The 57275-nt window shown below is 63.6% G+C and carries 47 protein-coding genes, 1 tRNA gene, 1 pseudogene and 1 CRISPR repeat array (1 of these 50 running past the window's edge); of the genes and pseudogenes, 31 read left to right on the plus strand and 18 right to left on the minus strand.

The genetic code is table 11. From position 1 onward, the window contains the following. From C662_RS20720 to C662_RS01315, 9 genes and pseudogenes are all read left to right on the plus strand, one after another. A pseudogene (locus tag C662_RS20720) lies at positions 1–38 on the plus strand (Eco57I restriction-modification methylase domain-containing protein) (its annotated part extends 1036 nt beyond the left edge of the window); the annotation flags it as partial. A 1538-nt stretch (positions 39–1576) separates the two neighbouring features. Then, positions 1577–2863: an AAA family ATPase gene (locus tag C662_RS01280; RefSeq protein WP_002923879.1), complete on the plus strand. Its 1287-nt coding sequence runs from the start codon at positions 1577–1579 to the stop codon at positions 2861–2863. Then, positions 2856–3395 carry a hypothetical protein gene (locus C662_RS01285; protein WP_002923881.1) on the plus strand — a complete coding sequence of 180 codons (540 nt, stop codon included), beginning with the start codon at positions 2856–2858 and terminating at the stop codon, positions 3393–3395. The genes C662_RS01280 and C662_RS01285 overlap by 8 nt, the downstream gene beginning before the upstream one ends. Continuing rightward, entirely contained in the window at positions 3392–4075 is a 684-nt protein-coding gene (locus C662_RS01290; RefSeq protein WP_002923883.1) for an RNA ligase family protein, read from the plus strand. The genes C662_RS01285 and C662_RS01290 overlap by 4 nt, the downstream gene beginning before the upstream one ends. A 27-nt stretch (positions 4076–4102) precedes the next feature. Beyond that, the gene (locus tag C662_RS01295) at positions 4103–5854 is read left to right on the plus strand and encodes a GmrSD restriction endonuclease domain-containing protein (RefSeq protein WP_198291859.1); all 1752 of its coding nucleotides are present in this window, start codon (positions 4103–4105) and stop codon (positions 5852–5854) included. Next, positions 5854–7032 (plus strand): HNH endonuclease, encoded by a 1179-nt coding sequence (locus tag C662_RS19725; protein WP_002923889.1) that lies wholly within the window; start codon positions 5854–5856, stop codon positions 7030–7032. Before C662_RS01295 ends, C662_RS19725 begins: the two co-directional genes overlap by 1 nt. Before the next feature lie 349 nt (positions 7033–7381). Continuing rightward, positions 7382–8197, plus strand: coding sequence for a hypothetical protein (locus tag C662_RS01305; protein ID WP_002923897.1), 816 nt, complete (start codon positions 7382–7384; stop codon positions 8195–8197). A 364-nt stretch (positions 8198–8561) separates the two neighbouring features. Beyond that, positions 8562–8777, plus strand: coding sequence for a DUF3820 family protein (locus C662_RS01310; protein ID WP_002923900.1), 216 nt, complete (start codon positions 8562–8564; stop codon positions 8775–8777). A 55-nt stretch (positions 8778–8832) separates the two neighbouring features. Beyond that, complete coding sequence (locus C662_RS01315) at positions 8833–9417, plus strand: plasmid pRiA4b ORF-3 family protein (RefSeq protein ID WP_002923904.1); 585 nt, start codon at positions 8833–8835, stop codon at positions 9415–9417. A 13-nt stretch (positions 9418–9430) separates the two neighbouring features. Here C662_RS01315 and C662_RS01320 read toward each other — a convergent pair whose 3' ends face one another. After that, on the minus strand, positions 9431–10105 hold the full coding sequence (locus C662_RS01320) for an SOS response-associated peptidase (protein WP_002923906.1): 675 nt from the start codon (positions 10103–10105) through the stop codon (positions 9431–9433). 136 nt (positions 10106–10241) lie between these two features. Here C662_RS01320 and C662_RS01325 point away from each other — a divergent pair, with 136 nt between their 5' ends. Continuing rightward, entirely contained in the window at positions 10242–10787 is a 546-nt protein-coding gene (locus C662_RS01325; RefSeq protein WP_002923908.1) for a LexA family protein, read from the plus strand. Positions 10788–10832: 45 nt separating this feature from the next. Then, the gene (locus tag C662_RS01330) at positions 10833–12119 is read left to right on the plus strand and encodes a Y-family DNA polymerase (protein ID WP_157354415.1); all 1287 of its coding nucleotides are present in this window, start codon (positions 10833–10835) and stop codon (positions 12117–12119) included. A 695-nt stretch (positions 12120–12814) separates the two neighbouring features. Here C662_RS01330 and C662_RS20220 read toward each other — a convergent pair. Then, positions 12815–13255, minus strand: coding sequence for a hypothetical protein (locus C662_RS20220; RefSeq protein WP_157354417.1), 441 nt, complete (start codon positions 13253–13255; stop codon positions 12815–12817). A 172-nt stretch (positions 13256–13427) separates the two neighbouring features. On the opposite strand from C662_RS20220, the gene C662_RS01335 reads away from it, so the two are divergent. Next, on the plus strand, positions 13428–13901 hold the full coding sequence (locus C662_RS01335; RefSeq protein WP_157354421.1) for a hypothetical protein: 474 nt from the start codon (positions 13428–13430) through the stop codon (positions 13899–13901). Positions 13902–14175: 274 nt separating this feature from the next. Here C662_RS01335 and C662_RS01340 read toward each other — a convergent pair whose 3' ends face one another. The 3 genes from C662_RS01340 to C662_RS01350 form a co-directional block, all read right to left on the minus strand. Beyond that, entirely contained in the window at positions 14176–14712 is a 537-nt protein-coding gene (locus tag C662_RS01340; RefSeq protein WP_002923915.1) for a helix-turn-helix transcriptional regulator, read from the minus strand. A gap of 82 nt (positions 14713–14794) precedes the next feature. Continuing rightward, entirely contained in the window at positions 14795–15925 is a 1131-nt protein-coding gene (locus C662_RS01345) for an ISAs1-like element ISTha2 family transposase (protein WP_083485707.1), read from the minus strand. 80 nt (positions 15926–16005) lie between these two features. Beyond that, positions 16006–17475 carry a tyrosine-type recombinase/integrase gene (locus C662_RS01350; protein ID WP_002923917.1) on the minus strand — a complete coding sequence of 490 codons (1470 nt, stop codon included), beginning with the start codon at positions 17473–17475 and terminating at the stop codon, positions 16006–16008. 587 nt (positions 17476–18062) lie between these two features. Between C662_RS01350 and surE the strand changes: the two genes are divergently transcribed. From surE to rpoS, 4 genes are read left to right on the plus strand one after another with little or no spacing between them, the layout of a single operon-like run. Further along, a complete protein-coding gene (gene surE, locus C662_RS01355) occupies positions 18063–18806 on the plus strand; it encodes a 5'/3'-nucleotidase SurE (RefSeq protein ID WP_002923920.1) in 744 nt (247 codons plus the stop codon). After that, on the plus strand, positions 18803–19456 hold the full coding sequence (locus C662_RS01360) for a protein-L-isoaspartate(D-aspartate) O-methyltransferase (RefSeq protein WP_088178726.1): 654 nt from the start codon (positions 18803–18805) through the stop codon (positions 19454–19456). Before surE ends, C662_RS01360 begins: the two co-directional genes overlap by 4 nt. A 16-nt stretch (positions 19457–19472) precedes the next feature. Further along, positions 19473–20324: a peptidoglycan DD-metalloendopeptidase family protein gene (locus tag C662_RS01365; protein ID WP_198291860.1), complete on the plus strand. Its 852-nt coding sequence runs from the start codon at positions 19473–19475 to the stop codon at positions 20322–20324. Positions 20325–20333: 9 nt separating this feature from the next. Continuing rightward, positions 20334–21269 carry an RNA polymerase sigma factor RpoS gene (gene rpoS, locus C662_RS01370; RefSeq protein ID WP_002923926.1) on the plus strand — a complete coding sequence of 312 codons (936 nt, stop codon included), beginning with the start codon at positions 20334–20336 and terminating at the stop codon, positions 21267–21269. 21 nt (positions 21270–21290) lie between these two features. Here rpoS and C662_RS01375 read toward each other — a convergent pair whose 3' ends face one another. The 5 genes from C662_RS01375 to C662_RS01395 are packed head-to-tail and all read right to left on the minus strand — an operon-like array spanning position 21291 to position 27008. Further along, positions 21291–22055, minus strand: coding sequence for a DUF2189 domain-containing protein (locus C662_RS01375; protein WP_002923929.1), 765 nt, complete (start codon positions 22053–22055; stop codon positions 21291–21293). An 11-nt stretch (positions 22056–22066) separates the two neighbouring features. Continuing rightward, a complete protein-coding gene (gene mltB / locus C662_RS01380; protein WP_002923932.1) occupies positions 22067–23098 on the minus strand; it encodes a lytic murein transglycosylase B in 1032 nt (343 codons plus the stop codon). 12 nt (positions 23099–23110) lie between these two features. Further along, on the minus strand, positions 23111–25105 hold the full coding sequence (locus tag C662_RS01385) for a transglutaminase TgpA family protein (protein WP_002923936.1): 1995 nt from the start codon (positions 25103–25105) through the stop codon (positions 23111–23113). Continuing rightward, positions 25102–26091 carry a DUF58 domain-containing protein gene (locus tag C662_RS01390; RefSeq protein WP_002923937.1) on the minus strand — a complete coding sequence of 330 codons (990 nt, stop codon included), beginning with the start codon at positions 26089–26091 and terminating at the stop codon, positions 25102–25104. The genes C662_RS01385 and C662_RS01390 overlap by 4 nt, the downstream gene beginning before the upstream one ends. Then, positions 26091–27008, minus strand: coding sequence for an AAA family ATPase (locus tag C662_RS01395; protein WP_002923939.1), 918 nt, complete (start codon positions 27006–27008; stop codon positions 26091–26093). The genes C662_RS01390 and C662_RS01395 overlap by 1 nt, the downstream gene beginning before the upstream one ends. Before the next feature lie 159 nt (positions 27009–27167). Here C662_RS01395 and C662_RS01400 point away from each other — a divergent pair, with 159 nt between their 5' ends. The 3 genes from C662_RS01400 to bamC all read left to right on the plus strand — a co-directional run bounded on the left by C662_RS01400 (position 27168) and on the right by bamC (position 30248). Further along, the gene (locus C662_RS01400; protein WP_002923940.1) at positions 27168–28094 is read left to right on the plus strand and encodes a histone deacetylase family protein; all 927 of its coding nucleotides are present in this window, start codon (positions 27168–27170) and stop codon (positions 28092–28094) included. Between the two features lie 106 nt (positions 28095–28200). After that, positions 28201–29079, plus strand: a complete 879-nt coding sequence (gene dapA, locus C662_RS01405; RefSeq protein WP_002923941.1) for a 4-hydroxy-tetrahydrodipicolinate synthase — start codon at positions 28201–28203, stop codon at positions 29077–29079. Positions 29080–29105: 26 nt separating this feature from the next. Continuing rightward, complete coding sequence (gene bamC / locus C662_RS01410) at positions 29106–30248, plus strand: outer membrane protein assembly factor BamC (protein ID WP_002923942.1); 1143 nt, start codon at positions 29106–29108, stop codon at positions 30246–30248. A gap of 66 nt (positions 30249–30314) precedes the next feature. On the opposite strand, the gene C662_RS01415 is transcribed toward bamC, so the two are convergent. Then, positions 30315–30737, minus strand: a complete 423-nt coding sequence (locus C662_RS01415) for a hypothetical protein (RefSeq protein ID WP_002923943.1) — start codon at positions 30735–30737, stop codon at positions 30315–30317. Positions 30738–31037: 300 nt separating this feature from the next. On the opposite strand from C662_RS01415, the gene rlmD reads away from it, so the two are divergent. The 5 genes from rlmD to bioB all read left to right on the plus strand — a co-directional run bounded on the left by rlmD (position 31038) and on the right by bioB (position 36832). Then, entirely contained in the window at positions 31038–32339 is a 1302-nt protein-coding gene (gene rlmD, locus C662_RS01420) for a 23S rRNA (uracil(1939)-C(5))-methyltransferase RlmD (RefSeq protein WP_002923946.1), read from the plus strand. A gap of 102 nt (positions 32340–32441) precedes the next feature. Then, positions 32442–33884 (plus strand): adenosylmethionine--8-amino-7-oxononanoate transaminase, encoded by a 1443-nt coding sequence (gene bioA / locus C662_RS01425; RefSeq protein ID WP_083485716.1) that lies wholly within the window; start codon positions 32442–32444, stop codon positions 33882–33884. Then, positions 33850–35073, plus strand: a complete 1224-nt coding sequence (locus tag C662_RS01430; protein WP_232433191.1) for an aminotransferase class I/II-fold pyridoxal phosphate-dependent enzyme — start codon at positions 33850–33852, stop codon at positions 35071–35073. Before bioA ends, C662_RS01430 begins: the two co-directional genes overlap by 35 nt. After that, the gene (gene bioD, locus C662_RS01435; protein ID WP_002923951.1) at positions 35070–35816 is read left to right on the plus strand and encodes a dethiobiotin synthase; all 747 of its coding nucleotides are present in this window, start codon (positions 35070–35072) and stop codon (positions 35814–35816) included. Before C662_RS01430 ends, bioD begins: the two co-directional genes overlap by 4 nt. Further along, positions 35813–36832: a biotin synthase BioB gene (gene bioB, locus C662_RS01440; protein ID WP_002923952.1), complete on the plus strand. Its 1020-nt coding sequence runs from the start codon at positions 35813–35815 to the stop codon at positions 36830–36832. The genes bioD and bioB overlap by 4 nt, the downstream gene beginning before the upstream one ends. Positions 36833–36989: 157 nt before the next feature. Here bioB and C662_RS20225 read toward each other — a convergent pair whose 3' ends face one another. Beyond that, on the minus strand, positions 36990–37142 hold the full coding sequence (locus C662_RS20225) for a hypothetical protein (protein ID WP_157354423.1): 153 nt from the start codon (positions 37140–37142) through the stop codon (positions 36990–36992). Between the two features lie 304 nt (positions 37143–37446). Between C662_RS20225 and C662_RS19730 the strand changes: the two genes are divergently transcribed. Both C662_RS19730 and C662_RS01450 read left to right on the plus strand, forming a co-directional pair. Continuing rightward, positions 37447–38172: a BRO-N domain-containing protein gene (locus tag C662_RS19730; protein WP_081333255.1), complete on the plus strand. Its 726-nt coding sequence runs from the start codon at positions 37447–37449 to the stop codon at positions 38170–38172. After that, positions 38169–39533: an ISL3 family transposase gene (locus tag C662_RS01450; RefSeq protein WP_002923956.1), complete on the plus strand. Its 1365-nt coding sequence runs from the start codon at positions 38169–38171 to the stop codon at positions 39531–39533. The genes C662_RS19730 and C662_RS01450 overlap by 4 nt, the downstream gene beginning before the upstream one ends. Positions 39534–39571: 38 nt before the next feature. After that, positions 39572–41819: a CRISPR direct-repeat array (repeat unit 28 nt; unit sequence TTTCTGAGCTGCCTACGCGGCAGTGATC). Between the two features lie 131 nt (positions 41820–41950). Here C662_RS01450 and cas6f read toward each other — a convergent pair. Genes cas6f through csy1 form a run of 4 tightly spaced genes read right to left on the minus strand, consistent with a single transcriptional unit; the run spans position 41951 to position 45920 of the window. Beyond that, entirely contained in the window at positions 41951–42514 is a 564-nt protein-coding gene (cas6f, locus tag C662_RS01455; protein WP_002923958.1) for a type I-F CRISPR-associated endoribonuclease Cas6/Csy4, read from the minus strand. Between the two features lie 2 nt (positions 42515–42516). After that, a complete protein-coding gene (gene csy3 / locus C662_RS01460; RefSeq protein ID WP_002923965.1) occupies positions 42517–43536 on the minus strand; it encodes a type I-F CRISPR-associated protein Csy3 in 1020 nt (339 codons plus the stop codon). A gap of 33 nt (positions 43537–43569) precedes the next feature. Then, positions 43570–44556: a type I-F CRISPR-associated protein Csy2 gene (csy2, locus tag C662_RS01465; protein ID WP_002923967.1), complete on the minus strand. Its 987-nt coding sequence runs from the start codon at positions 44554–44556 to the stop codon at positions 43570–43572. Beyond that, positions 44553–45920, minus strand: coding sequence for a type I-F CRISPR-associated protein Csy1 (gene csy1 / locus C662_RS01470; RefSeq protein WP_002923969.1), 1368 nt, complete (start codon positions 45918–45920; stop codon positions 44553–44555). Before csy1 ends, csy2 begins: the two co-directional genes overlap by 4 nt. A gap of 425 nt (positions 45921–46345) precedes the next feature. Here csy1 and C662_RS01475 point away from each other — a divergent pair, with 425 nt between their 5' ends. Next, a complete protein-coding gene (locus tag C662_RS01475) occupies positions 46346–46585 on the plus strand; it encodes a nucleotidyltransferase family protein (RefSeq protein ID WP_232433192.1) in 240 nt (79 codons plus the stop codon). A gap of 69 nt (positions 46586–46654) precedes the next feature. Here the strand turns inward: C662_RS01475 and cas3f are convergent, their stop codons facing one another. Together cas3f and cas1f are read right to left on the minus strand one after the other, a co-directional pair. Further along, complete coding sequence (gene cas3f, locus C662_RS01480) at positions 46655–50026, minus strand: type I-F CRISPR-associated helicase Cas3f (RefSeq protein WP_002923978.1); 3372 nt, start codon at positions 50024–50026, stop codon at positions 46655–46657. After that, the gene (cas1f, locus tag C662_RS01485) at positions 50023–51000 is read right to left on the minus strand and encodes a type I-F CRISPR-associated endonuclease Cas1f (protein WP_002923981.1); all 978 of its coding nucleotides are present in this window, start codon (positions 50998–51000) and stop codon (positions 50023–50025) included. Before cas1f ends, cas3f begins: the two co-directional genes overlap by 4 nt. 264 nt (positions 51001–51264) lie before the next feature. Between cas1f and C662_RS01490 the strand changes: the two genes are divergently transcribed. The 4 genes from C662_RS01490 to C662_RS01505 all read left to right on the plus strand — a co-directional run bounded on the left by C662_RS01490 (position 51265) and on the right by C662_RS01505 (position 57270). Continuing rightward, positions 51265–51354: transfer RNA gene (locus tag C662_RS01490), tRNA-Ser, on the plus strand. Positions 51355–51730: 376 nt separating this feature from the next. Beyond that, a complete protein-coding gene (locus tag C662_RS01495) occupies positions 51731–53584 on the plus strand; it encodes a PAS domain S-box protein (RefSeq protein WP_037983965.1) in 1854 nt (617 codons plus the stop codon). A gap of 2 nt (positions 53585–53586) precedes the next feature. Further along, on the plus strand, positions 53587–53991 hold the full coding sequence (locus tag C662_RS01500; RefSeq protein ID WP_002923988.1) for a response regulator: 405 nt from the start codon (positions 53587–53589) through the stop codon (positions 53989–53991). Positions 53992–54003: 12 nt separating this feature from the next. Further along, entirely contained in the window at positions 54004–57270 is a 3267-nt protein-coding gene (locus tag C662_RS01505) for an EAL domain-containing protein (protein WP_002923992.1), read from the plus strand. Positions 57271–57275 lie beyond the last annotated feature (5 nt).

Here is a 57275-nt window from a genome sequence, read left to right on the forward strand (position 1 = left end):
GCGGTTTCGATGTGCTGCTCGGTAATCCGCCGTGGGAGATGTTGCAACTCGACCCGCAGGAGTTCTTTGCCACTCGGGCGCCGTCTATCGCCAATGCCCAGCACATGGCTGCGCGGGACCGACTCATCGCAGCGTTGGAGAACGAGAATTCACGACTGTTTTCGGCTTACTGGTCAGCAGTCCGGACGACCGAAGCCGTCCAGAGTTATATCCATGAGAGTGGCCGGTTCCCGACCTCCGGCTTCGGGCGCTTGAATCTGGCGTATCTGTTCGCCGAGCACTTTCTTGATGCCAAGAACTCGCGCGGACGGGCCGGTTTCATTGTGCCTTCCGGGATTGCGACCGATTCGTTCTCGCAGCACCTTTTCAATCGCATCGCCGGCGGCAATCTCGTCAGCTTCTATGACATTGAGAACAGGGAACGCTTATTCCCTGCAGTGGATAGCCGCATGAAGTTCTGCTTGCTCACGCTTGGTCAGAGTGATGCAGCGGAGTTTGTCTGTTTCGCTTCCCAAACGCACCAACTCACGGACCTGCGCCGTCGCTTCAAGCTCTCGCCAGCGGATTTCGAGCTCCTGAACCCGAATACCCGCACCTGCCCCGTCTTCCGCACCAACGCGGATGCAGAGGTCACCAAAAGAATCTACTCGCGTGTCCCGGTGCTTTTTCGCGAGCGGACTGACTCCTCGCCGGAAGCGAACCCATGGGGTCTGCAGTTCATGTTGATGTTCATGATGAATACCGACAGTTATCGCTTTCACGACGCCCCAGCCCCCAGCCGCCTGCCGCTGTACGAAGCCAAGATGATTCACCAGTTCGACCACCGCTGGGCCACCTATTCGGCGGACAGCAGTGGCGACGTTTCGAGCGTCCAGAAGCAGGACCCGACCTTCAGCGTTGCCCCGCGCTACTGGGTCGACGCCGCCGAGGTCGAGGCCCGGTTGCGCGACAAGGGCTGGGAGCGGGGGTGGTTGATGGGGTGGCGGGACATCACCAACGCGACCAATGAGCGGACGGTGATTGCGTCGGTGGTGCCGAGGGTGGCGACCGGCGACACGCTACTGCTGATGTTTCCCGACCCCAAACATGGGCCAAAGGCCGCATGCCTGCTAGCCGACCAGTGCTCACTGGTGCATGACTATGTTGCCCGGCAGAAGGTCGGCGGCACGCATCTGAAGTATCACGTGAAGAAGCAGTTGCCGAACCTCCCCCCCGACCGCTACACCGACGCCGACCTCGCCTTCATCGTCCCCCGCGTCCTCGAACTCACCTACACCGCCCACGACCTGCAACCCTGGGCCGCAGACCTCGGCTACGACGGCGAACCCTTCCCCTGGAACCCGGAACGCCGCGCCCAACTGCGCGCCGAACTCGACGCCTACTACGCCCGCCTCTATGGCCTGACCCGCGACGAACTCCGCTACATCCTCGACCCCGCCGACGTCATGGGTGAGGACTACCCTTCCGAGACCTTCCGCGTGCTCAAGAACAACGAGATGCGCGAGTTTGGCGAATACCGCACCCGCCGGCTGGTGCTGGAAGCCTGGGACAGACTCGAAACAGGAGACTTGTACTGATGTTTACGCGATTGCGTTTGACCAATTTCAAAGCCTGGAAAGACACCGGTGACATTCCGCTCAAGCCGGTGACCCTGCTCTTGGGGACCAACTCGTCGGGCAAGTCCACCTTGATCCAGAGTCTGCTGCTGCTTAAGCAGACCGCACAGTCTCCGGATCGGACGGTGCATCTGAACCTCGGTGGCGACGAGATCAACGACCTCTTCAACTTTGGCAGCTTCGAGGATGTGCTGCACCAGGGCAGTGTCTCGCCACGGCAGTTCTCGATTGCCTTCGACTTCGAACGCCCGGATGGCAGCCGTATTCAGGCGGGTTCGTTCGATTGCAGCTACGGCCAGACCTCTTCAGGGAGTGTTGCCGTCCAGTCCCTCAGCCTGCGTACCGGGGCGCACCAGTTCCGGTCGGTACGTCGCGACAAAGGCGCGTTTTCCATCTTGGTGGATGATGAGGCTCAGCCTCGCCTGAAGGGGCGAAACTGCGCACCGGAGCGCTCGATTGCCTTTTCAGCGGATGCGATTGCCGCGCTGGACCAGGACGGCCAGCTGGTCGAAGACCTGAGCCTGGCCGTCCGGCGCGAACTGGAGGGAATCAGTTACCTGGGACCTTTGCGCCGCAAGCCGGAGCGAGACTATCCCTGGAATAAGACCAAGCCGGGTGAAGTCGGTAGCGACGGTCGTGGTGCCATCGACGCCCTGCTGGCCAGCGCCCTGCTGAAGGGGGAGGCACAGAATTACGTGGTCAAGGGGGTGTCCCGTTGGCTTGCGCGCATGAAGGTGGCGGACCAGCTGGAGGTGAGGCAGCACGGCCGCTCCAACCGCTACGAGCTGATGGTGCATCGCGACGGGATTGCCTGCAATTTGCGTGACGTGGGGATTGGCATATCCCAGGTGCTGCCGGTGCTCGTGATCGCCTACTTTGCACCGTCGGGAAGCACGATCATCCTCGAAGAGCCGGAGATTCACCTGCATCCTCTGGCTCAGTCGATTCTTGCCGAGTTGTTTGTAGAGGCCAGCCAAGAGCGCAAGGTGCAGTTTTTGGTGGAAACGCACTCCGAACATCTGTTCAGGCGGATGCAGACCTTGGTGGCTCAGGACAAGCTGGCCCACGACCAGACGGCCTTGTATTTCATCGAAAGGGATGCAGCAGCAACCCTGAAGCCTCTGGAAATGGATGCCTTCGGTGCTGTCATGAACTGGCCTCCCAACTTCTTTGGCGATAGCGTCGGTGAGGCGCGCGCTCAAGCCTTGGCCCGTGCCCAGCGTCTGAAGGAGCAGGGCAATGGCTGATGCTCGGGTGCTGGATACCAATGTGCTGATCCTGGCCAGTGCCGCAGATGCGGGCTCGCCTTTTCAGCCTGATGCAACGCCAGTCGAGGAGGCTGAGTACCGGAAAAAGGTGCTGAACTGGCTGATGGCCTTTGAGCAGGACGCGCAGCGCCATGCGGTGCTGGACTGGGATTGGCACATCTGCGGCGAGTACAGCAACAAGCTCACCGACCAGGATTACGGCTGGCTGGCGATGATGGCCAAGAAAGATCGCAACGAGGTGGTCTGGGTCGGGCTAGAAGTAGATGCCGACGGCCATGCCAGCTTACCGCCGGACCTTGCGGGCGCGGTGACGGATCTCGCAGACCGAAAGATGGTGGCTGCAGTGCTTGCAGCCCAGGAGGATGGACATTCCTGTGCGCTGGCGAACGCCTGCGACACGGACTGGCTGGACTGCGAAGCAGCCTTGGAGGACGCGGGGATTGCAACGGAACACCTGCTGGAGCACGAGTGGCTGCGGCCGAAATGGCAACGGATGAAGGGCAGGGTATGACCGACTTCTTCCGCTTTCCCCACACCCCTCACCTGGCTTGGCTGGGGAAGGGCGCCCCGCGGGACGACAAGGTGTTGTCCCGCGCCGAGGCGGCTGCCCTGCTGGACGGCGAGGTCGTGGTGGAGGAAAAGCTCGATGGCGCCAATCTGGGCATTTCGCTGGCGCCGGATGGGGGCCTGCGGGCACAGAACCGTGGTCAGTATCTGGCGCCGCCCTTCGGGGGGCAGTTCTCCCGCCTGCCGGCCTGGCTGGCCATGCACGAAAGGGGTCTGCTGGCCGTGTTGCAGCCAGCCTTGATCCTGTTTGGCGAGTGGTGCGCGGCACGCCATTCTCTGCACTACGACCGCTTGCCCGATCTGTGGCTGCTGTTCGACGTCTATGACCGGGGCGCGGGGCGCTTCTGGAGCGTGGAGCGGCGCGATGCACTGGCCACAGCCGCCGGCCTGCGTTGCGTGCCGCGACTGGCCCAGGGGCGCGTTCGTCTCGATCAGCTGGAACGCCTGGTCGCCACCGAGCGCAGCCGCAGTGCTGATGGCCCGCTGGAAGGCGTGGTGGTGCGCCAGGACGGCGGTGATTGGTGCAATGCACGGGCCAAGCTGGTACGTGCCGAATTCACTCAGGCTATCGACGGTCACTGGCGCAGTCGGCGCATCGAGTGGAACCGCTGCCTGGAGAACTGACCTGGAGTGCTTATGACGGATTCGTGTTTGTTCAAGAAGGTTGATTACACGCTGGGCTTGCTGCTCGACCAGATCAAGCTGGGCGTCATCGGCCTGCCGGACATCCAGCGGCCGTTCGTGTGGCCGAACGCCAAGGTCCGTGACCTGTTCGACTCGATGTACAAGGGCTACCCGGTCGGGTATTTCCTGTTCTGGCAGACGGGTGCGGAGGAGGTTGGTACCAAGGGTATCGGCCAGGGTGAGAAGCAGAAGGCGCCGTCCCTGCTCATCGTCGACGGGCAGCAGCGCCTAACCTCGCTGTACGCGGTGGTGATGAGGGAGCCTGTGCTGCGCGACAACTTCGAGCACGAGTACATCCGGATTGCGTTCAATCCCTTGAAAGGCGAGTTTGCCGTGCCGGATGCCACGACCGAGAAGCAGCCGGAGTTCATCCCCGATGTGTCACTGGTTTTCCAGCGGGACACCTACGAGACCATCAGTGACTACCTGGAGCGCCTCCGTCAGAGCCGGGATGTGAGCAAGGATGAGGAGCGTGCGATTGCCAAGGCCATTGGCCGCCTCGCTGGTCTGAACAACTTCCCCTTTGTTGCCCTGGAACTCACCCAGGCCGCCAACGAAGAGCAGGTGGCCGACGTCTTCGTGCGTATCAACAGCGAAGGCAAGAAGCTCAACCAGTCGGATTTCATCCTCACGTTGATGTCGGTTCATTGGGACGAAGGGCGCACCGACCTTGAGCGTTTCAGCGTCGCGACGCGCAAGCCGCTTGCCGGCAACGGGGCCAGTCCGCTGAACCCCATCTTTCAACCCGAGCCGGACCAGTTGCTGCGGGTCGATGTCGGGGTGGCCTTCCGGCGCGGCCGGCTTGAACATGTGTACTCGATTCTGCGCGGCAAGGACTTGCGCACTGGCGAGTTCTGCCCGCAGCGGCGCGCGGAGCAGTTCGAACGCCTGAAGACGGCTCAGTCGAATGTGCTGAACCTAACCTACTGGGCGGATTTCCTGAACGTGGTGAAGGCGGCGGGCTATCGGCACCTGCGCTATGTGAGTTCAGAGGGGGCGCTCATCTTCGCGTATCAGCTCTATCTCATTGGCCGCACCGAGTTTGGTGTGCAATCGTTTGTCCTCAAGCAGGAGGTCGCCCGATGGCTGTTTATGTCACTGCTGACCGGGCGTTACACGAGCTCGCCTGAAACCCGTTACGAGACGGACCTGAAGCTGCTGCCTGAAGGCAACGACCCCGCAGCCTTCGTGAAAGCCTTGAGGGACGTGGAACTGGCAACGCTCACCGACGACTACTGGGCGAAGACCTTGCCGCTTGAGCTATCTACCTCCGCAAGCCGTGGGCCCAGTCTGTTTGCCTACTACGCTGCGCTGGTCTTGTGCGAGGCGAAAGCGCTGTTCTCCAAAGGCAAGGTCGCAGACCTCCTCGACCCACCGGCCATCGGCAACAAGAAACCGCTGGAGCGTCACCACCTCTTTCCGAAGCGTTACCTGCACAAGATTGGCGTCAAGGAGCTGCGCGATACCAACCAGATTGCCAACTATGCGCTGGTGGAGTGGGACGACAACATTGCCATCTCCGATATCCCGCCCAAGGAGTACTGGCCCAAGTATGCGGCTCGGTTCAGCCCGGATGAGCTGAAGGCCATGATGCATTGGCACGCCTTGCCAGAGGGGTGGCAGGAGATGGACTACCAGAGCTTCCTGGTTGCCCGGCGGCCGATGATTGCGCAGGTCATCAAACAGGGCTACCAGAAGTTGGTTGGGGCGGAGGCTTGATGGCAGCCATCCCTGGATTTCCCGCTCAGGAGGCGTTGAACGTCATCGATGGTCCGCTGGCTGATGAGCTAGGCATCCATCGATTCGATGTACGCAGTCGAAGCAAGGCGCAGCTCTTTGCCGTAGGCGGGCCACTTGGCAGGCAGTTTTCACTTGTGCTGGGCGACTACGACGTTTCTTCGGGCGAACACTTGGCCAAGCAGACCCGCCTGCTGCTCGAACGGTGCGAACTGCCGGCTATGGCCGGTGTTGAGGTGTGCGCGGAGCCCTACCAGGGTTCCCGTATCAAGCAGCAGCAGGACTCCAAGCTTGCTGCGCCCAATCAGGTTTCCTGCCTCGTTGCGGACGAAACGGCCCTGCGGGCGGTTCTTTGCTGGTACGCGGACGTACGCGGTGCCAAGGCTGGCCATTCCCTTGAGCAGACTCGTGTTGCAAAAGCAGCAGCCGATGCAGGGTTCGACCTGACACCCGAGCACCAGGGGGGCTGGACCATCTTCCGCTCCACGGCCTTTCCCGCATGGGTTGGCGTCGCCGTTCAGCAACCGGGCATCTACCGCCTGGGTCTGTCTGATGCGGCGATAGGACAGCGACTCGGAGTTGAGTTTGGCTTTGCACCGTCTCAGGAGTCGGGGCCCTGGGCGATGCGGGCTGACGGGGTTGAGGGCTACGCTCGCTTACATGGCATGTTGCTACGGGCTACCGCCATCTCTCGAGTCTTGCATCAGGAAGGGCTGCGGGAGTTCGTTGCCAAGACTCGGAATCCGCCGAACAGCACGGAAGCTGTCCGCGAGGTGGTCCAGCGCGTCGGCCAGGACATCTTTCGGCGAACTCTCATCGATTACTGGGGTGGCCGGTGCGCAGTGACTGGTTTGGATGTGGTTGAGGTGCTGCGCGCATCGCATATCAAGCCGTGGGCGGACTGCGAGAACGATGCCGAACGCCTGGATGTGTTTAACGGACTGTTGCTTGCGCCTCATCTGGATGCCCTGTTCGATAGGGGCTTGGTGACCTTCTCTGACGAGGGCCAACTCCTGCGTTCCCCGCAGTTGAGCGACCGCCAATGGGCGCTGCTCGGGATTGGCGGAGTGGAGGCGCGAGCGGATTCGCTTGCCGACGGTCACCGGAAGTACTTGGTGTGGCACCGCGCTAGAGTGTTCCGGGAAGCGCCCCGTGGGTGACGGGAGCGCAGTGACGCGCCGGCTTTTCCCGAATCCATTCAGCGGGCGGCGAGCTCCGATTGTGCTCAGCAGCTATTTCTTGCTTTCGCCCGAGGTCCATCTAAAGCTCTCTGGGGTGCCAATGAGCGCAGTTTGGCGCGAGTTGGGTAAGGAGTCATTGGTTAAGAGCTTTGAGTACCACCGCCGGCGGGGGCAACCGCCTCCCGATAAGCTTTGCGACGCGCTACTTGAGGTTCTACCGGCAGGTTCGGGGATACGGGAGGCGTTTCAGTCCGCTCTTGACGCTGCCCGCGGGGGGGACCAGGCAGCTCTAAGTCTGCTTGTAGCGCGAGGCAGATGGGCGACTTTTATGGACGGCTTCCACAAGGAGGCACCCATTGAGGAGTACTCCTACGCCAATCGCTATCTTGTGGCGCTTGAGGCTTCCCTTGTTGAGCCGGTCCGTCTGATTAGGGAGCAGGATTTTCTCGGCGCCACCCGGGCCATGAAGGGTGATGAGCTCACTGCGCCGTTGCTCTCCCCTGAGATGTCCCATGCGCTTGCAGCCGTGACCTCGCAGCAGCGTCTCGGACCTGTCCAATGGGCGATAACCCTTGAAACCGCGCTTTCCCATCTGGCAGCCTGGAGCGTGGGCATCGAGGAGGGGCGGAGTGACACAGCTGGGTGCGACATTTCCGCGCTACTCGACGGGCCGGGTGGTCGCCGTGGCATCCCCGGGGCGCAGTTCTATCGCGTCTTGATGCGGGCTACGCAGCAGGAGTCGATGATGGGGCTTGTGAACCGCCTCTCTGACCCACACGGCTCTCCCTGCGTTCAACTTTCGGTGGAAACGCTGAAACGCTGGAGTGCCGGAATGACGCTGCCAGAGGAGGAGTTGATTCAGCGTATCGCCAAGAAATGCTGCCCTGACCAAGAGGAGCGCCTTCGGAGGTTGCTGTGGGCGGCACGTTACCTGACGATGCTCGGTTTCGTGACGGAGAGTCGGCTTGCCGATATGGCGAGGTACGCTGATGCACCTTGGGCTGCCGAATTGTTCGCTCCATGGCCGACGTTCCCCTTTGGCTGCGACAGTTTCCAGTCGTGGTGTCAGCAGCGCTACCCCTTCTGGTATCGCTACCATCAGGGGCGGCTCGCGGCCGGGGACAGGTGCCCAGCCGCGAGCTAATCCATCTTAAGCGAGAGGCGACGTCTTTATTTGCCGCCGCGTGCCGGGGCGTTACCGCGCCCTCCGCCGGAAGGATTGCCAGTGCCGGAAGGCCAATTCCCGCCCGGGAAACCCGTGGAAGGCCGGTCCCGACCAGCGCCAGAGTTGTTGCCAGTGTTGCTGCCGTTGCCGCTGCGGGAGCCGCCGTTACCGTTGTTACCGCCATTCTTGCTCATGATGTACTCCGAAGCTGTTGTGCCGGAAGTGGCGAAGCGGAGTGTGTTCCTGCAGCGGCGCGTTGTCGGCGACAGGGTTTGGAAAATGCGGTGGTTAGCCTGAAAAACCAGCGGCGTTGCCGGGAGCGAGGCAAACTGATGAGTACGAAATGGACCTAGAGTTGCTGGAGTTGCTCGTGACGCGCGAGATGCCCTTCGGGAAGTATAAGGGCCGGCTCATCGCCGACCTGCCTGGTCACTATCTCGCGTGGTTCGCTCGGGAAGGTTTCCCAAAAGGGCAGCTCGGACAGTTGCTTGCGCTCATGCATGAGCTTGACCATAACGACTTGCGAGCCTTGGTCGAGCCGCTTCGAAAGCGACCGTAATGAAGAGCCCAGGCGCTGCGGTACTGGCTGTTTCCTGGCTGGAAGGAGGGATTGAATGACGCGTAAAACCACAGCGAAGGTCTACATCCTTCGCATCGAGCTTCAGGACATCGAACCGCTTGTCTGGCGACGCCTACTTGTCGATGGCGATACGACATTGGTTAAGCTGCATCACTACATCCAAGCCGCGGTGGGCTGGACCGACGCCCATCTCCATGAGTTCGAGATTGGCGGCAAGACCTACGCAACGCCGCATCCAGAAGACGGCCCGGAGCGGGACATCGTCGATGAGCGCCGAGTCAGATTGGACCGCGTAGCGACTACCGGCGACCAGTTCGCCTACCTCTACGATTTTGGCGACAGCTGGCGGCACCGTATCGTGGTCGAGCGCGTGGAGTCGCTCGATGCGGACCAGCGCGGCTACGCCTATGTTGCTGCAGGCGAGAGGGCATGTCCGCCCGAGGATGTGGGCGGTGCAGCGGCGTACATGGACTTCATCGAGCAGATTTCGCAGCGGCCGTTGGATGAGGAAGGGCGCCGACTTCTGCAATGGGCCGGTGAGGATTTCGACCCGATGCGGTTTGACCGCCATGCTGCCAATGCGGCCTTACTGCGGATGGCCTGGAATCGTTGGGTTTGACGTCAGTCGCTCGCTACTCCACCGGGAGTATCAGGCCAGGGCTGTCATTCTTAACGTTGCCGACAGCCTTCGAGACTGGGAAGAGTGCAACCGTGACGACAGTGGGTGATGAAATGACCCTGTCGAGGCGTTCAGGTTCGGTTGCCCTGGCAAGCCATGTTGAGTAGTCCTGTGGGGCAAGAATGACGGGCATTCGGTCGTGCAGGGGGCGGATGGCGTCGTTTGCAGCGGTTGTGATGACGGTGAAGGTGTCGGTGGTCATGCCGTCTGCTGGGGCCCATCGCTCCCAAAGGCCTGCAAAGCCGAAGAGGCCGCCGTCGGCTGGATGGATGTAGTAAGGCTGTTTCCCGTGTTTGCCGGGCCTCCATTCGAAGAACCCGCACGCCGGGATGATGCAGCGCCGCGCTTTGTATGCCGCACGAAACGAAGGCTTCTCTGCGAGCGTCTCGGCACGGGCGTTGATGAGTTTGGCTGCGATGGAGTCGTCTTTTGACCAACTCGGAACCAGACCCCAGCGCAGTAGATGCACAACACGTCCCCCGTTCGGACGCTGACGCACGACTGGGAGCATCTGGAGTGGCGCGGCGTTGTAGCGGGGGCCGAATCCTTCGGGAAGCTCGTCGATGCGTGCGTCGAACTGCTCGTGCAAACGTGAAATGGGGCCGTAGAGGGCGTAGCGACCGCACATGTTCTCTCTCTTGTGGCTGTCGGATGGGGCATCATCGGTTGTGAAGGTTGTCGCTGCAACGCTTGGGCGTGACTTGGGGTGTGGGGCTTTGATTGGTGAGCTTGTAGGCAGCTGCGAGCTGTAGGAAAATACAGCTATGAACGGCTGCCACCCATTTCTCCACTCCGACCGAGCTGATGCAACGCCAGCTGTTACCAGTGTCTCGTTGCCTGACACCACCCAGCGGCGAAGACTGCGTTCTCCGGGCCCAGAGGATTTTCCCGAAACGCTTTGGCCTGACAGGAACGCGACAATCCTCGCCATCCCGCTGGCTGCCGGAAAGGTCTCGGCAGGTTTCCCATCGCCGGCGGCCGACTACGAGGACAAGCGGCTCGACATCAACGATTACTTGGTCCGTAACGCCGTTTCGACCTTCTTCTTTCCGGTCCAGGGCGATTCGATGCAGGGCGCGGAAATATTCGACGGCGACATCCTGGTGGTCGACAAGAGTGTCGAGCCCCAACATGGCCACATCGTGGTCGCCTTCGTCGATGGCGAGCGGTTGGTCAAACGCTTGTACAAGCGGGGCAGCAGGGTCGCGCTGGTTGCTGAGAGCCCCGTTTATCCGACTATCGAGGTCACCGGCGAAATGGAGATGGTGGTCTGGGGCGTGGTGGTCGGCAAGTTCAAACGTCTTCTATGACTGCAGCGCTCTGGGTAACACGGGTAACGAGGTAACGCAGTGGCAGTGTTTGCGCTGGTCGATTGCAACAACTTCTACGCCAGTTGCGAGAAGCTTTTTGACCCGAGGCTCTTGGGAAAGCCGGTCGTTGTGCTCTCGAATAACGATGGCTGCGTAGTCGCACGCTCGGCCGAAGCCAAGGCGCTTGGCGTTCCAATGGGGGCGCCCTGGCATCAACTGAGAGAACTGGCGACGCGTGAGGGCATCATCGCGTACTCGTCGAATTACGCGCTGTACGCCGACATGAGCAATCGCGTCGTGGAGGTGCTCAGCCAGTTCTCCGCGAACGTTGAGGTCTACTCGATTGATGAGAGCTTCCTCGACCTCTCGGGCTACCACGGGCTGAACTCGGCTGGCCTGCATGGCTACGGCGTTGAGATTCGTCGTCGAGTCGGCCAGTGGCTTGGGCTGGCGGTGTGTGTCGGTATCGGCACATCCAAGACCCTGGCCAAGCTGGCCAACCACTGCGCGAAGAAGGGACTTGCTGGACGGGACGGTGTCTGCGACTTCACGGTGATGTCGGAAACCGAGCTGTCGAACCTGTTCGCGACCATCCCCGTTGACGAGGTCTGGGGCATCGGCCGCCGAATCTCCGACCGGTTACGTGAGATGGGTATCGAGACCGTGCGAGACCTGCGGGATGCCGATGCGGAGACGATTCGAGCGCGATTCTCGGTGGTGCTGGAGCGCACGGTGCGCGAACTGCGCGGGATGTCTTGCCTCGACCTGGAGGACGTCGCTCCGCCCAAGCAGCAAATCATGAGCAGTCGGTCGTTCGGGCAGTACGTGTATGACCTGGATGAACTACGGGAAGCCGTAGCGAGCTACATCGCCAAAGCGGCTGAGAAACTACGTGCGCAGGACAGCCTTGCCGGCGCCGTCCAGGTCTACATCCGCACCAATCCCTTCAAACCGAAGGAGCCACAGTATCAGCGAGCGGTCACCTTGCCGCTGCCCGAGCCCACGGCCGACACGCGGGTGCTGAGCCGGTTCGCGATCAACATTCTGAAGGGCATCTACCGACCAGGTTATGCGTACCAGAAAGCAGGGGTGATGCTGACTGATCTGCAGCCGCGCAAGCTGCGCCAGCAAAGCCTTTTTGCGCATGAAGCGGGGGATGAGCGAGCGCAGAGTGTGATGAAGGCGATGGACAGCATCAACGCGAAGTGGGGAAGAGGAACGGTGCGCATCAGCGCTGAGGGCCTCAACAAGGCATGGCAGATGCGACGAGGCCGGCTTTCGCCGGCCTACACGACCTCTTGGCTGTATTTGCCCGTAGCTAAAGCTCTTTAGCTTTTGGCAAAGTCTTTACTCAAGCCCGGCATACTCTTTCAGCTCTCGATGACCCCTGTTGGGAGGTATTCTGTTAATTGAGTTCGTCTCCATATGGCCATTGTTCTCTTCGGTGGGGCTTCGCCCCCTCGCTCGAGCTAAGAGACAAACAAACTGAGTCTGAGCGAGCCTCCCCCATACTCCTGTTTCTCTCATTTGAGCCTAAGGCTCAGCCTGAGGATCTCTACTGCGTTGTTCTTTCTCAGCAGCAAAGAACTTCGCAGTTCTCTGCCCGGAGGTGGGCTGAGCCCAGCCCTCCTGCGTTAGCAGGATAAGCCTTCAGCAGCCGCACCACCGGTTTGCCCGTATGGAGCCTCTTCACCCGCCAGCCGTTCGTCCAAGGGCGCTAGCTTCGCCACCCCTCATCGATGTTTCAGGACTTTCCCCCAGTTCGACATATATCGCGCATGCGCTGGCGTCTGTACTCCCGTCCACATGTGCGGTAACCCTCGGGGCGCTCTCCGTGAGGCGCATGTGCCGAGTGTCTACACATGCGTATAGCGTCGCGGCCAGGCTGGCTGCCTCTCACGCGCATGAAATGTTTTATTGTGAGCATTAGAATATTTGATCGACCGTGCGCATTGTCTCTTGTCTTTGGTTTCACAAGGCAATTGCCTTTTTGCCAAGTCGAAGGACCGATCCTTCAGGTGTTAAATTCATACGTCGCGAAAAAACGCTCGTTTGGCGCGGACAAGTGCTCTGTCGATGCAAGCGTCGAAAAATGACTCTGCGTCGTCAGCTGCCCCCCGAAGCGTCGCAGTAAGCACAACTTCGTCATTCAAGAGTCTCGCCTCAACAGAGTCGCACGGAAGTTCTTCTGCAACTGCCTGCGCAACTTCATCAGCGTTCAGCCGTGCGGGTAACGTGACCGTACGCGTGAGCCTGTGGCTGCACTCGTCTGATTGATTGAGTTGCAGAACAAGTTGCTCAAGAATCTCACGCGTTGCTGTCGAACGCGCGCTTTCAAGCCCGAGAACTGCTGCTCGCAATAGCGTACGATGCCAGTCGCCGTCGTATGGTCCAAGCGCGTAAACAGCCGTGCCGAGTAAGTTCACTTCCCGCTTGCAAAAAACTTTTTTTGATAGCTTGTGCTTCATTCGAAGGCTCTCTGATCAGTTGATTTCGACCTAGAGCTTAGCGCAGCAAAACGCGAACATAAAAATAATCTGCTGATAGCAAAGATTTAATGCTCTTTGCTAATTAATTAATTAATTCGATCTTCCGTTTCGCTATACGTCATTGTGATCATAAAATGACGAGGGTGCTGAGGTGAAAGGTAAGAATGGTGGAGGGCATCTAGCCAGGCGAATCAAGCAGAGAATGTTTTTCCGAGGCGATAGAGCGAAGTATGTAGCAGGGGTGCTCGGCGTCAGTTCGGCATATCTCGGCCAGCTACTTGCAGGTGATCGCAGTTTCGCGTCCGCGAATGAGCAATTGCTCAGACGTGTCGCTGGTTATCTCCAACTGAAGCCGATTATGTGCTTTATGCTTGCAGGCAAGATCGAAGCAGCTGATTTCTCTTCGGATCAAGCTGAGATTAGACGTCTGACAGAGCGTGCCCTGGATTTCATCGCGGAGTCTTCGTATGCGCTCGAGGCTGGCGTTGAGCGTCAGATGTTGTACGACGTGCGGGCAGAGATTCAGCAACTTGTCTTGCTGCTGTATCAGTCGGCTACCGATACGAGATTGATGCCTGCTACTGAAGAATGGCTTTATTCAATCGTTAAAGAACAAGCTGACTGAATATGAGACTGTGATTATATATTGCTCTCCAACCCCTGCCTTGCTTCCAACAAGCGGGGGTTCTTCTTCCAGCGTCTTCCCCGGCTGACTGTTCAAGTGTTTCCTTTGGGCTGAGCAGCACAAATGCTCGCGGAGGAAGAGAATAGACTTAAGAGAAATTAGAGACGAAGGTCAGTAAGCACTATCGCATGTTGTGGCTCGCTACAGGATGAAAAAGGATTTAGTTTGCGATTTCTGCAACCTCAAGGTCAGGTAGGGCCCGCAACAAGCACCCTCAGATGTCAGGTTCGTCCGCATCCGAATTTTTCATTACGGAGAGTACATACGACTTTCGCCATCTCGCCGGATTCTCGAAGTGAGCCCTCTCGAACTGCTTGGCTTCGATGCGCCGGTATAATGTCGAACGGCCAATGCCGAGAACGGTTAGAACGTCCTTCAGTCTGAGTAGCTGCTCTGCAATCCGAGGCGTACCTGCGTTTTCAGTGGGCGAAGCAGGCAGCTCAGGCGGCAACGATGCCTGCACCTTGCTCGTCCATGCCCGGACGCTCTCCCGGTCGAGAATCACATTGCGAAGCGGCAACGGAGCGCCGTCTTCTGTGTGCGTTAAACCTGTGATTTTCCTTCGCTCAGCAGCATTAGCTAGCGCTTCTGCCCGCTCCGTCAGTTCGGCCACGCCCGCAAGATACGGGATGCCGTCTTCAACAATCACGAGCTCCTGTTGCTCACGGGACAGGCTCTGCCATTCGACTGCAGCTTGAGCGACGGTCAACTGGTCGCTGAACTTGTTTGCCTTCTTGTATTGATTAGCCATCGTTGCGTGTCTCTTGCTGGTGATTAAAGTGGGGAGCCAGCATGTCGAGGAAAGGTTCGCCAGGGGCAGGGCAATCGCACCTTCATGTCATAACCCCAAGCAACTCGGCACGAAATTCGTCGATAGTCGCCGCCAGCATGCGCTTGGACTTGATGCTCGCCTTGCGCGTCGTGTTGAGCCGCAGCAGGTTCATCACAATGTGGCGAACGATGGCCAGGTTGTTGGCGGCATAGCCGCTGCGCACCCGTGACTGATCCTCGTTGAACTGCACGTCCAGACACCAGTGAAGCCGATTCTCCACCTCCCAGTGACTGCGTACGGCCCGAGCGATGCGCTCGGCGTCGGCGGGCAGGCTGCTGATGTAGAAGACGCGCTCGGTGCTGGTGTGATCGCCCACGGTGCGAATGCGCTCGACCACCGCGAAGCTTGCCAGATCCTGCCAGTCCTCGGACTTGTAGAGGCGATCGATCGCGGCGTAGGCGCGGCATCGGCGGATCTCGATGCGACCGTGGTCCTTGATCGTGGTCTCATGGGTCGAGCTCGGCGTCAGCGGCCCTCGCGGATCGATGTCGGCAAACAGGATCGAATCGTGCAGGTTCGGATGGTTCTCCTTCACACACAGCACGTAATGCGCGCCGCGCTCGCGGATCGTGCGGGCGATCTTTGTCTGGGTGCCCATCGCGTCGATCGTCACCACGCAGCCCTCGATCGCCAACTTGGCAAGCAGTTCGGGAATCGCGGTGATCTCGTTCGACTTCTCGGCGGTCGCCGTCTGGCCCAGCACGACGCCCATGCCGGCCGCAAACGCGCTCACCAGGTGCAACGGACTGGCGTCAGTCTTGCTCTTGCCGCCCGAGCGCCGGCTCGTCTTGCCGTCGATCGCCACGACCGTATCCCCGGCCAGCGCCGGCACCACCATGCCCACCCAGCGCCGGAACGCGGACTCGAACTCGTCGGGCGCGATCAGGCCGAACACGCGTCCGATCGTGTCGTGAGACGGGATGCCATGCTCAAGCTTCATGAAGCCTCGCAACCAGTCGATCTTGGCCTCGGCCCACAACTCGATGTCGACGAAGTCGTCGACACCCGAGAGCACCGCGCACACCGCCACCGTCAGCAACTCGGCCAGGACGTGGCGCGCATGCCGCGCGCTGCGCGGGTCGGAAATCGAGACGAACACCTGCGTCAGCGGCATGACGTTTCCTGCCTTCATGGGATACCCAAAAAGGTAGGAAACTACACAACTTATGACAATGTGAACAGGAGTCTCGCAAGGTCATGAAAGTAAAAGCGTTATTGCATTTGCTTATGCGAAGTCGGTGCGATTGCCCTGTCGCCAGGGGCGCCACGGCCCGCGCGTACACTGCGCTGTTTCGTGTGAGGCCTCGTACGCTTGGCCCCATCAGGCTCGTCTTGCAGCTCCTGCGGCGATCTGGCTTTCAGTTCCTCGTCGGCTTGGACTAATAGCCCCTGGAGATGCTGCCCCCAACACTGCCAAGCGTCCGCCATCAGATTCCTAAGTTCTGCTCGCTGATAGATCCGGCGTACTGCGTTGTCGATTGCGTGCGCCTGGCACTTGTCGATGATGTCTGCCGGAATCCCGAGCTCTTGCATGTGCGACGACATGGTCCTGCGCAGGTCGTGGGGCGTCCAGGTGCCGCCACGCAAAACCAACTCCAGCAAAGTAGCGCGCCGTCCCTTGATGGCTGAGGCACGCTGCCGGTCACGAACCAGCTTTGTCAGAGTGCTCGTCTCTGCGGGCTTATCTTGGTCCGTGCCCCTCCGCTCACTGGGGAACACGAATCTTGAGTCGCCCGATATCGACAGAAGGAATTTTGCGCAGGCGACCGCAAAATCGGAGAGATAGAGAGTGCGGTCCTTTGCTGGCACATTGTTCACCTTCTTCTGGTTCTCCTTCGGAATGAGCCAAGTTCTACCGTCGAAGTCGAAGTGGGCTTTCTCGGCGAGCATTGTCTCTTCCATGCGTGTCCCCATCGCCGTGATGAACCAGATCGCTGCTTGCCAGCGAACGGGGAACGTGCAGTTGTAGAGGCGCTTGTAGAGGTCACGGAGCTCATCCTCTTCTAAGAAGCGGTCTATTTCACGGCTTTGTCCTTTCCAGGTTTTGGGTTCGAGCCCGCGGGTCGGGTCGACGGTAAGAAACTCATGGTCGAGGCCGAAGTTGAACATCTGCCGCATGTTCGTGAGTGCCACACCGCACGTGCGGGTCACGCCTTTTGCTCGGATGTTGTTGAGGGCTACTATGGCGTGGGGCTTCTTGACCAGATCCAGGCGGAGATCTGCGAACTTCTGGTTCAGGACGTGGTTATTGAATAGCCCCCGAACGTATGCGCCTCGGTCGGAATGGTGGTGCTGCAGGTAGTCGGTATCCCAGCGGTCGAACAACTCCCTCACTGTTATCGGAACCGTGCCGTGCTCGACGGCAACGGCGGCGGCAAGCTCTTCTGCGTGCTTGTTCGCGCGCTCGACCTGCGGATCGATACCGGTTGCAAGCAGTTTCTCGTTTTCTCGAGCAAGCTCGCGTGCCTCAGCAAGTGAAACCGCTGGATAGTTGCCGAGTGCAAGCTTCCTGCGCTTGCCGCTCTTCGGAGAGCTGTAGCGAAAGAGCCATGCCTTCACGACCTTCTTGGCGCGCTGACGAAGTCTGAGAATGAGGTTGTCGCCGTCGTAGAGCTCGTGCTCGGTCTTCCCATCAGGGAGCCTTGACTTCTCGACCTCCGCTGCTGTCAGTGCCTTTGCCATCGAGAACTTCTGCCCAAAATAGGCTGAGTCTACAGGCAAAAGTATCGCAAGTCATTGATATAGTGTAGAAATTGATATTTGCCAAGCGCTTGAAAGGTCCTCGCAGTGTGCTCGGCAGGTCGCCACTGAGCCCTTGAAGGACGTACTTTGGGGGGCCATTTGGGGGGCCACTACGAGGGAGATTGGTGGGGATTTTCGACGGCTCGAAATTGGGGCAGCGAGGAGCAGGCTCTGATGGGCGGTACAAATTGGGGCAGTCTGGGACAGCGCAGCCCCGCCGTCCCGTAGTGGAAAATCAAAGACTTATAGCTTGTGGGACAGCGTCTCTGCGTTGGGTGTTATACGGATTCTTGAAAAAAGTCCCGCTGTTTGCTAACCTTTTCTCCCGGTGCAAGTCTTGCGTTTTTCTCGTAAAATTTTGCATGGGGTGCAAGGGGTCGCGAGTTCGAATCCCGCCGCCCCGACCAATCAAACAAACCGGCCTTTGCCGGTTTTTTTGTTTTCACCGCTCGCGCCCGGCAGTGGCAGCACGCTGTGCTAACATTTCTTCCCCTGCCGCATCAGACGGCACTCTGCTCCGATTTCAGATGCGTATCCTGGTCAGCAACGACGACGGTTATTTCGCCCCCGGGATTGCGGCGCTCGCCGAAGCCCTCGGCACCCTCGGTGAGGTCACGGTGGTCGCGCCAGAGCGCGATCGCAGCGGGGCCAGTAACTCGCTCACGCTCGATCGTCCGCTTTCGCTGAAGCGCACGGCCAACGGCTTTTATCATGTCAACGGCACGCCGACCGACTGCGTACACCTGGCTGTCACGGGCATGCTCGAGCATCTCCCGGACATGGTTGTCTCGGGTGTCAATCATGGCGCCAACATGGGTGACGATACGGTCTATTCCGGAACCGTCGCCGCCGCAACCGAGGGCTTCCTGCTCGGCGTACCCTCGATCGCAGTGTCCCTGGTGAGCAAGTCGGCAAGCGATTTCACATCGGCTGCGCGTGTCGCGCGCGACCTCGCCGAACGCTTCATGCGTAACCCGTTTCCGCATCCTGTCCTGCTCAACGTGAATGTGCCCGATGTGGCGTACGACCGTCTGCAAGGCGTCAAGGTCACCCGTCTGGGCAAGCGCCACAAGGCCGAGCCCGTGGTGCGTAGCGTGACCCCGCGCGGCGACACGGTTTACTGGGTGGGCGCTGCGGGCGGCGCGGCCGACGCTGGTGAGGGCACGGATTTTCATGCGGTCGCCAATGGCTTTGTCTCGGTGACGCCGCTGCAGATCGATCTCACCCACACCGGCCTCATTTCGCCGGTATTCGACTGGTTGAAGCAGTGATCGCAAGGACTGGCGACGCTGGGCAGGCGACACGCGCGCGTGCGCGCATGGTGGAGCGGCTGCGCAGCCAGGGTATCCGTGACGAGCGCGTGCTTGCTGCCATGCAGGCCATACCGCGTCACGCCTTTGTCGACGAGGGTCTGGCGTTCAGCGCCTACGACGATACGCCGTTGCCGATCGGCTATCAGCAGACCATCTCGCAACCCTTCGTGGTCGCCAGGATGATCGAGCTGTTGCAGGCTGGGCGTTCGCTGGGGCGTGTGCTCGAAGTGGGGGCAGGCTGTGGCTATCAGGCTGCGGTGTTGTCCCGACTCGCGACCGAGGTTTACGCTGTCGAGCGCATACGGCCCTTGCTCGATCGTGCGCGCGCGAACCTGCGGCCCTTGCGGCTTCCCAACGTACGCCTGAAACTTGCTGACGGTAGTCTGGGTCTTCCAGAGGCGGCACCGTTCGACACCATCATCGTTGCGGCGGCGGCTCTGGGCCTGCCCCCTGCGCTGAAGGAACAATTGGCGCCCGGTGGGCGTCTGATCGTGCCGGTCGGGGGCGGCGAACAGCGCTTGCTCCTGGTAGAGCGACAAGGCAACCTATTCCGGGAAACGTGGCACGAGGCAGTCCGCTTCGTTCCGCTTCTCGGAGGTACAGAATGAGAGACGGTATTTTCGGATGCAAACACGTTCAAGCTCGATAGCGATTTTGCTGGCGGTTGGCCTCCTCGCCGGCTGCGCCTCCAAGGTGACGGCGCCGGTTCGCGACGGCAGTGGTGTAGTGGCACCGGCTGCGCCTGTCGGGGGCGTGCCGGCCCAGCCTCAGGGGCTGCATACCGTGCGCCAGGGTGAGACCCTGCTCGCGATCGCGCGCCAGTATGGGGTGACGCTCCCCGAGTTGGTGTCGTGGAATGGCATCACCGATCCCAATCAGCTTCGGGTCGGCCAGACCCTGCTCGTCGCGCCGCCGGGCACGGTGACCGCGGCCGTCACGCCCGTGCCCTCGCCCGCGACCGGTGCGATCGCCACCCCTGTTCCGCCGAGCGGAGCGGATGCTGGCGTGGTGCCGCTCAAGCAGGAGCCGGTGGGTGGCCGTGTGACCATCGCCGAGCCGGTCGTGCCGCCGCCCGCGCCGACTGTTGCACCGCCCGCTGGGCCCGCGGTCAGTGGGCAATGGCGATGGCCGGCCAATGGGGCGATCCTCGCCGGATTCAACGAGGCGACCAACAAGGGTGTGGATATCGCCGGTCGTGTTGGTGATCCGGTCCATGCCGCGGCCTCGGGCAAGGTGGTGTACGCTGGCAGCGGTCTGCGTGGTTATGGCAAGCTGATCGTCATCAAGCATAATCAGGAGTACAACTCCGTGTATGCTCACAACGACAAGCTGCTCGTCAAGGAAGACGACGAGGTGGTGCAGGGACAGAAGATCGCCGAGCTGGGCAGTTCGGAAGCCGATCGACCCAAGCTGCACTTCGAGATTCGCAAGCAGGGCAAGGCCGTCGATCCGATGGGATACTTGCCCGCACGATAAGGGGGACGCATGGAGGAGCCGGCAAGTCTTGACGACCTGGAGAGTCATGAACCGGATCTTCCGCCCGAAGTGGAGGTGTTTGCCAGTCACCCCACGCCGGTCGTCGAGAACGATTTTTTCAGTGACGTCACGCAGCTCTATCTGAACGAGATCGGTGCCAACCCGCTGCTCTCGGCAGAAGATGAGTTGCGCTTGGCTCGCTGCGTGCGCAGCGGCGACTTCGAGGCGCGCCAGACCATGATCGAGCGCAATCTGCGCCTGGTCGTGAATATCGCCAAGCATTACCTCAACCGCGGCATTCCCTTGCTCGATCTGGTCGAGGAAGGCAATCTCGGGCTGATGCACGCGCTGGAGAAGTTTGACCCCGAGCGTGGCTTCCGCTTCTCGACATACGCGACGTGGTGGATCCGCCAGAATATCGAGCGCGCGATCATGAACCAGTCGCGCACGATCCGTCTGCCGGTACATGTGGTCAAGGAGCTCAACCAGGTCCTGCGTGCGCAGCGCAGTATCGAGGCTGCCTCGAATGGCATTTCGACGCTCGAGGATATCGCGGCGCGGCTGGGGAAGACGGTCGAAGAGGTTCGCAGTACCCTCGCGTTGAGCGAACACACGGCCTCGCTCGACGCGCCGCTCGATATCGATCCGAACCTCTCGATCGGCGAATCGCTCGCCGACGAGCACCAGCCTACGCCCGAGATACAGATTCACTGTGCGGAGATCGAGGATCTGGTACGTGCATGGATCAAGATGCTCAGCGAAAAGCAGCGCATGGTGATCCGGCATCGTTACGGTATCGACGAGTGCGAACTGCTGACCCTGGAAGAGCTCGCCAGCCGGCTAGAGCTTACCCGTGAGCGCGTACGCCAGATCCAGCTCGAAGCGCTGGGTCAATTGCGTCGCATCCTGAAGCGGCACGGCATCTCGCGCGACGCACTGCTTTAGCGTTTGTCCTGCCGGCGTGGCTCAGCGCGGGAAAGTGCGCAGATAAAGCTCGCGGCTCGCGTAGGCCATGACCGGCAGGCTGACGAGCAGCAGCGGCAGGAACAGGGCGCTGGCGATGATCACCAAGGACAATACGCCGGCCCAGCACATCATCACGGCGAAGCGGCCGAACACCGCGCGTACGCTCGCGACCACGCCGGAAACAAGTTGCGCCCGGCCATCGAAGATGAGCGGTAGCGAGAACGCCGACACGGCGAACAGGATGAATGCCAGCACGGCACCCATGATGGCGCTGTAGCCGGCATAACTGACGACGATCTCCTCTAGGTGGAGCAGGCGCAGGAAGCCGATCGGCTCACGCCCGACCATGAAGCCGTAAAGAATGCCGGCGTCGGTGATCCATATGAGGAACAGCAGCCCGCACACGAACGAGATCACCCACCCGCCGCGTGGCAGTTGCCTGAAGCCGTCCCACACGTCGCCCACGCTTGGCCGTCGGCCAGCGCGAAGCTTGTCCGCCACCGAAAAGAACCCGGCAAGCAGCGCCGGCCCCACGAGCATGAAGCCGCCCGCCAGCGACAAGCTCATCGGTGCGATGGTCGCGAACTCGAGGACGACGTACATGAGCAGGCCCAGCGCGACGAAGACGCCGGCGAAGGCGCTACTGAGCCCTGGTGCAGCGCGATACTGTGCAATACCCGTCGCGATCGCCGCCTTCAGGTCGGCGAGTGTGAGCGGCGCCGGCTGCAGGGTGGCCGCGGATTCGGTGTTCGGCATCGGGCTCATCGCTGTGTTCCTCAGCGCCTCTGGGCGCGGACCTCGTCTACCAGGCGCCGCAGCCTGAGGGCCTCGGCAAGCTCATATACCGACATCGCGTAGAAGCTGCTGCGATTGTAGCGTGTGATGACATAGAAGTTGCGGTAGCCGAACCAGTACTCGGTGTCTGCGCCGGGCGTTTCGAGGTCCACCAGGGTTGCCGTGGCTGCCGCGCTGCCGCCGTCGAGGGTGGATACGCCGGCAGCGCTGAGGGTGGCAGGGTCCAGAGCTGGCTCGATGCCGGCGGCTACGAGCATTGCTGCGTCGGTGGTCGGCGCCAGCCGGGCGCGCTCGGCGACGGGGGCGCCAGTCTGCCAGCCATGCACCTTGAGGTAATTCGCCACGCTGCCGATGGCGTCGATGGCGTCGGATTCGAAGTCGATCCGGCCGTTGCCATCGAAGTCGACCGCGTAGGCAAGCACGCTGCTGGGCAGGAACTGGGGATAGCCGAGAGCTCCCGCGAAGGAGCCGGTGAAACTGTCCGGTGCGCGGCCCTGCTGGCGTGCGAGCACGAACAGCGACTCCAGTTCGCGGCGGAACAGCTCAGCCCTGGGCGGATAGTCGAAGGCCAGGGTGGCAAGGGCCGACAGCGTCTCGAAGTTGCCGGTCTGGCGGCCATACACCGTTTCCACGCCGATGATGGCTACGATGACCTCGGCAGGTACGCCGAAGCTGCGCTCGGCGCGTGCCAGTTCGTGCTCATGCTCGCGCCAGAAGGCGAGGCCGCCCTCGATCCGGGTGCGGTCCAGAAAGCGGCTGCGGTAGTTCTGCCATGACCTGGCGCCGCGGCGCGCAGGCGGGGTGATCAGGCGAATGACGCTGGCGTCGTGGCGGGCGCGGCCGAGCGCATCGTGGAGCTCGGCTGGATCGAAATCGTGGCGGGCGGCGACCTCGGCTATGAAGCTGCGCGCATCATCGCGGTCGGCGTAGGAGGCAAGCAGGGGGGTAGGCAGGGCAAGTGCAAGCAGTGCTGCGAGCTGGCGCAGCGGCCTGGAGGCTGAGAGGCGGGGCATGGCATTCGGTGGCTACGGGTTGCGAAGGGCATCGATGCGGTGGCGCAGGGCATTGAGCGCGTCCTTGTCGACGTCCCGACCATACCGCAGGCTGGCGTAGCTTGCACAGATCGTACGTAACGCATCTGCCTGCCCGGGGCGCGCGCGCGCGAGCCGGTCGGCGTAGTCGAGCGGGCCTTCCCACGGTTCGCGCCCCAGTCCCTGGCGCGCCATGCGCGTGCAGAAGCGGGCCCACTGTCGCTCCAGAGGGTCCTGCGCACGCCGCTGCCTGATGGCCCACAGATAAAGCACGCCGAACAGTGCAGCGGTGGCCAGGCTCAGGATTGCAGCAAGCGTGGTCGCATCGACGCGCTCGAACCCGATGCGGGCGAGCAGGGCGCGCTGGCGCTCGGTGTCATAACCCAGCACGCGCTGGTTCCAGGCATTCGATACCGCCTCCCACTGGTAACGCAGTGCGCGCAGCCATTCCATGTCGGCGCGCAGCATCAGCGGCAGGCCGTCGAACTCGGCAAGCGCAGCCGCGAGACCGTCGTCGATGCGTTGGGGGGCGGCGAGCGCGGTAGGGTCGACGCGCACCCAGCCGCTGCCGGTGAGCCAGACCTCGTTCCAGGCGTGCGCATCGGACTGACGCACGACGAGGTTGCCGTCGACCGGGTTGATCTCGCCGCCCTGGTAGCCGGTCACCACCCGTGTCGGCACGCCGGCTGCGCGCATCAGCACGGCGAACGCCGAGGCGAAGTGTTCGCAGAAGCCTCTGCGTGTGTCGAACAGGAACTCGTCCGCACTATGGCGACCGAGCAGAGGCGGGCGCAGCGTGTAGATGTAGCGGCCCGAGCGCAGGTAGTCGATCACGCGCGCCAGTGTCTCCCGGTCGGATGCCGCACCCGCGGCCAGTTCGGCTGCAAGCGCGCGGCTGCGCGGGTTGCTGTCGGCCGGTAGGCGCAAGGCGGCCGACAGCACGTCGGCGTCCTCCTCGAGCCCAGTGAGGATGTCAGGGTAAGCGGTGAGTGCAAGGCGGCTACGTACGCGCAGCGGGGTCACCGCCAGGGCGTGGTAGTCGCTTGCATGGCGTATCGCCGGACTTGCGCTGCCGGCAAAGTCGAGGGCAAGCAGCCAGCGCCGGTTGTGGGGTTCGAGGGTGAGGGTGTAGTCGAGCCGAGGTCCGGACACCACGTAGAACGGCGTCTCGGCCTCAACGAAGGGGGCTGCGCGCCAGGTGCGGCCGTCGAACTCGGTGAGCACCGGGCCGCGCCAGTAGCGTTGGGTCGGCGCGGGCGGTGCGCCGTCGAACACCGCGCGCATGACGATCGCGCTGGACAGGCTCAGCTCGCTGATCGAGCCCGGGTCCATGGTTTCGGACAGACCCGTGCGCGCGCTGAACGCATCTGCAGGCAAGCCCCAGAGCGGCCCCTGCACGCGCGGGAACAGCACGAAGAACAGCAGCATGAAGGGCAGGCCCTGGGCGACCAGGAGTGTCGCCGTCCGCAGGTGTTCGCGTTGCGGTCCGCCCGGGTCGGCAAGCGCCACCAGCGCGCCCAGGGTGACCAGGCTTGCGCCCAGTGCGAGGGCGGCGACAGGCAAGGATTGATCTTCGAGGAAGATGGCGAGTTGCAGGAACAGGCACAGCAGCACCCCGGCGCGAATGTCGCGCGCTGCACGCGACTCGAGCAGCTTGAGGCCGAGCAGCAGGGCCAGCAGGGTCACGCCTGGTTCGCGGCCGAAAAAATGGCCGAATTCGAGGCGGACCCCCACGGCAACCGCTACCGCGACGGCAAGCAGCAGCAGGCGTGCCGGTGGCCGCTTGCCTCGCCACAGCAGCAGCCCGCGCCAGCACAGCAGCAGGGCTGCAAGAGCGCTCGCCCAGGCCGGCAGCCATAGCGCATGCGGGGCGAGGGTGAGCGCGGCGCCGCCCAACAGCCAGGCGCCCTGACGACGGTCCAGGGCGCGCTCCGGCGGCGCCGTTGAGTGGCGCCGGATGGGAAGGGCGCGCAGCAGCCGGCCGATCATGCCTCCTCCCGTGGCGCGCCAAAGCGGGCAAGCTCGCCGAGGCAGCACTCGAGGTGGGCCTTGCCCTGGCCGCTCGCGACTTCGCATCCGGGCAGTTTGAGAGCGTAGCGCCGGTTGTGTTGTTCTGCCGCGAGCAGCCAGGCTGTCAGGCGCGACAACCGGCGTTCATCGTCGAGCTGCTGTGGTAGCTGCGACCAGTCGAGCACGAGGTCGGGCGAACTCCAGCTGGCGTACGATTTCGTGAGCATCGGCCCGCCGCGCGCCAGTACCTTCCATGCAACGTGGCGCGGCGAGTCCGCGCTGCGGTGGGTGCGCAGGCCGGTGAAATCGTCGTCGCCGTCGCGGCTGCGTCCGCGCATTCCGGCATCGGCACCGGCATCTTCCGGCAGCGCGGGCGGATCCGGCTCGGGCGCAGGGTATACGACGCAGTGCTGCTCGGGCACGAATACGCTCCACGCCCGGATCAGGCCAAGCGGCCAGGTCGTCTGGATGACCGTGCGCCCAGGGCTGAGCTGGCCGCGCCGCGTCGTCGGGCAGGGCAGGCATACCCGGGTGAGCTGTGCGGGGCCGGTGTCGAAGCCGACCTGCTGGCCGTGTGCGCGCAGGCTGAGCGAAGGGCGCCGACGGTTACGCGTGTTATCGATGCTGAACACGAAGCCGGCGGTGTCGCCGCAGAACACGGGCTCGCAGCGCTCGGCGCGGATGGACAGGCCAAGCAGGTTGCGAAACGCATGCACCATGCTCGCCATGGCCGTCCCGCCGAGCAGGAACACGAAGCCGTAGCCGAGGCTGAGGTTGTAGTTGATCGAGGCCAGCAACATGGTCGCGAGGGCGGCGGCGAAGGCGAGTCCGGCCGGGGTAGGCAGTACGTAGATGCGTCGCTGCACCAGGCGGATCGGCGCCGGCTCCGGGGTGCCGATACGGAACAGCCAGCGCTCGGCCCGTTCCAGCATGCGCAGCGCGCGGCCTTGCCCTGGCCTCATCATCAGACGAGTTTGACCGCGTGCAGCAGACGCGTCAGCGTTGCCGCCGGTACCGGGCGGCCGTCGCCGGCCAGGTGCAGCCGATGGCCGGCGACGTGGGGGAAGAGGGTCTGCACGTCCTCGGGCAGGACGTGGTCGCGACCTTCGATAAGCGCCCAGGCGCGCGCTGCCGCGAGCAGGCCCAGGCCCGCGCGCGGGCTGAGTCCGCCGGCAAGCTCGGGGTTGCCGCGACTGGCCTCGAGCACAGCCTGAAGGTAATCGACCAGGGCCGCCGAGACATGGACACGCATGGCCGCCTGTTGCAACTCGACGAGCGCCGCCGGGCTGATCACAGCAGCCTGGCGCCCGAGCATGCCGCGCCTGTCTTCGCCCATCAGCAGCGCACGTTCGGCCTCGCGGTCGGGATAGCCCAGCCTGATACGCAGCAAGAAGCGGTCGAGCTGGCTCTCGGGCAGCGGGAAGGTGCCGATCTGGTGTGCCGGGTTCTGCGTTGCGATCACGAAGAAGGGCTCGGGGAGCGCGAAGGTGCCGCCGTCGGCGGTGACCTGGCCCTCCTCCATGGCCTCGAGCAGCGCACTCTGCGTCTTCGGGGTGGCACGGTTGATCTCGTCGGCGAGGATCAGCTGGGCGAACACCGGCCCTGGATGAAAGCGGAACGCGCTCGACTCGCGATCGAACACGGACACGCCCAGGATGTCGGCCGGCAGCAGGTCGCTGGTGAACTGGATGCGCTGGAACTGCAGCCCGGTGAGCCTCGCGAAGACATGCGCGAGCGTGGTCTTGCCCACGCCCGGAACGTCCTCGATCAGCAGGTGGCCGCGGGCAACGAGGCAGGCAAGGGCGAGACGCAGCTCCCGGTCCTTGCCGAGGATGATCCGGCCTGCTGCTTCGAGCAGGCGATTCGCATGGTGCAGGGGCATCGTGGCGCGTACTGTGAAATTGGCTTGGAAGCGGTGATAATAGACGACAAAGAGCAGCGCTCCCGCGGCCAGGGGTGACGTTGCCAGGTCAATAATGGGCCCGGGCGCGCACGCGCCACTTGAGGCCGAATCATTGTTCTCGAGATGAGAGGGAGGAGTATGACGACGACGGCATTCATCACGCATCGTGACTGCTGGCTGCACGACATGGGATCGATGCACCCCGAATGCGCGGACCGGCTGTCGGCGATCAACGACCGGCTCATCGCGGCTGGTCTGGACATGTACATCTCCTTCTACGACGCGCCCGTTGCCGAGCGCGAGCAGATTCTGCGCGTACATCCGGCCGAGTACCTGGACGACCTCGTGGGCAACGTGCCCGAGCACGGCATTCGCCACCTCGATCCGGATACCGCGATGTCGCCGGGCACGATGAAGGCGGCGCTGCGCTCGGCCGGTGCCGGGGTGTTCGCCACCGACCTGGTCATGAAGGGCGAGATCGAGAATGCCTTCTGCGCCGTGCGTCCGCCCGGCCATCATGCCGAGCGTGCGAAGGCGATGGGCTTCTGCTTCATGAACAACGTCGCCATCGCAGCACGGCATGCGCTCGAGGCCCATGGCCTCGAACGCGTCGCGGTTGTCGACTTCGACGTTCACCATGGCAACGGCACCGAGGACATCTTCCGCAACGATCCGCGGGTGATGATGGCGGGGATCTTCCAGCATCCCTTCTACCCCTACAGCGGAACGGACAATCCGCCCGCGCACATGTGCAACGTGCCTTTGCCGGCGGGGACCCGCGGCGATGCGTTCCGCCAGGTCTTCAGCGATGTCGTCGTACCGGCGCTGCGCAGCCACAACCCGCAAATGATCTTCATCTCTGCCGGCTTCGATGCCCACTACGAGGACGACATGGGCTCGCTTGGCCTGGTCGAGGCCGACTACGTGTGGGCGACCGAGCAGATCAAGGGGGTCGCTGCGGACTGTGGGCATACCCGCATCGTGTCCATCCTCGAGGGCGGTTATTCGCTGTCGTCGCTGGCGCGCTCGGTCGTTGCCCACATCAAGGCGCTTGCAGACCTTTGAGCCTGCCGCTGCGGGCCAGCCTCGCGTGCGTGACCTCCACGCGCGCGAGGCTGGCCCGAATCCGGCGATCGGTTAGAATCGAATCTTTTACGCACGCCCCCACGCCATGATTACCGGATCGCTTGTCGCCATCGTCACGCCCATGCATGACGACGGCAGTCTTGATTTCCCGAGCTTGCGCAAGCTCATCGACTGGCACATCACCGAAGGTACGGACGGCATCGTCATCGTCGGCACCACTGGCGAGTCGCCGTCGGTCAGCGTCGATGAACACTGCGAGTTGATCCGCTGCACCGTCGAGCACGTGGCTGGGCGGGTCCCGGTCGTCGCCGGAACAGGTGCCAACTCGACATCCGAGGCGGTCGAACTGGCTCGTTTTGCTGCCCGTGCCGGCGCCGATGCCCACCTGTCGGTCGTCCCCTACTACAACAAGCCGTCGCAGGAAGGCCTTTACCGGCACTTCCGCACCATTGCCGAGGCGGTCGAACTGCCGCTGATCCTCTACAACGTGCCCGGGCGCACGGTTGCAGATCTCGGCAACGACACCACGCTGCGGCTGGCCGAGATCCCCAACGTGGTCGGCCTCAAGGACGCTACCGGTAACCTCGATCGCGCCTGCGACCTCATCGAGCGCGCGCCGGCGGGCTTCGGCCTCTACAGCGGCGACGACATGAGCTCTGCCGCCTTCCTGATGCTGGGCGGCCATGGCGTCATCTCGGTCACCGCAAACGTGGCGCCGCGTGCCATGCACCAGCTGTGCGCAGCGGCCGCTGCGGGTGACATGAAGTCCCTGCGTGAAACCAATGCTGCGCTCACGGGTCTGCATCGCGATCTGTTCTGCGAAGCGAACCCCATTCCGGTCAAGTGGGCGGTTGCTCGCATGGGCCTGATCGGCGATGGCATCCGCCTGCCGCTCACGCCCTTGGCCGAGGCGTACCACGAGCGTGTGCGCAAGGCCTTGAGCAAGGCCGGCATCCAGTTCTGAACCGAAACCCTCTGTCCAGGTATTCCATGAATCGTTCCACGCGCACTTCCCTTTCCCTGGTCGCGCTCTCGCTGGCGCTTGGCGGCTGCTCGACTTCGATGTTCGAAGGCAAGCGCATCGACTACAAGAGCGCACGCCAGATCGAGCGGCCGCTCGAGGTTCCGCCCGACCTGACCGCGCCGCGGCGCGACGACCGCTTTGCCGTGCCGGATACCGCGGGCACCGGTATCGCGACCTACTCGGCCTATGAGGCCGACCGTGCGGGACGCTCGACGGTCGCGAGCGGGAGTCCCGAAGTGCTGGCCGGCTCCGACACCATGCGCATCGAGCGCGCAGGCAGCCAGCGTTGGCTCGTGGTCGGTGGCAATGCCGCCGAGTTGTGGCCCAAGGTCAAGGACTTCTGGCTCGAGATGGGGTTCATCCTCAACATCGACAGCCCGGAAATCGGCGTGATGGAAACCGATTGGGCCGAAGACCGTGCCAAGATTCCGCAGGACTTCGTGCGTTCGACCATCGGCCGCGTACTCGACGGCCTGTTCTCGACCCCCGAGCGCGACAAGTTCCGCACCCGCTTCGAGCAGGGCAAGGACGCCGGGACGCTGGAGATCTACGTCAGTCACCGCGGCATGATCGAGATCTATCCGACTGAGGCGAAGGACTCGACCATCTGGCAGCCGCGTCCTGCCGACCCCGAGCTCGAGGCCGAGATGTTGCGGCGCCTGATGGTGCACCTCGGGGCCGAGGAGGCGCGTGCCGAGGCTGCACTGGTTGCGCCAGCCGCGCCCGAGCGCGCGCGAGTCGTTTCCGCGGCCGATGGTCAGGCTGCGTTGCAGGTCGAGGAGCCCTTCGACCGCGCTTGGCGCAGGGTTGGCCTCGCACTCGACCGCATCGGCTTCACGGTCGAGGACCGCGATCGCGCACAGGGCCTGTACTACGTCCGCTACGTTGATCCGGATGCGGACAACCGCAGCCCCAACAAGGGCTTCCTGTCCCGCCTCGCGTTCTGGCGCAGTGACGACAAGCCGGCCCAGGCTGGCAGTGAATACCGCCTGCGTGTGGAAGGGCAGGGCGACGCATCGCGCGTCAGTGTGCTCAGCCGCGAGGGCGGCGTCGATAACTCGGACACCGCTCGCCGCATGCTGGGCCTGCTGCAGCAACAACTGCGCTGATCGACACTGCGCACGAAACAAAAAAGCCGGCGCAAGCCGGCTTTTTTGTTGGGTGGCGAGGGCGACTCAGTCCTTCGCCGCCTCCTTGGCAGCGCCGACGGCTGCGCCGGCCGCTTCCTTCGCCGCGTCCACCGCAGCGGCCGCTTCGGCCTTTGCTGCCTCGGCGGCGTCCTTGACCTGTTCGACCGCAGCAGCAGCTTCTTCCTTGACCGCTTCGACAGCGGCGTCGGTTGCCGACTTGGCCTCTTCGGCGCCTTCCTTCGCTTCTTCGACCGCGGCTGCAGCTTCTTCCTTGGCAGCTTCGGTTGCGGCAGCGGCGGCTTCACCCGCAGCAGCTGCGCTTTCCTTGGCGGCCTCTACGGCCTGTGCTGCCGACTCCTTCATCTGTTCCTGAGCCGAAGGCGGAGCCTGGACGGCGGGCTCTTCATTCTTGCCGCAAGCGGCAACGGCAACGGCGACGAGGGCGGCAACGAGAAGGGGATGCTTCATCACGTGTCTTCCTTTTGTAGAAGGGATTCTTGGTTTGTGTAGGTGTCTGCCAACCTCGAGGGCTGACTGGACGCGGGCATATTAGCATGTACGGCTGCTCGGACTGCTGCAGCGCAATAGCTTTCGGGTTGTTGACAACATGCTTGTAAACAATGGCTTGGCGTTTTGGTTTCGAGCGACTTTGTATCCGGATGTCAGATGCCGGGTGTGCTCGGGTGCTGCACCGGGGCGCCGCGCGCGGTGCAGCGCTCCCGCGGTAGAATCGCCCTCCCGAGTTTCCCGCCCCGCCTGCGCACCGTCATGAGCATCGCCACCATCGAATCACTCGACCACGAAGGCCGTGGCGTTACCCATGTCGGCGGCAAGACCGTCTTCATCGAAGGCGGTCTCCCCGGAGAGCGTGTCGAGTACGAGGTCCAGCGCAGCCGGCCGAACTACGAGCAGGCGACTGCGGTGCGAATCCTGCGCTCCAGCGCCCAGCGGGTCGAGCCGCGGTGCGCTCACTTCGGTGTGTGCGGCGGCTGTTCGATGCAGCACCTCGACCCGCTCGCCCAGGCCGCGGCCAAGCAGCGCATCCTGGAAGATGCGCTCTGGCATATCGGCAAACTGCGGCCCGCCATCATCTATCCGGCAGTCAATGGATCGGCCTGGGGCTACCGCTATCGCGCCCGTCTTGGCGTTCGCCTCGTGCCGAGCAAGGGCGGCTTGCGTATCGGCTTTCACGAGCGGCGTTCAAGCTACATCGTTGACATGCGCGAGTGCCCGGTTCTTCCCGCAGGCATCTCGGCCCTGCTGCCACGCCTGCGCGAGATGATCGCCGGCTTGTCGATCGCCGATCGCCTGCCGCAGGTGGAGATCGCGATCGGTGACGACGCTACGGTGTTCGTGTTCCGCAACCTGCAGCCCTTCAGCCGCGCAGACGAGAAGCGCATCGCCGCCTTCGCCGCAGCCGAGGGCATCCAGGCCTGGATGCAGCCGGGCGGGCCAGACACGGCCATACCTTTCGATCCGTCCGCCGAGCGTGCGCTGCATTACACGCTGCCCGAGTTCGACGTCCGCATGGACTTCCGCCCGACCGACTTCACCCAGGTCAACGTACACATCAACCGCCTGCTCATCCGCCGCGCCATGCAACTGCTCGCGCCGCGTGCGGGTGAGCGCATCGCCGACCTGTTCTGCGGCCTGGGCAACTTCAGCCTGCCGATCGCGCGTCTTGGGGCCCGGGTCATTGGCGTCGAGGGTAGCGATGCCTTGGTCGCGCGCGCACTCGACAATGCCCGCCGCAATGGCCTCGACAGCCTCACCGAGTTCCACGCCGCGAACCTCTTCGAGGCCACCGAGGACAGCCTGGCCGCGCTCGGCCGGCTCGACAAGATGCTGATCGATCCGCCGCGCGAAGGTGCGATTGCGGTCGCGAAGGCGCTTGGCGGTGAGCATTCGCCAGCGCGCATCGTGTATGTGTCCTGCAACCCGGCGACGCTGGCACGCGACGCCGCCGTGCTGGTGCGCGAGAAGGGCTACGTGCTGCGTGGGGCGGGCATTGCCAACATGTTCCCGCAGACCTCGCATGTGGAGTCGGTCGCGCTCTTCGAGCGCGGCTGAAAGAGTGGGCCGGGTCGCCGTAGCGAGGGTTCACATTTGCCCCCCGTGCTGGGAGAATGGCGCGCCGTCTGTCCGTAATTATGAATACAAAATGAGCTCGTGGTGAGTCCCGCATCAGACCCTCGTTTCTCGTCCACTGCGGGCGAAGCGTCGAACGCTGCCTGGCAGCGCCGCAGCCTCGCCAGCGTATGGCACCCCTGCACCCAGATGCAGCGCGCGCAGACGGTGCCGCCGCTGCCGATCGCGCGCGCGAGCGGGCCGTGGCTGTACGACTACGAGGGCGGGCGCTATTTCGACGCCAACAGCTCGTGGTGGGTGAACCTGTTCGGCCATGCCGACGCCCGCCTCAATGCCGCGCTGCGCGACCAGCTCGATACCTTGCCCCATGTCATGCTGGCCGGTTGCACCCATGCGCCGGCGGTGGAACTGGCCGAGCGCCTGAACGCGCTCACTGGTGGCGTCCTCGGCCATGCCTTCTATGCCAGCGACGGTGCCTCTGCGGTCGAGATCGCGCTCAAGATGAGCTTCCATGCGTGGCGCAACCGCGGGCGCGGCAACAAGCGCGAATTCGTCTGCGTGCGCCAGGGCTATCACGGCGAGACCCTGGGCGCGCTGGCCGTCACCGACGTCGCCGTGTTTCGCGACGCCTACGACCCGCTGCTGATGCGCGCCCACCTCGTCGCCTCGCCCGATGCACGGCTTGCTGCCGCGGGCGAGAGCCCGGCCGACGTGGCCGCGCGTGCGCTGGCCGAGGTGCGTGTCCTGTTCGAGTCCCGTCACGAACACATCGCTGCCTTCATCGTCGAGCCACTGGTGCAATGCGCTGCCGGCATGGCGATGCACGACCCGGCCTATCTGCGCGGCTTGCGCGCCCTGTGCGATGACTACGAGGTGCACCTGATCGCCGACGAGATTGCCGTGGGCTGTGGCCGCAGCGGCAGCTTCTTCGCCTTCGAGCAGGCGGCCGCGCCCGGCGAGCCCGCCGTATGGCCGGATTTCGTGTGCCTGTCCAAGGGCATCAGCGGTGGCTACCTGCCCTTGTCGCTGGTGCTCACGCGTGACGAGATCTATCGCGTCTTTCTCGATGACGACATCGCACGCGGCTTCCTGCATTCGCACTCCTACACCGGCAACGCACTCGCGTGCAGGGCGGCGCTGGCCGTGCTCGACCGCTTTGCCGAGGACGATGTGATCGCGCGTAACCGCGCACCTGCCGCCGCGCTGAGCGCGGCGCTGGCGCTGCTGGCCGAGGATGAACGCATCGAACACCTGCGCCAGCGCGGCATGATCTGGGCCTTCGATGTGCGCGAGCCCCATGCCGGCGAGCGCTTCGCCGAGCGCTTCCACCTTGCCGGCAGGGCCAGGGGGCTGCTGATCCGCCCGATCGGTCGCTCCGTGTATCTGATGCCGCCCTACGTGCTCGATGACGAACTCGCGGTCTGGCTGGCCGCCCGCACCCTCGACACCCTTGAACAGACCCTGGCCGATGCGGCCCGGGCCGCGCCTCATCATGTTGCTCGAACACCTGAACCGCCGACTGCGTGAGCGCGAGGCGGCCGCACTGTGGCGGCAGCGGCGTGTCGCTGACTCAGCGTGCGCCCCCCTCCAGCATCTGGCCGAGGGCGGCGAGGGCACGCGTGCGCTGCTTGCCTTCTGCAGCAACGACTACCTCGGCCTGGCCGCGCATCCCGCGCTGATCGACGCGCTTGCCGCGGGCGCGCGGCGCTGGGGCGTGGGCAGCGGCGCATCGGCACTGGTGAGCGGCCACGCCACGCCCCATGCGGCGCTCGAGGATGAACTCGCGCGCTGGCTGGCGCCGTACATCCCGCAGGCGGCGGTGCTGGGCTTCTGTTCGGGTTACATGGCCAACCTGGCCTTGCTCACCACCCTGGCCGACGCTGAGGCGGCGATCTTCGCCGACAAGCTCAACCACGCCTCCTTGATCGATGGCGGCCTGCTCGCCGAGGCCAGGATGCGGCGCTACCCGCATGCACGGCTCGACCTGCTCGACGCCATGCTTGCCGACAGCACGGCGGCGCTGCGGCTCATCGTCACCGATGCGGTGTTCAGCATGGACGGCGACATTGCGCCGCTGCCCGAACTGCTCGCCCTGGCCGAGCGCCACGATGCCTGGCTGATCGTGGACGACGCCCACGGCTTTGGCGTGCTGGGCGAAGGCGGGCAGGGCGCGCTCGCACATTTCGGCCTGCGCAGCGAACGCATCATCTACATGGGTACGCTGGGCAAGGCTGCGGGCGTGAGCGGTGCCTTCGTCGCCGCCCACCCGCTGGTTGTCGAAGCCCTGGTGCAGGGCGCGCGCAGCTATATCTACACCACGGCGCCGTCGCCGGCGCTCGCCCACACACAGTTGGCAAGCCTGGCGCTGATCGCGGGCGAGGAGGGTGCGGCGCGGCGCGGCCACCTGAATGCGCTGGTCGAAGCGCTGCGCACCGGCCTCGCCGCCGTCATCGCTGCACACCCGCACTGCGGCTGGCGGCTCGCCGAGTCCGCGACCGCCATCCAAGCGCTCATCGTGGGCGACAATGCTGCCGCGGTCGCACTGTCGGCGGCGCTCGAGGCGCGCGGGCTGCGCGTCCCCGCCATCCGTCCGCCCACCGTGCCAGCAGGCAGCGCGCGCCTGCGCATAACCCTGAGCGCGGCGCACAGCCGCGCCGACGTAGACCGCTTGTGCGCCGCACTGGCGCAACTCGCGAGTGAAGGAGAGCACCCTTGATCGACGCCTCAAAAGGCATCTTCGTCACCGGCACCGACACCGAAATCGGCAAGACCCGGGTCAGCGCGGCCATCGTTGCCCTGCTCGGCAAGTGCGGCCTGCGCGCCGCGGGCCTCAAGCCGATCGCAGCCGGTACCGAGCTTATCGATGGTGAATGCATCAACGAGGATGTGTACGCCTTGCGCGCAGCAGCCTCCATGCCGATCACCGCCGCTGAGATCTGCCCCTATCAGTTCGCCGCTGCCTGCGCTCCCCATGTCGCCGCCGCGCTCGAAGGCCGGCGTATCGAGCGTGCCGGCGTGCTTGCAGCGGTCGCGGCCGTGGCGCAGCGTGCCGACCGCGTCGTGGTCGAGGGTGTGGGCGGGTTCCGCGTGCCGTTGGGCGACGCCGCCGGGCCGGACGGGGCGTGGGACTCCGCCGACCTCGCTGTCGAGCTTGGCCTGCCGGTGCTGCTGGTGGTCGGCCTGCGTCTGGGGTGCATCAACCACGCCCTGCTCAGTGCAGAGGCCATCCGTGCCCGCGGCCTGCACCTGTGCGGCTGGGTGGCCAACACTGTCGACCCCGACATGCCGTGGGTCGCCGAGAACCTCGACGCACTTGCCCACGGGCTGGGCAGTGCGCCCTGCCTGGGCCTGATCCCGCGCCTGCCTGCACCGACGCCGGAGGCCATCGCGCCTTACCTCAACGTTCCCGCATTGCACACACTCTTCAAGACTCAAGACCTTACAACGGAGACACCATGAGCACTTTGGCCACCATCTCGCCCGAATCCCTGCGCCGCAGCGCCGCGCCCGCAACCCTGTCGCCCACGGGCCAGGCACGCTGGTCGGTGGAGGCGGTCGAAGCCCTGTTCGCGCTGCCCTTCATGGACCTCGTGTTTCGTGCCCAGCAGGTGCATCGCGAACACTTCAACCCGAGCGAGATCCAGCTGTCGACGCTGTTGTCGATCAAGACCGGTGGCTGCGCAGAGGACTGCGGCTACTGCTCGCAGTCCGCGCACTTCGAGACCGACGTCAAGGCCGCCAAGCTGATGCCGGTAGACGAGGTGATCGCCGCCGCGCGCGCCGCCAAGGCCCAGGGCGCCAGTCGCTTCTGCATGGGCGCCGCCTGGCGCTCGCCCAAGGCGCGCGACATGGAGCGCGTCACTGCGATGGTGCGCGAGGTGAAGGCGCTCGGCATGGAAACCTGCATGACTCTGGGCATGCTCGACCAGGACCAGGCGCAGTCGCTCAAGGAGGCTGGCCTCGACTACTACAACCACAACCTCGACACCGCGCCCGAGTACTACGGCAAGGTCATCGGCACGCGCACCTACCAGGATCGCCTCGACACCCTCGACAACGTGCGCTCTGCCGGCATCAACGTGTGCAGCGGCGGCATCGTCGGCATGGGCGAGACGCGCAGCCACCGCGCTGGCCTGATCGCCCAGCTGGCCAACCTCGAGCCCTGCCCGGAGTCGGTGCCGATCAACAACCTCGTGCCCATCCCCGGCACCCCGCTGGCCGGCGTCGATCCGATCGACCCGTTTGAGTTCGTACGCACCATCGCCGTCGCCCGCATCACCATGCCCACCAGCTACGTGCGCCTGTCCGCCGGCCGCGAGCAGATGGACGAGGCGCTCCAGGCGCTGTGCCTGATGGCCGGCGCCAACTCGATCTTCTACGGCGACCACCTGCTTACCACCCCCAACCCGCAGACCGGCCGCGACCGCAGCCTGCTCGAACGCCTGGACATGCGCATCCAGGGCCAGGACGCCTGACAGAGCGTCGCACGGCGCGGCAATGAGCTGCGCCGTGCAGCACCACACCGTCAACCGCCCGCAGCCGCATGAAACCCGCTGTACGAGCGGCGCCAGCCGCGAGGGCGTGCATGAGACCCGCTGTAGGAGCGACGCAAGTCGCGAGGGGTTGCGTTTGTCAGCAGCGATCCCGGCAGCCATGCCCAGTACTGCGACCATCTATTTCTGAGCTGCCTAAGCGGCAGTGATCACCGGTACCGGCGGCTGGCTCGACATCCAGAATTTCTGGGTATTCGGAAAAGGCTGTTGATTCGGCGTTGTAGGTCAGCATCTACATTTCAATTTTGATTTCGTAGATTGATGTTGACAGCCTGCATTCTTGGCGTTAGAGTTCATGTCAGGTGCTGAACACACCTTGTCAGGCGGAAGCCGCTCCCGAAAGTCAAAGCGGCTTTTTCACGTCCATAGGTTTTGCGTTGCCCCGTGATGCGGGACAATAGCGGTCTATGGCCGGGTAGCGCGCAGCTATACAAGACCCTTCGGGGGAAATCTGCGGGCGGTCCTGACACCGTGTTCAAGTACCCGGCCGCCTCTCTGAACAAGGGGCGAAATTGAACGAATGTCAGGAGGCCATCATGGCTAGTCAAAATCTTCTCTCTGTGGGTGCCACTTCCAGCGACACCCCTCACCAGACCTTCAACTTCGACCACCTGCCAGTGCGCACCGTCAACCGCGACGGTGAAATCTGGTTCATCGCAGCGGATGTTTGCGCTGCGCTTGAGATCGTCAGCTCTCGGCAAGCAGTTGGCCGCCTCGATGATGACGAGAAGGGTGTATGCACTGTATCCACCCCCGGCGGTCGGCAGGAAATCATGATCGTCAGCGAGTCCGGCCTATACAGCCTGATCCTGACCAGCCGCAAGGAAGAGGCCAAGCGCTTCAAGCGCTGGATCACTCACGAAGTTTTGCCAGCCATTCGCAAGACTGGCGGGTACGGCAACCAAGACCCTGAGCGCCTCAAGCTGGCGTTTGCTCTTGCCTCCGAAGTGGCTGACCAGGCCGCCCGCACGGTTTTTGAAGCGGTGATGGCGGGTGACGATGGGTGGAAGCACGACCGCTGGATGTTCTCCCTGACCTACGACCGCGACAACAAGCCAACGGTGCCTTGGGCTAAAGCCATTGACCGCGAAGCCATGGTGGTGTCACTGGCTGAATTGCCTCGCCGCCTGCTGGAGCCGAACGGCATGCTGCCCAGCAACAAAGAACTGGCCGAACTGGCTGCGGCGTGCAATCAACGCCTTGCGCAGCGCATGGCGTATGAGGCCAGCAAGGCTTCTGGAACCGGAGTAATGAAGCCTTGACAACCCTGCCCGACAACATCCTGCACCCTCTCAAGGCCAAGATCGTGGGATTCCACGAGGAAGAGAACGAGTACAGCTTCCAAGTGGAATACCCTGATCCGGTCATCTGCCCGAACTGCGCGGTTTACGGCGAGGTGGTGCGCTTTGGCAAGAAGGAGATGAAGTTGCGCGACCTGCCGCTGCATGGACGCTGGGTCACGCTCTGGTTGATCCGGCGCCGCTTCCTCTGCCGGGCCTGCAATGGCACGTTCAGCCCGGCCTTGCCGGAGATGGCCGAGGGCCACCGAATGACCAAACGGCTGTCCGACTACATCATCAAGGCCGCTGTGGGTCGCACCAATAGCGACGTGGGCCGCGAGGTTGGCGTGGATGAGGCGATCATCCGCAAGCTGTTCCGTGATCATGCCGAGGCGCAGAAAGGCCGCTACAAGCCTTCTGCGCCCCGTGTGCTGGGCATTGATGAGCTGTACCTGCAACGCACCTACCGCTGCGTGCTGACCAACATCGAAGAGGAAACCATCATCGACCTGTTGGAGTCGCGCACGAAGCCGCAGGTCACGGCCTACCTGTCACGCCTCAAAGACCGCAAAGACATTGAGATTGTGTGCATGGACATGTGGAACCCCTACCGCGAGGTGGCGAAGGCATTGATGCCTGATGCCGCCATCGTGGTGGACAAGTTCCACATCCAGCGCATGGCCAATGAGGCCATGGAGAAGATCAGGAAGGGCATCAAGGCCGGACTGTCACAGCACCGGCGCCGGGCACTCAAGGGCGACCGAAAGCTGATGCTGATGCGTGAGCATGACCTCAGCCCCATGAACCGCATGGTGGTCGATACGTGGCTCAACCAGTTCCCAGAACTCGGTGCCGCCTACCGTCTCAAGGAAGAGTTCCTGAACATCTGGAATCTGGAAAACGAGTCTGACGCCAAGGAAGAGTACCGGCGCTGGCATTCCAGCCTGACCCCGGAGGAGCGCCCCCAGTGGGCGCCGCTGACCACGGCAATGAGCAACTGGGAGGCGGAAATCTTCGCCTACTTCGGTGACGGAAAGCGCAATACCAATGCCTTCACCGAGTCGATGAACCGGCAAATGAAAGACCTGAACAGGGCCGCACGGAGCATGTCGTTCGAGATGTTCCGGGCCAAGATGCTGTTCTCGGTCGAGCACAGAATGAAGCGCAAGGAAAAGCCTCGCCGGGAATCGCCCTTCACAATGGGCTATGGCGTCCCTACGGACGCTGACCTTGCACGAGAGGCACCCGCCATGGTGGACATGGGGGTGCCTATAGGGAAGCTCTTGGAGCGCTTCTTGGAGCCTCCCATCAACATCACTACACCGCCTTCGGAAGCCGGTTAGAAGTTCCCTTCATCAACCGGCTATTCCGAATACCCGAATTTCTGAGCTGCCTACGCGGCAGTGATCCCGACACTCAGGTCGCGCAATGTGGTCTCACTTTTCTGAGCTGCCTACGCGGCAGTGATCGAAGGTTGAGGACCTCGATCCGACCGCTCTCTTTTCTGAGCTGCCTACGCGGCAGTGATCCATGTCGTCGCTCGCATCCTTTTGACTCGCCCTTTCTGAGCTGCCTACGCGGCAGTGATCCCTCTGCGACTGCATGGCGCCTCGCTGGTAGCTTTCTGAGCTGCCTACGCGGCAGTGATCTCGAACTGTGTTGCCGCCTGCGCTCGCTGTTCATTCTGAGCTGCCTACGCGGCAGTGATCTGGCAATGCTCAACAAGTGAGGGCCGCGACATTTTCTGAGCTGCCTACGCGGCAGTGATCCAGATCACGCAGGACTTGAAGGCGCTCGCCAATTTCTGAGCTGCCTACGCGGCAGTGATCCCATCCACGGACTCGGTCAGTTTTTTGCCAAATTTCTGAGCTGCCTACGCGGCAGTGATCCGCGAGAACCCCCGGCGCAGACGGATTTGCATTTTCTGAGCTGCCTACGCGGCAGTGATCCGGGCCCGGGTGGGGGGAGTAGATTTCTCGTTTTTCTGAGCTGCCTACGCGGCAGTGATCCACGCTGCTCGATCGGGCCTGGGTTCGGCTGTTTTCTGAGCTGCCTACGCGGCAGTGATCTCGGCCAGGGCTTGCAGGGTGGCTTCGGTCATTTTCTGAGCTGCCTACGCGGCAGTGATCCGACTGCGTTTGCGTCGGCTAAGACTGTTACCTTTCTGAGCTGCCTACGCGGCAGTGATCGGCATTGACCCGGCCGGCGTCGGGGGCATCCTTTTCTGAGCTGCCTACGCGGCAGTGATCATCGCGGGTCCTTCCCAGCCCCTTCTCACGCGTTTCTGAGCTGCCTACGCGGCAGTGATCTTCGCGGGCGCGCACGATGGCGGTGCGCAGCTTTTCTGAGCTGCCTACGCGGCAGTGATCGAGCTTCACCCGAAGTTGACGGCAGCCTTGAATTTCTGAGCTGCCTACGCGGCAGTGATCTCGCTGCCGTGCCCGAGCATCTTCCTGAGCAATTTCTGAGCTGCCTACGCGGCAGTGATCCATCCAGTACATGAAATCGCCCGGAGGAAACATTTCTGAGCTGCCTACGCGGCAGTGATCGGAATGGATCGCGGCAAAGAACGATTCCTGCATTTCTGAGCTGCCTACGCGGCAGTGATCTCGGCGATGGTGTCTGCGCGCTGGTCTGCAGCTTTCTGAGCTGCCTACGCGGCAGTGATCGGATGCAGTCAGGGCTGCACCGCGCTGGCGAATTTCTGAGCTGCCTACGCGGCAGTGATCGTATCCGATGCCGCCCCTTTGGGAGCGTGTTCTTTCTGAGCTGCCTACGCGGCAGTGATCGTTCGCCTCGACCAGAGCGCGGGCAACCGGCGTTTCTGAGCTGCCTACGCGGCAGTGATCCCTTGGATACCGAGCGAGGCCGCGACGGATTCTTTCTGAGCTGCCTACGCGGCAGTGATCAACATCAAGGCGGTGCTGCCCGACCCCACTCTTTTCTGAGCTGCCTACGCGGCAGTGATCAGGTTGTAATAGTCGGCGTCGGCGTTCTGATATTTCTGAGCTGCCTACGCGGCAGTGATCCACGGTGGCCGTGCGGCGCAGGGCCTCGTGGCTTTCTGAGCTGCCTACGCGGCAGTGATCTCCATGAACTCGACGTACTTGCCCATCGTGCTTTTCTGAGCTGCCTACGCGGCAGTGATCGTAACCAAAACTGAAGGCCCGAAAGAGTTCGATTTCTGAGCTGCCTACGCGGCAGTGATCATTCCCACCGCCGCCTGACGCGGCACCCACCATTTCTGAGCTGCCTACGCGGCAGTGATCCCCGAGCAGCGCGACAGCACATCGAGCTCTTCTTTCTGAGCTGCCTACGCGGCAGTGATCATCGACAAACCCATGCACCCCAGCCTGGTCAATTTCTGAGCTGCCTACGCGGCAGTGATCCTGGGGGGCGGTGTAGCCGCGCGCGGCGAGGCTTTCTGAGCTGCCTACGCGGCAGTGATCTGGGACACCGCGAAATCTCCGTAGCGCGAAACTTTCTGAGCTGCCTACGCGGCAGTGATCGAGGGCTACGCCACCGGCGCCACCCTCCACGATTTCTGAGCTGCCTACGCGGCAGTGATCGTAGTTCTGTAGTTGCGCCGGTTGTCGAGTAATTTCTGAGCTGCCTACGCGGCAGTGATCTAGACATCTGAAGCAGTAAGAGTCTAATTGTTAAAGAGAAATCATGAAACGGGTGTGTCGCACGCAATTCCTGGCAGGGGTCGTAACGCCTTGATTCCATAGCATCCCTTTCCCGTGCCAGAAAAAAGGGTCTAGAACCACGGAATGGTTGCGCTCGAACTGAGGCCGTAACTGCCGTAGGTGCCCTCGCGTGGCGTCGGTACGGGCTCCACGTGTTCAATGAACAGCCTGAATCGTTGCTCCGTACTGCGGCTGGCGATCTCGATGTAGGGCAGTTCCAGCATCTCCGCCGCGCTGTCTGGAATCGCCGTTCGAGCTGTCTCTGCGTCGATCGATTTGCGGGCCATCAGGCGGCGGCGCAGGCGCTCCGGGCTGCTCTTGGCTTGAACGCGGCGCACGACGCGATGCTGTACTCCGGCCGGCACAGGCTGGACTGAGGTGATCGTGACGTGGTCGCGCATGCCTTGCATCCACCCGATCGCCATGAGCCGATCGAGACTCACACTGTTGCCATGGAGGCGCAGCCGCTGTCCGAGCGTTCGCTTGCCCAGCATGACTTCGGGGAAACTGACGCCGATGTCTTGTCCGCCGTGATCGACCAGCCCCCGGTGCAGCTTGGCGAACAGGGCGTTCATCAGGGTCGTTGCCGGAAACTCCGGGTCCGGTAGCACGGTGATGTCGATGTAGTGGTCCATGTTCAGCCCGCCTCGCCAAAGACCCCGCCGCGCACCAAGGTGGCAATGACGAAGTGCTGCTGCTCCACGGGCGGGGTCTGGTCCTTGATGATCCAGTTGTCGAGCAGGTTGTAGAAGTCGAGCTTCTGTTTGGGCTGGCGGTAGGCCTTGCCCTGGGTGGTGACGGAGCCGTAGGGTTCGATGGCAATCGGCCCCATTTCGTCGGCGCCTTCGTACCAGGTGTCGATGGTGCGCAGGGCGTTGCCGATCTTCTGGGAGTGGATGCCGGCGATGTTGCTGACATGGTAGAGCGTCTTGCTCTTGTCGCCACGGCCACGGTCGAGGATGAGCTCCTGCGACGGGAAGACTTCCTGCCCGGCGCCGATGCGGACGAAGGCGGTGACTTGCAGCAGCACGTGTTGCTGCCCAGCCAGGCCATCGGTGATCAGGCGGGCGAGGCTATCGAGCGCGCCAGTGGCTTCGGCGGGGGCGTTGAAGCTGCGCAGCGGGAGCGCCAGGGCATCGAAGGTCCAGGTGTCCTGTGGTGCACCGCTCACCAGATGGGCGATCCGCACTTCCACCTGCTCCGCGCCGATGCGGTTGCGCCACAGGAAGCGGCCGTTGGCGAGGTTGAAGGCGTAGCGCCGGCCGAGTTCGCCGAAGCCCTGCGTATCTGCGTAGCCGCGCACGGTGTCGAGCAGCTTGTTCAGGTACTCCGCGTCATTGCACGCGGACGGCTTGCCGGTACCACCCAGTACGCGCAGCGTGAACACCATCTTCAAGGTGTCGGCGCTACTGGGTAGTGCGGCGACATCGACGGTTTGCAGGTTGGGGTTTTCGATTGCGGCGTCGAGCTTCGCGGGATCCTGATCCTTGGTCTTCAGCCGGTTGGAGATGGTGCCGCGCACGGACTTCTCGCGGATCGACACGGCGTGCCAGTCGTTGGCGGTGTCACGTTGATCCCAGTTGCCGGCGTAGAACAGGGCGTCGGACGGGTCGAGTTTGCGTTCGAAGGCGAGCACGGAAGCGGTCTTGAGCGTCATGGTCTGGATTCCTTTCAGTTGAGGTTCTGCGATTCAGGCGGACTGCAGGGATGCGAAGTCGTTGTGGCAGCGGTACAGGCCCGCGGCCGGGTCGGTGCTGGCGTACCAAAGGAGTTGCTCGGCGTTGTCCAGGCGGTGCGGGCTGACCCACTGGCCGATGGAGTACAGGCTTTCGACGAAACGGAAGGGCGTGTCGTGGTCGCGCGCGCTTTGGACTTCGCCCGCAGGCAACAGCTCGGACAGCGCGCCAAAGCCGACGGGGATGGGCACGATCCAGCCCGGCCGTGGCTCGGGTTTCCACTCGACCTTTACCGTTGTGGCGGATGCGCCATCGGATTCAGTGTCTGGCCGAACCGGCCGCCAGTTGAAGCGCGACAGATCGAGCAGGGCATCCAGCGCGGTCGTCTCCGGTGCGGCTGCGCGCAGTTGATCGAGGCGCGCATGCAGCAGATCGTCCCGGCACACCAGTGCGAAGCCCGGCAGCCAGTGGCGGCGCAGATGGCGGAAGCGGCGGCGAACGTCCTCGGCATCGTCGCCGAAGCGCAGCACCGCCGGGCGACTGCGCCAGTCGCTGCTGGGCAGCACGCTGCCGCCCGCGATGCGCATGCCGGCCAGTTCATGGGCGACGGTTTGGGCGATGGCGTCGTGCGCGCGTTCGTCGAGTTCGACGAAGCCGCCGCTGATGCCGAAGATCAGCGTGATCTCCATGTGCATGCGGCCTTCCTCGACGATGGCCGCGCTGCCACCGTCCTTGCCCACCGGGTTGCGCGTCAGGCGAAAGGCCTTCACATAGCCGCCCTCGGTGACCTGTTCATCGAAGTCATGGCAGATCACGCCGACACTGTCGAAGGCAAGCGGCAAGTCGTGCGGTTCCAGCTTGCGGGCGAGCGCCCACATCAGGCCGAGGAAGGCCGTCATCGAGGGGAAACCGTGAGTCAGCGGGCTGGAGATGGCGTTGGCGTTCTGCACGCGCAGGCGCGGCAGGATCAGCAGGCCGTCGCTATGGGGCAAGGTATTCATTGCACGGCCTCCCGCACCGGAATGTAGGTCGGCGCATCGCCCTGAATCCGGAGTGTGTGCAACTTGCCGGCCCAAGCTGTGTGGAGCAGCAACTCGTCGCGCCAGTGGCGGCCCTCGATATCGCCGAGTGGCAAGCTCTGCCCGAGTTCGTGGTTCAGCCAGTTGCCGAAGCGGCGACCGAGCTCGGCGGGCCAGTCCATGCGTTGCCAGGCTGCGCCGAATTCCGTGTCAGTCTCTTCGTCGGTTTCCGCGCGACCGGGATCCAGCCAGAGCCGTTCGGCTTCGACCAGGCGACAATCCGTATCGCGCGTCCAACCGGCCGGCAGGGTGGCTTGCAGGGGATGGGCGAAGTCGACCAGTTCGTCGATCAGCCGATCGAGCAGGGCATCACGGCGGTTGCGGGTTTCCATGGTTGAGGGCGGGTCGCTCTCGAGGAAATCACGCAGGACGCGCACCGTGGCCCGCACTTCCCGAATCCCGCCGAACCGGGGGAAAACCGATTCGGTGAACAGCGGCGCTTTCAATGCACGCGTCTTCCACTTGGGCGGACGCGAGGCCAGCAGGTAATTGTTGCCCCCGCGTTCGCTGTTCAACTGGCTGATGTTCTGCGGTTTGGTGCCACCGAACTTCTGCACGGCGAGATCGGGATACTCGCGGTAGCCGGTGTCGTGGTCGCGTTGCGCGTAACGTGCCTGTCGCGCGAGCTTGCCGGCCTCGCCGAAACGGTCCTCGTTGATGGTCTGGAAGACGGCGTGGGCCAGCGCGCTCGAATACAGCGGCGCGAGCAGGTGATACTGAGCGTCGTCGGCGGGGTCTTCACCCGCCAGCCAGTAGAGCTGCTTGGCCAGGGCGTGCGAACTCGGCGTGGCGCTGCGTGGGGCGGTGATGCCGGTGAACGCGGTCAACCATTCGCTTGCCTGATCGGCGTCGTCACTGAGTGCCCCGAGCATGTCGGGATCGCCGTCCTGCATCCAGGCGAGCAGGGGACGCCCGTCCAGCGGCAGTTTCAGCAGCTTGAAAACGTCCAGCGCGGCTGCGTTGCCGACCACATCACTGCTGAAGTCCTGACCCAGGACGTGGCTGCCGACTTCCCGGTGCGCGGGCAACTCGTTGGGCGCGCGGAAGAGGTTGGTGCCGCGGGCGTCGGGGTGGATGGGCTTGAGCGTGTGGGTGACGATCTGGATTTGTGCCACACGCCGTGCGGCGTCGGCCAGCCAGGTCTCGCGAGCGTGCTGAGCAATCAGCTCATCACGTTTCGGGTCGTCGGGCGGAAGCTTGTCCAGCTTCGCGTCGAGGCGCTCCTTGAGGAAGTGCTCGATGGCGTTGCGGAAAGCGGCCCGGCGTTCGGTGGAAGTGCTAGGCATGGGATTCTCACGTAGGTAAGAAGAACGTAGAATCCCCGGAGCAGTGCTCCGGGGAGTGGTGAGTCGTTGCGTTTCACCCTAATAAGGTCATGCGATGGTCAATCACATCTCGAACCTCCTTCCTGCGACAGATCCCGTAGGTGGGGCCACCTTGCTTGGCTGTGGCGCTGCACGCCCCTTTGAGACTGCCATCTCTCAGGGGCATCTGATTTTTTTAACCTATTCATCGTTAGATGAGTAAGTAACAGAAAGTGGTGTTTGTGAGGCGGAGTCTAGGCTCTCTGCTAGACTTCCGCAACTGCAGAAATGCAGCTCAGAAATATTCGTCGCTCGATGCCTGAGCAACGTTAACTGCCGGACAGGCAGCAGCTACTGTGAAACCGTCAGCTTTGCTACGTTGTTACCGAGCCACAATCGAGCAGTTGGTGCTTGACCATCACGCCACCAACCCGCGGGTGTTCGGCTCGGTGCTACGCGGTACTGATAAGGAAGGTAGCGATCTCGACCTACTGGTCGATCCACTCCCCGGGGCGACGCTCTTCGATCTGGGAGGGCTGCAGGAGGCGCTGGTCGAGATGCTTGGCATTCCGGTAGACGTAGTAACGCCGGGTGATCTTCCGGTGCAGATTCGGCAGCGCGTGCTATCCGAGGCCCGACCCTTGTGACCGGGGTTGCCCCTGCGGCGGCGGCCCTGCTGTGCCTTCCCGACGGTGACCAAACCGTGTCGCCACCCATCAACGATTCCTTGTAAACCCCAGTGCCGGATGAAACCGCCAGCCCTGCGGGTTTTCGGGTAGCGTCACCGTGCCGTAGCGCTCGGCGCATGCCTCCAGCGTCATGTCCCGTTCCTCGGCCAGCGCAGTCAGTTCTGTCATGTAGTCGGTGACGCCCCACGGCGTCATGCGTGTGCCGGTCACCTGCGCATCGTCGATGCGGTGGTTCATGCCATCCTCGATCTTCACGTACAGCTTGCTATAGCGCGCCTCCGCGGGCGCAACGCGATGGAGGGCGTAGTCCTCGCCTTCTTCGTCAGGCAGCAGGACGATGTCCACCTTGGGTTGGAGGTCGTAGCGGAAGGGCTGTTGCTGGGGCAGAACCGCTGTCAGCGAGATGCCGGGCCGCAGCCAGTGAGTGGTGGCGTTGATCGGTGGAGCCGGGCGGGCACCTTTGCGCCGTTTGTAGTCGCTGAGTTCGGCCTCGCCGGTCTGCGGGCGCATCTGGTAGCGGATGCGTGCATGTTCGAGATCCACCAATCTCGCCGTTGGCTGCAGCGCTTCGTCCGGCTTGGGCAGGATGCGTGGGCGGGCGTCGATGACCTCGCGTTGTTCGGCTTCGAGCAAGTCCGTGAGCGAATGGGACTGCAGCTTGAAGCGGGGTTCGGGCGTCTCGAAACCGGGCTTGCAGTAGGCGGGTTCGCCGGGGTGCTCGAAGTGGCGCAGGTTGCTGTCCAGCACCATGAGGTTGGGCGTGTCTACCGCGCCCGGGCGGTGGCGGCGGATGCGGCCGGCGAGCTGGATCAGTGAGCGCATCGAAGACGGTTCGACCACTGCCCAGTCGTAATCGTGGTCGCGCCCGACTTCGGTAACCGGGCTGCCAAGCACGATGAAGAGGTGGTCGGTCTCCGGGTTGGCGTCGAGACGGCTACGGATCTCAGGTAGCGCGAAGACGGCGTCGGCCGTGCGGCGGTTGAGCGCGGCGTCCAGGCGGTGTTCGATGGCCGAGCGGATCAGCAGCGGATATTGCGAGTGGTACGTGCACAGGTGTATCCGGGCGTCGTCCGGTGCGCCGAGGGCGTAGAGGGCCAGCGCGACGTCGACTAGCGGGTCGATGTTGGCCATGCGGATCAGGCCGAAGCTGACGCGCTTGCCGGACTGGGGGTCGATGGCGTGGTGCACCGCGTGCAGGTTCAAGGCTGCCTCGCGCATGCTTGTGGCCATGGTGGGGCGCAGCACCTCGCGCGCCTTGCCCGCGAGCGGAAGGGGCAGTAGTTCGGCGCGTCGTCGTGCGGCCTCCTTGGCGAGGCGCGCATGGCGACGTTGGGCGAACGCCAGCTGTTGCGTGGCAAACGCATCGCCTTCGCCGCAGTCATGCCGGGTCTGGTCGAACTCATCCACCCACATGCAGCACACCTCTGGCGCAGCGCCAGGCCGCTCGCCGCGATTGCGCTGGAACCAGCGCCGCCCGTCGAGGTAGGCCTCGAACAGCCCTTGCACCAGTGCCGGTGGCAGGGTGGCGGAGGACAGCAGCACGCGGCTGCCGAGCAGGCCGGCCCAATGCACCAGGCGGCTAAGAGCGGGCAGGTCGTCGATGTCGAAATCGTCCGGTTCGTCCAGCACCAGGTCGCCGCTCATCAGGCGCAGCATCGGCGCGATCTGGCCGCCGCCGCGCTGGCTTTCGGTGGCCGGGGTGAGGTGGTCGATGGTGCAGACGAGCAACGGCGCGGCGATCAGCGCATGGATGCGCGGGTCGTGGGACAGGCGCTGCAGCAAGGGGTGAGTAGTGTTGCCCTCGAACACCACGCCCGCATCCTCCGGCAGCAGGGCCTGGGTGGATGCCGATCCGCTCTGCTCGGCGAGTTGCTCGTAGTGCTCGAACAGTTCGCGGTTGGCGGCCCCTCCGACGCGGATCGCCAGCGCATCGTCGGACAGCTGGAGCTCGTCGCGGAAGGCGCGGCCGGTCTGCAGCGTGAGGGTACGCAGGCCGAGCGCGAAGGCGCAGCGCAGCCCGCGGGACGGGTCGGCGAGCGCGTTCATGATGCGGGCGTTGGCCAGCGTCTTGCCGCAGCCGGTGGAGGCCATGTTGACGATGAAGGCGCCATGGCCGGCGGCGGATTCGCGCATTGCCTCGGCGAGGTCAGCCGCGCGGTCCTGCCAGCGAAAGCGGGCGTCTGCGCTGCGTTTGCGCAAGCCCTTGTGGCGGACGAGCCGTGGCAGGTGATGCTCGAAACTGGGGAGCGCATGGGCGACCATGCCGGCGTGCCGCGCGACGCCGAGCAGGTGTTCGTCGAGCGTCTGATTGAAGGTGCCGGTCTTGCGGTCGGTATTGGCGAACAGTGGATAGGCCGGATTGAGGTCGCTACGCGCGGTCGGGTCGGTGAGGCTGGAGTAGTGGTGATCCGCCAGCATCAGGCCAAGGCGGCCGAGGTGCATCACGTAGGGATCGTGCAGCCAGTCGCGCGCATCCGCGCTTTGCACGATTGCCAGCAGCCGGCGTGCCACGCGTGCGCTGCGCTTGCACCAGGCATCGGTTGTGATCGGAAGGCCGTGGGGGAACCGCCAGTAAGGCTCGATCGCGTCCTTGTTCGCTCCGTCAGAAAGTTCGTTCCAGTTCGCGTCCACCTTCTCCAAGAGGTTGTCCAATTGGGCCGCGCTCAGGTCGGTTACACGTGCCCCCAGCCACTTCCATTGCCCATTGGCATCCTTCGTCGGCATGAGCGGCAAGCGGTGGTGGGTCAGCACCAGCCACGCGACCGCACGCGCAAGCGGGGGTAGGAGGGAGAACGGCTTGTTGTCGCGGGCCTTGGGGTCTTCTCCGTCACGTAACAGCCTCGCGGTCCAGCTCTCGTCATCTTCCGCAGAGGGGGTGATGAGCCGCTCCAGCCATTCGGCGTCGGTGCTGTTGCCGACGAATGCCTGGAACAGACGCAGCGATACCCACTCGTGGCGATACAGGTTGCGTGCTACTGGTCCCGTCGCGGTGAGTCTTTGCTGAAAGGCGAGGCAGGCCTTGCCGAGGTCGTGCAGCAGCGCTGCGAGCGAGGCCAGCAGGTGGATGAGGGTGAGGCTGTGCCAGTCGTTCTCCGACTCGGTGCGCAGTACGTTGCGCCGCGTCATGTTGGTCGGCGTCGCCCCCCGCTCATTGAACTGCCGCGCATCGCCGACGATCCACAGCAGCTCGCTATGATCCTTGCCGCGAATCCAGTGGCAGGCCACGGCCGTGTTCTTGCGCGCGGTCTTGCGCAGCAGACGATAGAGGGTTTCCAGCCCGGCCTGGGTGATGGGCGTCTGCCAGGTGCGATCGCCACGGCGTTCGGCGAACTGGTCGAGGATGCGCCGGGTTTCGGTGAGCGCGTTCTTGGTGCATTGGGAGATGAGTAGCACGTTCATGCGGCGTGCTTCCCGGTTTCAATGGCGATCGCCTTCAGGGTGTCGATCATGAAGTCCAGCGACTCGGTCTGGACCAGGGTCTCGATGCAGTTGTCGCGGAATTCCTGCTCGCTGTCGCCGCGCATCGCGGAGACGAAGGCCTGCGGCAGGATCACCGCGTCCTTGACCAGGTCGGCGGCGTCGAACACCAGCCCGCCGCGTCGTGTCTTGCCGTGCAACACCGCCAGGCCGTGCGGCAGGCCGAGCACCCAGGTAGCGGTGGCGCCCAGCCCATAGGCGAGGTAGTTGCCGTGATCGAGAAAACGGTTGGCCGGGTCGCCGCCGCTGCCGCCCTTGGCGCGGGTGAATTCGCCGTAGTCGGTGGCGTCGCAGGCGAGTTTGAACAGGGTCTTGGTGAGGCGGGCTTCTTCGGTGAGCAGGGCGGTGTTGTCGGGTGCTGCGACGATGGCGCGCCGGGAGGCTTCCAGTGCGGCTTCGAGCCGTTCGCGGGGTACGACGAAATCCGCTTCCGCGAGTCGCGGGTTGTTGATCCAATGTGCCGCGATGCGCGTGAGCCGGGCCTGCTGGATGGCTTTGGCCGCGTTCAGCCGCAGTACGTCGTCGAACCAGAAGCGCACCCAGGCTTGCAGGTACTCCGTCGGGCGGTATTCGCTCTGCGGCGAGAACCACGCGACCTCGAAGTCGACCTCGTTGGCGGTGAACAGCGGTGTGCCGCCTCCGCCACAGAAACCCACCAGCACCCCGGCCTTGGCCAGCTCGCGCATCGCCGCTTGAGTGATCGAGGTGCCGGTGCCGAGCAGCAAAGTGGTGGTGTTGGCGATGGGGATGTTCCAGTACAGCGACTGGTTGCCTTCGTCGGTGACGTACTCGACGCGGCCACCGTTCACAAGGACACGGCAGTGTTCGAGGTAGTAGAGGTTTGCTCGCTTCGAATGCAGGATGGTCTTGAGATCCGAGGGTGTAAGAACATTCATGGCGGCCTCATGATGTTGAGAAACGCGAGTGGCATTGCTGACGAGTATATGAGCATCAGTGTTGGCTGGTAACGCATCGACAAGGCGGATCTTCTACTGAGGTCTATGGAGGTGAGTGGGCATGCCAGTAAGATCTCGCGGCTGGCGCCGCTCCTACAGTGGGGGCAAACGCTGGGGGGTGTTCGCTAGCATGGCTGCGGGAAATGGGTGACGCTTGCGGCAAATGCGCACCGTCGGCCCTTGCGCTATAATCCGCGGCCTTGCGGAGGCGTGGCAGAGCGGTTGAATGCAACGGTCTTGAAAACCGTCAGGGGTTTACGCCCCTCGTGAGTTCGAATCTCACCGCCTCCGCCACCCCCGTTTGCATGGTTCCGGCTCCTGCGCGCCCTTCTGTCGTGCGCACCTCAATCATCAATCGCCCTCCATCGTGCGGGCGAAAGCCGCCCACATCGAGCCTCCCCCTTGGTCGACCGAGCCCCGCGAAGGGAGTGTCGCCGCTTCGCGGGTGGTGTCTCGCGGCGATCGGTAGCGGACGATCAATCCGGTCGCGCAGTTTGATCTTCGGGTGGGACGCTGCTACATCTTTGTCATGAGCTTGGCTGTCGATGCCGCGCAGACCGAATTGATCGTCGGCTTGAGCGTCCGGCCCTTTGCCACCTGTGCCGCTGCAGATTCCACAACCTGGCAGCTTGTGGGCAAGCGGGTGCGGCAGCTTGCGGAGGGGGTAGGCATGGCAACCGATGCGTGCGGACTTTTTCTCGAAGAGGGTCCCGATGCCGTCCTGGTGGTTGATCCGAGGGGGACGGTGCTGTACTGGGGCAGTCGTGCCGAAGAGGTCTTTGGCCACCGCGCGGATGAGGTGGTGGGGCGCGCGCTGAGCGAGATCCTGGTGCCCGCCGACGGTCTCGACGATGAGCGCGGGATGATGCGCGAGGTGCTCGAGAATGGCTACGCCGCGATCGAGTCATTGCGCCGGCGCAAGGATGGTTCGCTCCTCTACGTCTCCATCTTGTGCAGGACGGTGCCGGATGCCTCGGGGCAAGCCGAGCACGTCGTCGTCACCATCAAGGACGTCACCGAGCTCAAGGCCGCCCGTGATGCGAAGCTGATGGATGCGCGCTATCGGAACCTGCTCGAATCCATGCCGGACGGGATCGTGATGATCAATGCGGCCGGGTACATCGTATTCTCGAACAGTCAGGCCGAGGCCATGTTCGGTTATGCCTCGGGCACGCTACACGGGAGGATGGTCGAGTCGCTGTTGCCCGAGCGCTTCCGTGGCGCGCATGTGAGGCATCGCGTCACTTATTTCGGCCAGCTGCGCACGCGTACGATGGGGAGTGGCCTGGAGTTGTTCGGTCTGCGCCAGGATGGTACGGAGTTTCCGGTCGAGATCAGCTTGAGTCCGCTCGCCACGGATGAGGGCGCTTTCGTCATGAGCGCGATCCGCGATGTCAGCGGGCGAAAGAAGGCGGAGCAGAAGTTCCGGGGCTTGCTCGAGTCGGCTCCTGATGCGATGGTCATCGTCGACCGCGCGGGCCGCATCGTGCTGGTCAACACCCAGGCCGAGAGGCTGTTCGGCTACACGCGCACGGAGCTTGCCGACGAGTCGATCGAGATGCTGCTGCCCGAGCGCTACCGGTCGCAACACCCGGGGCACCGCAAGGCCTTCTTCGCCGATCCGCGCGTGCGGCCGATGGGTGTGGGACTTGAGCTGTATGGCAGGCGCAAGAACGGCGACGAGTTTCCGGTCGAGATCAGTCTGAGCCCGCTCGAGACCGAGGATGGGATGCTGGTCTCCAGTGCCATCCGCGACATCACCGAGCGCAAGCGCTTCGAGTGCGCATTGCAGCAGAAGAACGTCGAACTGGCGCGGGCGAACGCGGCCAAGGACCACTTCCTCGCCAACATGAGCCATGAGCTGCGTACCCCGCTCAATGCGATCATCGGCTTCACCGGCACGCTGCTGATGAAGCTTCCGGGCCCACTCAACGAGGCGCAGCACAAGCAGTTGCGCACCGTGCAATCGAGCGCCCAGCATCTGCTTGCACTGATCAACGACCTGCTCGACATTGCGAAGATCGAGGCGGGCAAGATCGAACTCAGCCCCGAGATCATCGATTGCCGGGCGCTCATCGACGATATCGTCGGGACCTTGCGCCCCGAGGCCGAGCGGCGGCACCTGGATCTGAGCGTCGAGGCGCCGCCGGGAGCCTGCCCGCTCAGCACCGACCGGCGTGCGTTCAGCCAGATCGTGATCAACCTCGTGCAGAACGCCATCAAGTTCACCGAGGAAGGCTGCGTGGTCCTGCGCCTGGCGCGGATGCGGGAAGGTGCGGCGGGGGTGGTCGCAGTGACCGTGAGCGACACCGGCATGGGCATCAGCGAGGAGGACCAGACACGCCTGTTCGCGCCCTTCTCGCGCATTACCGCGAAACGCGGCAAGGGCGCCGAGGGGGCCGAGGGTACCGGACTCGGTCTGCACCTTAGCCAGAAGCTTGCAGAGGCGCTGGGCGGGCGGATCATTGTGCAGAGCGCGCCGGGCCGGGGCAGCAGCTTCACACTCGTGCTGCCGGGAGGATGACCATGGCTGCCCGCATCGTCATCGTCGATGACAACGAGGCCAATCTGGAACTGGTCGGCTACCTGCTGGAGGCGGGTGGCCACACCGTACTGCGTGCCGAGGACGGGGAGCAGGCGCTTGCGCTCGTGCATCAGCTGCCCCGCCCGGATCTGGTCATCAGCGACCTGAGGATGCCAGTGATGGACGGCTTCGAGCTGCTCAGCCGGATCCGTCAGGACGCGACCCTGGACGGGCTCCCCGTGATCGCGGTCACCGCGTTCTCGATGGCGGCCGATCGTACACGCGTGATGGATGCGGGCTTCGGCGGCTACTTGTCGAAGCCCATCGTGCCCGAGTCTTTCATCGGCGAGGTTGAGAAGTTCCTGCAGGCCGGGCGGCGCCACGCGGGTTCATCGTCTGGGCCGTAGAGGAGCAGTGAGATGGCGAAGCTTCTGATCATCGATGATCATCCGGCGAATCGCGAGCTGATCGCCACCCTTGCCGGCTACGATGGTCATGAGACCTTCGAGGCTGGCGATGGCGCCGAGGGACTCGCCATCGTGCGGGCCGAGCGCCCGCAACTGGTGATCTGCGACATCCTGATGCCGACGATGGACGGATACGAATTCGTACGTAGGCTGCGCGCGGAGCCGGCGGTTGCCGACACTCAGGTGATGTTCTACACCGCGAACTACCATGAGCGCGAGGCGAGCAAGCTGGCGACGATTCTTGGCGTCTCGCGGATCCTGGCCAAACCCTCCGGCCCCGAGGCGATCCTCGCAGCCATTGACGAGGCTCTCGCGAACGAGCCCAAGGGGGCGGCTGCCGTAGGCACCGACGAGGCGTTCGACCGCGAACACCTGCGGGTGCTGACTGACAAGCTGGCCGAGAAGGCTGCCGAGCTCGAGCGTGCCAACCAGCGCCTCGCGGCGCTCACCGAGCTGAACCTGCAGTTGTCTGCCGAGCGGGATACTTTAGTGCTGCTCAACAAGGTGTGCCAGGGCGCGCGTTCGCTGACGGGAGCGCGCTACGCGATTCTCTGCTTCGAGCACCGCGGCAACGGCCGATCGATTTTTGTGCTCGGTTGCGGCCTGTCGCCGGAGCAGGCACAGGGGCTGCAGGGTCGCAGATTCGACGAGGGGCCGTTTCGGCGCGTGCTCGCCGAGCGCAGGCCCGTGCGCTTCGTCAATGCCGACGGGCGGCCTGAAGGTGTGGGGCTGCCGCGCGATTTCCCTGCCGTGCATTGCGGCGTTGCAGCGCCAATCGCTTCGGCGACCTCGGTGTTCGGCTGGGTCTGCTTGCTGGACAAGCTCGGTGCGTCGGAGTTTACCGCCGAGGACGAATGGATTTCGGGTGCCCATGCGGCCCAGGCCGGCCACATCTACGAGAACTGGAACCTTTACGGCCAGCTCGAGCGGCGGGCCGCTGACCTTGCGGGCGAGGTCGCGACCCGTGAGCGTGCCGAAGGACAATTGCGGCGGGTGCTGCGTGCCCGCAGAGTGATGGCCGAGTGCAACCGCACGCTCGTGCGTGCGACCGACGAGCGCCAGTTGCTTGAGGAAATGTGTGGTTTTCTCGTCGCGCTAGGCAACTACGGCTCGGCCTGGATTGGGATGGCGCGGCATGATCAGGATTGCACGATCGAGACCGTCGCGAGTGCGGGGGACGACACCGGGCAGCTGAACTCGTTCCGCCTCTCGTGGGCCGACAACGAGTTTGGCCGCGGCCCGGCGGGTGAGGCCGTGCGCACCGGCAAGCCTCAGGTGGTGCATGACATCGGCAGCGACCCACGTGTCGTGCGCTGGCGGGCGGTGGCGCTCGAACGTGGCTTCAATGCTGCGGCCGTGCTTCCGCTGGCCCACGAATCCGACAGCTTTGGCGTGCTGTGCATCGTCGCGGCCGAGAAGGATGCTTTCGACGCCGACGAGGTCGAGCTTCTCGTCGAACTCGCCGACGACATCGCCTACGGCATCCGCACCCTGCGCGCGCGCGCTGCCCAGCAACGCATCGAGGCGACGCTCAGGCTGCACAATCGTGCGATCGAGGAGAGTATCAATGCGATCGTCATCAGCGCGGCCGACCAGGCGGCCGACAATCCGATTCTCTACGTGAATCCCGCTTTCACGCTGATGACCGGTTATGGGCCCGATGAGGCGATCGGTCGCAATGCGCGCCTGCTGATCGGTCGCGACTGGGACCAAGCCGACATCGAGCGGCTGCGCGAGGCGGTCCGCTGGGGACGCGATGCCCGCGTCACGCTGCGCTGCTATCGAAAGGACAGCAGCTTGTTCTGGAACGAGATCGCGCTGGCGTCGGTGCGCGATCACGGTGGCCGGGTGACGCACTTCATCGCCATCCTTAATGATCTGACCGAACGCATGCGCTACGAGGAGCAGCTCGAGCAGCAGGCCAATCACGATGCGCTGACCGGCCTTGCGAACCGCAATCTCCTCAACGACCGACTGCAGCAGGCGATTGTCCATGCCGAGCGTAGTGCCTGGGCGGTGGCAGTGATGCTGCTCGACCTGGATCGCTTCAAGCTCGTCAATGACAGTCTCGGCCATACTGTTGGCGACGAGCTGATCTGCGAGGTCGCTCGTCGTCTCGCCGCTTGCGTGCGCCAGGGCGACACGGTGGCGCGGCTGGGTGGGGACGAATTCATGATCGTGCTGCCGGAACTCGGCGCCGAGGATGACGCGGCGACCATCGCGTCCAAGCTGTTGGTGGCCGTGGCGGCGCCGATGAGGCTGTCGGGGCATGACCTGGTTGTCAACGGTAGCCTTGGCGTGTCGCTCTACCCGCGTGATGGTGCGATCGTCCCGACCCTGGTGAAGAATGCCGACGTCGCGATGTACCGCGCCAAGGATCTCGGCGGCAATCGCTTCCAGTTCTACGCACCCGAGATGAACGCGCGCACGCTCGAGCGGCTCGAGCTCGAAAACGGCTTGCGTTACGCACTTGAGCACGACGAACTGGAACTGCACTACCAGCCCAAGGTCGAGCTGCGCACCGGCTGCGTCGTCGGCGCCGAGGCGCTGATCCGTTGGCGCCACCCGTCCCTCGGGCTGATCCCGCCCGGCGACTTCATTCCGCTTGCGGAGGAGACCGGGCTGATCGTACCCGTTGGTGAGTGGGTGATTGCGACCGCGTGCCGGCAACTGCGCGACTGGCGCGAGCAGGGGCTGTGCGATGTGAGCGTCGCGGTGAATGTGTCGGCCCGCCAGTTCCAGCACGAGAACCTCGTCGGTGTGCTCGCAGCGGCGCTGTGCTCGTCCAACGTCGCGCCGAAGCAGCTGCATGTCGAGGTCACCGAAAGCGGTGTGATGCGCAGCCCTGCGGCCACCATCGCCACGCTAAGGGCTCTCAAGGCGCTCGGTGCGCAGATTTCGCTGGACGACTTCGGCACCGGCTACTCGAGCCTCAATTACCTCAAGCGCTTTCCCATCGACAGCATCAAGATCGACCGGACCTTCGTGACCGACCTCATGACCTCAGCCGAGGATGCCGCAATCGCGCTGATGGTGATCTCGCTCGCCCACAGTCTCGGCCAGACGGTGGTTGCCGAAGGGGTCGAGACACGGGCCCAGCTCGACTTCCTGCGCCGCCACAACTGCGATGAAATGCAGGGTTACCTTTTCAGCGCTCCGCTCGAGGCGCACGCCTTTGCCGCACTTGTGCGCGAGGGCCGCCGGCTGGGCTTCGGGTAGAGGAG

Source organism: Thauera sp. 28 (genome assembly GCF_000310145.2).
GTDB classification, from domain to species: Bacteria; Pseudomonadota; Gammaproteobacteria; order Burkholderiales; family Rhodocyclaceae; genus Thauera; species Thauera mechernichensis.

What these genes read in the sequence shown, in the direction of transcription:
- csy3 (WP_002923965.1), bottom strand. Translation starts at nt 43,536, where the DNA reads ATGACGCTCAAGACCGCTTCCGTGCTCGCCTTCGAACGCAAACTCGAC.
- surE (WP_002923920.1), top strand. Translation starts at nt 18,063, where the DNA reads ATGCGTATCCTGGTCAGCAACGACGACGGTTATTTCGCCCCCGGGATT.
- csy2 (WP_002923967.1), bottom strand. Translation starts at nt 44,556, where the DNA reads ATGAATACCTTGCCCCATAGCGACGGCCTGCTGATCCTGCCGCGCCTG.
- C662_RS01285 (WP_002923881.1), top strand. Translation starts at nt 2,856, where the DNA reads ATGGCTGATGCTCGGGTGCTGGATACCAATGTGCTGATCCTGGCCAGT.
- csy1 (WP_002923969.1), bottom strand. Translation starts at nt 45,920, where the DNA reads ATGCCTAGCACTTCCACCGAACGCCGGGCCGCTTTCCGCAACGCCATC.
- C662_RS01505 (WP_002923992.1), top strand. Translation starts at nt 54,004, where the DNA reads ATGGCGAAGCTTCTGATCATCGATGATCATCCGGCGAATCGCGAGCTG.
- C662_RS01345 (WP_083485707.1), bottom strand. Translation starts at nt 15,925, where the DNA reads ATGAAGGCAGGAAACGTCATGCCGCTGACGCAGGTGTTCGTCTCGATT.
- C662_RS01395 (WP_002923939.1), bottom strand. Translation starts at nt 27,008, where the DNA reads ATGCCCCTGCACCATGCGAATCGCCTGCTCGAAGCAGCAGGCCGGATC.
- C662_RS19725 (WP_002923889.1), top strand. Translation starts at nt 5,854, where the DNA reads ATGGCAGCCATCCCTGGATTTCCCGCTCAGGAGGCGTTGAACGTCATC.
- rlmD (WP_002923946.1), top strand. Translation starts at nt 31,038, where the DNA reads ATGAGCATCGCCACCATCGAATCACTCGACCACGAAGGCCGTGGCGTT.
- C662_RS01310 (WP_002923900.1), top strand. Translation starts at nt 8,562, where the DNA reads ATGGACCTAGAGTTGCTGGAGTTGCTCGTGACGCGCGAGATGCCCTTC.
- C662_RS19730 (WP_081333255.1), top strand. Translation starts at nt 37,447, where the DNA reads ATGGCTAGTCAAAATCTTCTCTCTGTGGGTGCCACTTCCAGCGACACC.
- C662_RS20225 (WP_157354423.1), bottom strand. Translation starts at nt 37,142, where the DNA reads ATGCTGACCTACAACGCCGAATCAACAGCCTTTTCCGAATACCCAGAA.
- C662_RS01340 (WP_002923915.1), bottom strand. Translation starts at nt 14,712, where the DNA reads ATGGCTAATCAATACAAGAAGGCAAACAAGTTCAGCGACCAGTTGACC.
- C662_RS01350 (WP_002923917.1), bottom strand. Translation starts at nt 17,475, where the DNA reads ATGGCAAAGGCACTGACAGCAGCGGAGGTCGAGAAGTCAAGGCTCCCT.
- C662_RS20220 (WP_157354417.1), bottom strand. Translation starts at nt 13,255, where the DNA reads ATGAAGCACAAGCTATCAAAAAAAGTTTTTTGCAAGCGGGAAGTGAAC.
- mltB (WP_002923932.1), bottom strand. Translation starts at nt 23,098, where the DNA reads ATGCCCCGCCTCTCAGCCTCCAGGCCGCTGCGCCAGCTCGCAGCACTG.
- C662_RS01375 (WP_002923929.1), bottom strand. Translation starts at nt 22,055, where the DNA reads ATGAGCCCGATGCCGAACACCGAATCCGCGGCCACCCTGCAGCCGGCG.
- C662_RS01390 (WP_002923937.1), bottom strand. Translation starts at nt 26,091, where the DNA reads ATGATGAGGCCAGGGCAAGGCCGCGCGCTGCGCATGCTGGAACGGGCC.
- cas3f (WP_002923978.1), bottom strand. Translation starts at nt 50,026, where the DNA reads ATGAACGTGCTACTCATCTCCCAATGCACCAAGAACGCGCTCACCGAA.
- C662_RS01415 (WP_002923943.1), bottom strand. Translation starts at nt 30,737, where the DNA reads ATGAAGCATCCCCTTCTCGTTGCCGCCCTCGTCGCCGTTGCCGTTGCC.
- cas1f (WP_002923981.1), bottom strand. Translation starts at nt 51,000, where the DNA reads ATGAATGTTCTTACACCCTCGGATCTCAAGACCATCCTGCATTCGAAG.
- C662_RS01325 (WP_002923908.1), top strand. Translation starts at nt 10,242, where the DNA reads ATGAACGGCTGCCACCCATTTCTCCACTCCGACCGAGCTGATGCAACG.
- C662_RS01315 (WP_002923904.1), top strand. Translation starts at nt 8,833, where the DNA reads ATGACGCGTAAAACCACAGCGAAGGTCTACATCCTTCGCATCGAGCTT.
- C662_RS01430 (WP_232433191.1), top strand. Translation starts at nt 33,850, where the DNA reads ATGTTGCTCGAACACCTGAACCGCCGACTGCGTGAGCGCGAGGCGGCC.
- C662_RS01290 (WP_002923883.1), top strand. Translation starts at nt 3,392, where the DNA reads ATGACCGACTTCTTCCGCTTTCCCCACACCCCTCACCTGGCTTGGCTG.
- bioB (WP_002923952.1), top strand. Translation starts at nt 35,813, where the DNA reads ATGAGCACTTTGGCCACCATCTCGCCCGAATCCCTGCGCCGCAGCGCC.
- C662_RS01305 (WP_002923897.1), top strand. Translation starts at nt 7,382, where the DNA reads ATGGACGGCTTCCACAAGGAGGCACCCATTGAGGAGTACTCCTACGCC.
- C662_RS01280 (WP_002923879.1), top strand. Translation starts at nt 1,577, where the DNA reads ATGTTTACGCGATTGCGTTTGACCAATTTCAAAGCCTGGAAAGACACC.
- C662_RS01495 (WP_037983965.1), top strand. Translation starts at nt 51,731, where the DNA reads ATGGCAACCGATGCGTGCGGACTTTTTCTCGAAGAGGGTCCCGATGCC.
- bamC (WP_002923942.1), top strand. Translation starts at nt 29,106, where the DNA reads ATGAATCGTTCCACGCGCACTTCCCTTTCCCTGGTCGCGCTCTCGCTG.
- C662_RS01385 (WP_002923936.1), bottom strand. Translation starts at nt 25,105, where the DNA reads ATGATCGGCCGGCTGCTGCGCGCCCTTCCCATCCGGCGCCACTCAACG.
- cas6f (WP_002923958.1), bottom strand. Translation starts at nt 42,514, where the DNA reads ATGGACCACTACATCGACATCACCGTGCTACCGGACCCGGAGTTTCCG.
- C662_RS01320 (WP_002923906.1), bottom strand. Translation starts at nt 10,105, where the DNA reads ATGTGCGGTCGCTACGCCCTCTACGGCCCCATTTCACGTTTGCACGAG.
- C662_RS01400 (WP_002923940.1), top strand. Translation starts at nt 27,168, where the DNA reads ATGACGACGACGGCATTCATCACGCATCGTGACTGCTGGCTGCACGAC.
- C662_RS01365 (WP_198291860.1), top strand. Translation starts at nt 19,473, where the DNA reads ATGCAAACACGTTCAAGCTCGATAGCGATTTTGCTGGCGGTTGGCCTC.
- dapA (WP_002923941.1), top strand. Translation starts at nt 28,201, where the DNA reads ATGATTACCGGATCGCTTGTCGCCATCGTCACGCCCATGCATGACGAC.
- rpoS (WP_002923926.1), top strand. Translation starts at nt 20,334, where the DNA reads ATGGAGGAGCCGGCAAGTCTTGACGACCTGGAGAGTCATGAACCGGAT.
- C662_RS01500 (WP_002923988.1), top strand. Translation starts at nt 53,587, where the DNA reads ATGGCTGCCCGCATCGTCATCGTCGATGACAACGAGGCCAATCTGGAA.